Origin of the sequence: Cellvibrio mixtus subsp. mixtus J3-8, from assembly GCF_000766945.1 — a bacterium.
GTDB classification, from domain to species: domain Bacteria; phylum Pseudomonadota; class Gammaproteobacteria; order Pseudomonadales; family Cellvibrionaceae; genus Cellvibrio; species Cellvibrio mixtus_A.
The window spans coordinates 263,374-321,044 of the sequence record NZ_KN266209.1 but is presented as its reverse complement, the minus strand read 5'-3'; the positions used below and the strand labels follow the sequence as shown (position 1 = coordinate 321,044).

Below are 57,671 nucleotides of genomic sequence, written 5' to 3'. Positions count from 1 at the left end.
TTTGCCGAAGGTGAAAACCCTGTCGGTGCTGATATCACTATCAACGGCATCAGTTTTAAAGTAGTTGGTGTATTTAAATCACTTGCTAATGGTAACCAGCAGCAGGAAGAGGAAAAAATTTATATTCCCAACGATACCCTGCGCTACGCCTTTAACCAGGTTGGATGGATCGGCAGTTTTGTTATCCAGCCCAAACCGGGTTTGCATGCGCGCGTCGCAGAGGAGAATGTAAAAAAATATCTCTCTGAATTAAAAAAAGTAGACCCCAATGACGTCGGTGTATTTGGCAGTTTTAATTTGCAAAACGAATTCGACAAAATCGAAGGTTTGTTTACTGGCATAAAAGTATTCAGTTGGGTCGTAGCGATTGGCACCATCATGGCTGGTGCGATCGGAGTGGGGAATATCATGCTGATCGTAGTGAAAGAGCGCACGCGCGAAATCGGTTTGCGCAAAGCGCTCGGCGCCACACCTAATTCTATTATCGGCATGATTGTCCAGGAATCGATTTTCATCACCACCGTAGCGGGGTATTTCGGTTTGGTAATGGGCGTGTTGCTGTTGGAAGGTATCGCCAAATTGCTGGAAGCCAGCGGTGGAAAAGCAGGATTTTTTGGTAAACCGGAAGTGGATTTTACCACGGCATTCACGGCGTTAATTGTATTAGTAATATCGGGTTTGCTTGCATCGTTGATGCCAGCAGCCAAAGCAGCGGGCGTAAATCCAATCGTTGCGCTGCAAGATGAATAGTCAGGAATTTTACCTGTTTAACCGTTACATATTCTAAAAACATTTTTTTCAGCAATAGCAAAGAAGGACACCATGAAAAAGTTTATTTGGTACGCAGTGTTGGGTTTGATTGCGGTTGTGTTTATCGGCACAGCGGTATTTTTGTATAACAAATCCCAGGAGAAACCCGTTACCTACACCTCTGATGCTGTATTTAAAACTACCATCGTGAAAAAGACAGTCGCCGTGGGTAAAGTGATTCCACGTCGCGAAGTGGAAATTAAATCGCAAGTATCCGGTGTGGTGGAGCAGTTGTATGTTGTTGCCGGCCAGAACGTAAATAAAGGCGATATCATCGCCAAGATTACGCTTGCTCCGAGTATGGTGTTGCTTAACCAGGCTGAATCCCAACTGGAAACTGCAAAATTGAATTTGCAAAATGCCACGGTTGAGTTTGATCGCCAGAAAAAACTCTTTGCCGATAAATTAATTTCTGCATCTGAGTACAACAAGTTTCTATTGAATTACGACTTGCAGCGTGAAGCTGTGACATCGGCAGAAAACAATTTATTGTTGATGAAATCCGGTGCGACCAAGAAATCTGACAAAGTGTCAAACATGATCCCGGCAACTGTCACCGGTATGATTCTGGATCTGCCTTATAAAGAAGGTGCATTTATTGTTGAGACCAGTTCGTTTGGTGCAGGCACTACTATCGCCACATTGGCGGATATGAAGGACATGATTTTTGAAGGTATGGTAGATGAATCGGAGGTAGGCAAAATTCGCGAAGGTATGGAATTGGTATTGGACGTTGGCGCCCTGGAAGGCGAACCTTTTACTGCCAAACTTGAATATATTTCTCCGAAGGGCGTAACCGATCAGGGTACGATTAAATTCCAGATCCGCGCGGCCGTGAAATTGAGTGAGAAATTATTCCTGCGTTCCAATTACAGCGCCAATGCCGATATCGTTCTGGACAAGAAAGAAAACGTCATCGCCATTAATGAAGGCAACCTGATTGTGGAAGAAAAAGCGCAATTTGTGGAAGTAGAAACCGGCCCGCAAAAATTCGAAAAGCGTGAGGTTAAAACCGGTATTTCTGACGGTATCAATATTGAAATCATTAAAGGTTTGAAAGAAGGCGATAAGATCAAGCATCGTTAAGCCAACAGCAATTCATCATTATCTCCAAAGAGCGAATCTTGGGTTCGCTCTTTTTTTTTGTCTTTCCGTAAAAAAATAACTGTATTGGCAATATTCAACGTTGCTTGATGCTACGATGAATATTGCCAATCTTAATGTGTAGAAATCTACTTCTTGGTTGCCGCCACTTCCAATTCCATAAAATAAATTGTGGTGGTTGCTTCAAATCCGGAGTCGGTTGATAACAGAATCCAGATATTGCCTTTATCGTCGGTGGTTGCGGTGAATGCGCCTTTATCGCTGAGGAGGGATTTTTTCATATAGCTGGTATTGTTATCGCCGCATTCGCGATTATTGGCGAAATCCCCGACCAGAATGGCATCAGTGCCGCCGCTGCCTTGTTGGCCTTTATCAATGTTCATTAATAAATTGCCGGCTCCATCGTTAGTGGCTTTAGGTTCGGTTTTACTGGCGCCGATTTTTACCCACACACTTTCACCCGGTGCACCGCCGACGCCCATACAATTTTTTTGCGCGTTAGTACCAAAGGTAACTTTAAAACGGAAATCGTAACGGGTATTTGGCTCCAGGCCGTCTACCTGTTTGGTGACAAACATATAAAGGTCGTCACTGTGATTGTTGCCGCTTAGTTTAAAACCTTTGCGATTGGTACCCAGTGACGTGGGTAGGGTTTCAAGGCCGGAGGATAATTCATAAAATGTTTCCTGGCCTGCAGGATAATCGGCAAAGCCGGGTTTCCAACCGGTGGCGCCATCATTGAAATCGATATAAAGCATTTTGGTATTGCGATCAGGCTTGGGTAAATCATCACTATCGCTGCCGCAGGCAGTGAACAGGCCAAGGATAGGCAATATCAATAATGTTTTTTTCAGCAGGGCGAGGGTTGACATAGTACAGCTCCAAAAAATAGTCCAAAACGCAATAGATCGAAAAAGTGTTTTTTTACACGGATAATTTTCTGTGCTTGCCTGCCACTAATCTGTGGGCGAAATGTAGAAGGACGTTAAAAAGTGTAATTGTCACAATTCAATTGGCGAAAATTGGTTTTATAACGTGGAGATGATGCATTGATGTGCGTGTGCGTTGCATGCTGGTATCCTAAGCGGATGGTGATAGCAGGATCTGTAGTTGATCTGGACGAATTTGTAATAATTTGTAATCGGCTGTGGCTTACTACAAATCATTACAACGCCATTGCGCCGAGCCGTTTATAAATAACCATAGAACACTATTTCCTGAAAACGGGTTACCGTAAAACTGATACCTGATATTGCTATGAACCATTTCTTCAAATCCATTGCCTTTGGCGCAGCTGCATTATTTGCAGTCACCAGTTATGCCTGCGAGCAAGGTGAGAAAGATTGTGTAGAGGTGGGTACCTGGGATATCAGCGTAGGTATCGGCATTGGTGTCCGCACCAATCCGGTAGACGATGGGGATGATATTCCGCTGGTACTGATTCCACAGATCAATTACAACGGCGAACATTTTTTTATCCAGAACCTGGACCTGGGTGTGATTGTGTGGGAAAACGAAACCCAACAACTCAACCTCATGATAACCCCCAGTTATGATCAGGTATTTTTTGATCGCTGGAATCCGTCCAACTTTTTTACTGAATCCAATACACTGGTCTCTGCCGGAGTTAACGGTGGCAAGAAGAATGACTATAGTGGTTTTGCACCGGAGATTGAGGGCGGCACCGAGTTGGTCAGCCCCGGTTTTAAAGATGTAAATCAGCGCGATCTACGCAACCGTCGCACCGCTGGCCTTGGCGGCATTGAATATCAATTCTCAACAGCGCTGGCAGATTTCCAGTTTCAATATTTGAGTGAATTTACCGGTTTGTATCACGGCGATGAGGCGCGCCTGTCTGTTGCAAAACACTGGGTTAGCGGCAAGCATCACGTAATTGGCTCGCTGGGTGCCGTGTGGCAAAGTGAGGAAGTGGTAAATTATTATTACGGCGTAACGCCGCCGGAAGCGGATTCGCGCGGCACCTATGTGGCTGATGCTGCTATCAGTGGTATCGCCCGTATTGATTGGAACTATGAACTAACAGAACGCTGGGACTTGCGTTTCTTGGCGAGTTATCGCCAATTACCCGATGAAATCTCGGCGAGTCCACTTATAAACGATAATAAAGTGATCACGGTTTTCTTTGGGGGGGTGTACCATTTTTGATGGAAACCCGCTGAGCGCCCGCGCTGTTACCACCCTCGTTAAACTGTTATTTCTGGCGGCCTTGCTGCCGGGAAGCTATGTCCGTGCGCAACCATCCACTGCCGAGTCGTCGTCATCCTTACCTTTGATCCAATTTTCGATTAAGCCGCGCTTGTGTGTACTGAATGCAGGTGAGGAAGTTTGCCATGATGAATTGCAGGTGAAATGGGAATCCGCTGTGACACGTTCATTGTGTTTGTATCAATCGGATAAAACCGATCCGTTGCGCTGTTGGGAAAATGAAAATCGCGGCGAATACCAGTTTGAATTGACGGCAAGTGTCAGCACCGATTTCCAATTGCGTGAAACCCTGAGCAATAAAGCTTTAAGCGATCAACGCTTCCAGGTCGTCTACAATGACAAGAAGTTTCGCAAAGCCCGGCGCAATCCCTGGAGTTTTTTTTAACACGTCAGCAGGTATGTAAAAACCATGTCGCAAAACAATTTAATTTTACTGGTCGAGGATGACCGCCGTTTGGCGCAGTTGGTGAAAGATTTCCTGGAAAGCAATGATTTTCAGGTGGCAATAGAAGATAACGGCAATCGTGTAATTCGCCAGGCACAAAACTTGAATCCGGCATTGATCGTGCTGGATTTAATGTTGCCAGGAAAAGATGGTCTCACCTTGTGCAAAGAATTGCGCCCGAATTTTAAAGGCCCGATTTTGATGCTCACCGCCCGCGATTCGGATCTGGACCAGGTACTGGGCCTGGAATACGGTGCCGATGATTATGTGATTAAACCGGCCGAGCCGCGCGTGTTGCTTGCGCGTATTCGCGCGCTGATGCGTCGCTATTATCAAAACGATCCGCGCGAACAGGAAAGCATTACCTTTGGCGAACTGAATATCCAGCCGGGTGCGCGCAAAGTATCACTAGCCGCGCAGGAAGTGGTGTTGTCCAGCCATGAGTTTGATTTATTGCTCGCACTGGCGGTGCAAGCCGGACAAATTCTCAGCCGCGAATTTTTATTCAACCACATTTATAATCGCGAATATGATGGCCTTGATAGAACTATCGATGTGCGCATTTCGCAACTGCGGAAAAAATTAAACGATAATCCGGAAAATCCCACGCGCATTAAAACCATTTGGGGTAAGGGTTATTTATTTATTGCGGATGCCTGGTAGTAAATCGGTTTTATAAAAAGCTCAACCTGCGCAGCGCGCCCCAGGCTACGGGAATAGAATTTATCAATGAATCGCGCGTTTATTTCACTGTATTTTTTTATCGTTGCCTCGGTGGTGTTAATCGGTTGGGGTCTCAATCAATTTTGGGAAACGCTCGCGCCTGAACAGGAAGCCAGTGCGGAAGTACACGCGTTGTTTAATCTGGTCGAACGCGATTTATTGGTTCATCAAACGCAAACCTCCTACCAACCGATAAGCCAACAACAGGTCCAGCAACTCTCCGCCGATTTGCAGTTAACCCTGGAAATTCTTGCACTGGATGACGTTGCCCAGTCGGAAGCCATGCGTGAATTGCACGCAGGGAAAATTTTATCGGCGAGCGGCGATGGCAATATTATCTGGTACAAGCGGCTCGCTGATACCCATCAGGTATTGATGTTGGTTGTGCCGCAAACCGATGATCGCGAGTCGCCGTGGTACGATGTGCTGCTCATTGTTTTTTATCTCGGTATCGCACTGGCCATTTATTTGTGGGTGTGGCCGTTATCGCGCGACAGCAAAAAACTCGAAGTACAAACCCGCACAATGGGTAAAGACGGTGTACCGCAAACGCTGGATATTTCTCCCACCTCCACACTCTATCCATTAGCACTTGCGTTTAACCAGATGGCGCAGCGCTTGCGCGAATTAATTACTTCCCATCGCGAAATGACTAACGCGGTTTCCCACGAATTGCGCACACCACTTGCGCGGATGAAATTTGCGCTGGCGATGATTGATGAGGAAAAACTCAGCGATAAAGACCACCGCCAATTGCGCAGCCTGGAGCAGGATATCGCGGAGATGGAATCGCTGATCAGTTCATTGTTAATGTACGCCGGTTTCGAACAAAAAACCCAGCGCTTGCACCAAACGGCAGGTTATATGGGTGATTTACTCGATGAAATCCAGCTGCGTTTTTCCCGTCACAATGAACGCAATTTGCAATTAACAGTGAATGACGCCAGCAATAATGCAGTGGTGTATTGCGAGTGGAAATTAATTGAAACGGTTTTGCAAAACCTCATCAATAACGCCAGGCGTTACGCACAAACCCACATCGCTGTAGAAATCCGGCACACCGAATCTGAATATATTATTGCAGTAGAAGATGACGGCCCGGGAATTCCTGCTGACAAGCGCGAACGGGTTTTTGAATCCTTTGTGCGTTTGTACCATGAAGATGAATCCGCCAGCGAAAAATCCAACGGCTCCGCCACCGGCGGTTTCGGCTTGGGCCTCGCCATCGTCAAACGCATTATGCAATGGCACAAGGGCAAGGCGGAATTTGTGGAACCGCAACAATTGGGTGGCGCGCGGGCCCAGGTGCGTTGGCCGAAATAAACTCCCTCAATACCGGCAGTTTTTTATTGCTAACCAGTTCCCCTCCTCTAATGTTTATACATTGCTACATTTTTTGGGGTGGCTATGACTACTACCACAATCCTGTCCAGGTTTGTTATTCCACATTTGTTTAACAAATGTGCAACAACAGGGCTGGCGCTTATTAAAACCTTGAGGTTAAAATGAGGGCGCCTTCACACGAAAGGGCCATGAATCACATTTTTACGTGATCATGCATGGCGATCCAACTGCACCTGTTTTTGCACCAATAAAATTAATGTTTCGCAATTGCAGTGGTTCAGCCTCATAAACGAGAGTTTATCCCCATCGGCAACTATGCTATTCGGTCCAGCAGCTTCCTTATCGGGTAAGTTGCATTCTGTGTTTGTATTTTTCAGATAGAAAATTGAAAGGCCTTGAGCCTTGGCTGCCTCGCTGGTTGATAATGGGCAGACCTTATAAGAAGTGTAATAACTGGCAATGCTTTCAAATCATCGTGTCGATACCAGAGGCCATCGCTGGCATGTCTGGCGGTGTTGTTTTGTCCGCGTTTAGCAAACTGCGTGGACGCACAATAACGATAAGAGAAAGCATTATGAGAACCCATTTGCTAACAGCCCTGGGGCTGGCGCTGGTGTTGTCTGCCTGTGGCGGCGATTCCAAAAAAGGCGGCTCCCACACCAGTTCGACGCCCACGGGCACCAACCAGTCGAGCGCGCCGGTTATTGTGGCGAGTTCGGCCCAGGCCCAATCCAGCAGTCCGTCCAGTACCGCGCCAACGTTGGCGTCCGGGGTATTTGTGGATGCCTTTGTGGCAGGCATTAGCTATCGCACGGAAACCCAAAGCGGGGTGACCAATGCGCGTGGCGAGTTTAATTATTTGCCGGGCGAGACAGTGACTTTCTCCATCGGCGATTTGGTATTTCCACCGGTACCCGCCAAAAGTATAGTGACGCCGCTGGATATGGCGCAGACCCTGAACCCGGCGTCGCCCGTGGTGTTGAACATTGCACGCTTGCTGCAAACCCTGGATACCGATGGTGACCCTGCCAACGGTATTACTATCAGCCCGACAGCAGCGCAATTCGCTGCCACCGTGGATTTCAACCTGAGCCTGGCCCAGTTTGCAGCGTCGCCAGCGGTGGTGAACCTGGTAGCTAATTCCGGCTCGGTGAATACCATCGTGGTATCGGTGCAGCAGGCATTGAACCATCTGCGCAATACCCTGACCCTGGCCGGCGTGCCTATGGTTGAGACCAGCAGCTCGGCCCAAAGCAGTGCGCCGGTGGTGGCGACCAGTTCCAGTTCGTCATCCAGTGTGATAGTTGTGGTTCCGCCAGGTTCCAGCTCAACAGCATCTTCCACAATACCTGTATCTTCATCGGCGCCTTCTTCCAGCCCGGCAACGCTGTCCAGCAGCAGCCAATCCAGCAGTGCGACGCCGGTAACAACGTCTGCGCCGGGTTCCAGTTCATTGGCTACCAGTTCCAGTGTGACGGCTACCTCCGTTGCCAGTAGTGCGCCGGTGTCCAGCGCCGCCGGTAGCTCCTTAAGCAGCAGTAGTTCTTCGGTCGCAGGCCCGGATTTTAATACTGTGTTTGGGTTTGCCTCGCTCAATGGCGGGACTACCGGTGGCTCCGGCGCCGATAAAGTAGAAGTTGCCGTGTGTACCGGTGCGGAGATCACGGCGGCATTGGCTAACCCTGCTTACAGCGGCAAGCCGTTAACGATTTATGTGGATGGCGTGGTTACCTGGCACAACGCTGGCAACAGTGATATCAAACTCAATCGCCCTAATGTATCGATTATCGGGCGCGGGGCGAACGCTGAATTCTGGGGCACGGGTATCCATATCACTGCCAGTAATGTGATTGTGCGCAACCTGAAGATGTACCACGTACCGCAAAGCCGCGGCCAGGGCGACATTATTACGATTGATGGCCGTACCGGTCCGGTGCGCAATGTGTGGATCGACCACAACGAATTATTTAATGACCTGAACACGCCGATCCCTGCGACTATTACTGATCCGGTCCTGCGCGATGAGTACAAGAAAGATTATTACGACGAGCTGGTCAGTGGCCGCAGTGACGTGGCAGATATCACCATTTCCTATAACTACCTCCATGACAGCTGGAAAACCTCACTTTGGGGGTCGTCGGATGACGATGCGTTTGACCGCCGTATCACCTGGCACCACAACCATTGGCACCATGTGAATTCGCGTTTGCCGCTGTTTCGTTATGGTAAGGGCCATATCTACAACAACTACTACAACGGTGTAGATACGTCAGCGATTAACTCGCGCATGGGCGCCATTATCCGTGTTGAGCGCAACGTGTTTGAGAACACTAAAAATCCGGTGTTGTCGCAGGACAGCAGGGCAGTCGGCTATTGGGAATTGATTGAAAACCAGTTGCGCCAGCCGATTATCTGGGTCGATAAAGAAGACACAGTTGACACGGTGAATATCATCGCCGATGAACTGTTGGCTGATAGCGCCTCTACCGGTCACCTGACGTTGCCAGCGGGCTACCTTTACCTGCCCAGCCTGATTGCTACCGAAGATGTGCCCGGATATGTGCAGCAATATGCCGGTGTTGGCAAGATCAACACTGCGCCAGCCACCTTGAGCTGTCCGCGCCCGGAATGGGATATCGAGCCACCGCCACCGCCGGGTGACGAACCGGTAACCGCTGATCCAACCACAGTTAATTGGAGCATTTTCAACGGGGATCTCAGTCCGTTTGCAGCGGATTCCATCACTTTAGCAAATGGTTCTAAAACCACCTTTGGTATCCAGGGCAGCGCCAGCGATTTCACCGCGACTGGCACCGGCTCTGTGCTGTTCGATTCCACCGCGTTAACCACCAAAAACAACCGCGCGCGGGTAAACAATGTGGCGGGAACGGGTTATCCCAAATATTTCACCCTGATCGCCGGTATCAAAGGCTTTAATCCGCCGACCAATGCCCGGGTAATTGAGCTGGAAGCAGCGCTGGGCGGGGATGCAGAGGCGACTTCGGCCAGCCGCCTGAAAGTCGTGTTGCGGGCTGATGGAACCAACCAGGGCGTACAGTTTGAAGGGGCTGCATTACCGTCTACCGCCTACGGTATGGCGATGGATCAATATCGTGTTTATCACTTTACGGTAGCCATGACCAACCCCACGACTGGCTGGATACGCGCGTATCTGGATGGTTCCAATACGCCAATCCTGGCGCAGGAAGAAGTACAAATGTTGTCTACCCCCGCTGCTAATAACTACCTGCAGATAGGCGATGGTGGCGGCAACAGTTACAAAGCGCTGATTGATTGGGTGGTGTGGACCGATACCGGTGCCTATACCCCGGCGCAGTTAACCGACTTGTTGCCGGCGAATATCGGTTGTGTGAAAGGCTATGGTGCATCCGAAAACCTGTCCAACTGCGATTTCAGTGGTATCGGTGTAACCAGTTCATCGGCTGTCAGTTCCTCTGTGGGGAGCAGTGCCGGCGATACGGGTTCATCAGCGGGCACATCGTCTGGCGGTGTGATAGTGGGCAGTTCCACCAGTGCCGCAACCTCATCTGCGCCGGATACCTCTTCCAGTGGCGCCAGCAGTTCAGTGGCACCGGCGTTTGCGTGCAGCTCGGAACCGGGTTTGTATTTCTGTGATGATTTTGCCAGCGGTTCAGGTAAATGGGATTTGCTGCCAGTGGCTGGGCCCAATGGCCTGTTCGACATCCTCAACGATGCCGGTAATAACAATGTATTGCGCTATACCGCCGCCTCGAGCGGCGGTGTTGGCGGCGTTTTGGCCCTCATCAAACCGGAGCAATTAGCCGCCGTCACCTCCGGTGATTACTACGTGGAAGCACGTATTCGCCCACGTCTCAACGCTAGTGGCACCGCCCAACGCAGCATTTACGTGATGGCGCGCTACCAGGATGTTAATAACTGGTACGGCGTGGGTATGATCGCCCATGAAAGCAGCCAGCCGCGGGTGGAAATTGTAGAGCGCAACAGCGCCAGCAATCCGGCCAGCACCGGCGCCATGCGTTATCCTACTACCATTAACCTCGGTACCGCCGGGGCGACTAATGGTGAGTGGTACAAGCTGCGCCTGGAAATGATTGGTACTGAAATGACGCTGTACCTGAATGACCTGGCGGTGGGCAGTTTCAGTGATGCGAGCCTGACCCAACGCGGGCTGATCGGTATTTTTACCAGCAACCGTTCCTTCGAGATCGATGACATTAAAGTCGGTAATGCCAACGATAAACCGCCAGTACCGTCGCAGCTGACTATTTCACCCGCCGCAGAATACAACGCGGAAGTGGGCGATGACCCGCTGGTCATTACCGTCACTGCCAAAAACCAGCAGAATGGGAATGACACTTTTACCGTAGAGTCAAGCAACCCGGCGGTAGTCAGTGCCAGCATCAACGGTAATCAGGTGAGCCTGGACCCGGTAGGGGCGGGCACCGCAACTATCACCTTTACCAGTGGTTCGGACCCGAACCTGACCCGCACCCTGGGTGCGACTATCGCACCGCAATTTGTAATGCCGACCGCGACCTACAACCTGAGTGGCCGGGTGACACCGGCCGCAAGTGAAACTGGTGCTTATGCGGATACCAGCCTGACCCTGACCTTTGATTCCCCACCGGTGTTGGGCAGCGCCGGTTCGATTCGTATTTTCAAAAGCAGCGATGACTCGCTGGTGGATACCATCAAGCTGGTCGGTCACAAAGACAATATTGGTTACAGCACCTATCGCACGCTGAATACGCGCCCGATCAGTATTTCCGGCAATACTGCCACTATCGCCCTGCAAAGCAAAAAGCTGGACTACAACACCAGCTATTACGTGGCGGTCAGCGGCTCGGCGTTTACTGGCGCGACCCTGGCGACCTTGCCGTTTGAGGGTATTGGTAAAAACGCAGGCTGGAACTTTACTACCAGGCCTGCACCCGCAGCAGGTTTGACCGCACTCACTGTTGACGATAACGGCACCAGCGCCGATTTCCGCACCCTGCAAGGCGCACTTAACTATGTGATGCAAAACCTGACGAAGTCCGATCCGGCAACGATCACGGTGAAAAACGGGACTTATCCGGAGCTGCTTTACCTGCGTAACAAAGACAACCTGACTATCACCGGTGAAAGCCGCGAGGGTGTGGTGATCCAGTACCAAAACTCTGAAGCGCTCAATGCCGGTTCTGCCGGTCGCCCGGTCTTCCTGGTGGAATTGGCGGATTTGCTGGCGCTGGAAAACCTGACCTTGAAAAATACCACCATCAAAACCAGCAGTGGTGGGCAGGCGGAGACGATTTACTTCAACTCCACCGGCCGTTTGATCGCCAAAAATGCCAATTTTATCAGCGAGCAGGACACGCTCCAGCTCAAGGGTTATAGCTGGTTCTATCGCACGTTAGTGGCAGGCAATGTGGATTTCATCTGGGGTAACAACAACGTTTCCCTGTTTGAAGAAAGTGAGATCCGTTCATTGGGCGATAGCAGCAACGCCAGCAACGGCGGCTATGTGGTCCAGGCGCGCACCCTGACGGCGGCGGATAAAGGCTTCGTATTCCTGAACAGCAACCTGACCCAGGGCGCAGGCCCGGTGGGCCACACGATACCAGTGGGTGCAACTTACCTGGCGCGTAGTCCGGGTACGGCTGCTACCTGGGATAACGTGGTGTTTATTAACAGCCGCATGGATACCCATATCAATGCTGCCGGTTGGGCGGTGGCAGGCGTGAATGGCCAGCCGGCGCCGAATCCGGTCACACCGTCAGCAACCACTGGCTGGCGTGAATTTGCGACTATGGATGCGAGCGGCACTACCATCAACCTGGCCAGCCGTGTCGGTGGCCGTGAGTTATCGCTGGCGGAAGTGGCGAGCGATTACTGTAACCGCGCGCAGATTTTTGCCGCATATAACGGTGGTGCAGGGTGGGATCCGTTGCCGGGCGACAGTACCGACTGTGTGAACTTCGGGCATTCAGGCTCGTCTGCAGGTAGCTCATCCAGTGCTGCCTCCACCGCCAGCAGCAGCGATACCAGCAGCGCGGCATCCTCCACAGAGACCAGCGCTTCCAGTTCATCGGCCAGTTCAACACCGGCAGGGGATGGTTCATCCAGTTCGTCCAGCGCGGCAGCGACCCTAACCAAAACCTGGGGCTTTGATTCTGCGGCTTACGCGACCGCAGATACCAGCCTGTTTGGCGCTGCCTATAGCGCGTCTGCTGATAACGGCATCAAGGTCACCGGCGGCGATATCACTGTCGATGGCCTGGTGTTTAATTCCACTGCCGCCAATGTGCTGCGTTACCGTGCGGCGGGTTCGGCGAACAATGCCACGGCGACTGCCGTATGGAATACCAACGGTTCGTTCTTCACCAATAACGCCACCCTGATTCCGGCGGTAGGTGAGGATTTGCCTTCTAACGTGCGCACTTATATCGCAGTGCCAGTGGAATCAGGCAAGGCCTTGGCTTTGAGCATTAGCTATCGTCAGACCGGTGCCAACACTGTGACTGCCGGCAAGTTCGCGCTGGTGGGTAGCGATGGCAAAGTGCTGGCCGTGAAAGATGCCAGCTACGCCAATGCCAGTGCCGGTGATTCCATTACGTTGACACTGGATGCGAGCCATAGCCAAACCGCGGTCAAACTGATTTATGGCCGCGAAGGCCTGGCTTCCGGGGGAGTGAATATTCTGGAGATTGTTCGCAACCAATAAGATAGTTTCCCGCAACGCAAAAACCCGGCCATGCGCCGGGTTTTTTAACGTCCAAACGTGTTTAAAACGCCCAAAGCTGTTGATTTCAGGTAAATGAAAGTAAATAAAGCTTGTAATTCAAGACCTTATCACCGTCAATTACCCCCTGACTATGTACATCCAAGGTAAGGTTACGATGATTAGTGGATTGAAAGCCTTTTTTAAACTGGAAGCCGCCAGCGGTATTTTGCTAATCCTGGCGGCGATTCTGGCGCTGGTTGCCGCCAATACCTCGCTCAAGGTTTATTACGATCAGCTACTGCACGTCGATGTCATCGTGGCTATCGGCGAATTCGCCATCGCCAAACCGCTGCTGCTGTGGATCAATGATGGCCTGATGGCGCTGTTTTTCCTGGTGGTCGGCCTTGAGCTTAAACGTGAGGTGTTGGTTGGCGAGCTTAACCAGTTATCCAAGATCGCCTTGCCGGGTATCGCCGCGATTGGCGGGATGCTGGTACCGGCGTTGATCTATGCCTTTATCAATCGCCACGATCCTTACGCCTTGCACGGTTGGGCCATTCCCACCGCGACTGATATCGCCTTTGCCTTGGGGGTGTTGGGGTTACTGGGTTCACGGATTCCACCCAGTTTGAAGATCTTCCTGGTATCGCTCGCGATCTTCGACGATATAGGTGCGATCATCATTATTGCGCTCTTCTATACTGCGGATCTTTCATTGCTGGCCGTCAGTGTTGCAGCGGCGGGTATCGCCATGTTGATATTTATGAATCGCCAGGGCGTGGTCAGTAAATCAGCCTACCTGATTGTGGGGCTGGTGGTGTGGGTCAGCCTGCTGAAATCCGGTGTCCACGCTACACTGGCCGGGGTCGCCATTGCGTTGTGCATTCCCTACAGCGGGCGCAATGCGGAAGATAAACCGGTTTATCCGTTACAAGACCTGGAAAAAGACCTGCACAGTCCGGTCGCCTTTGGCATTTTACCCCTCTTCGCCTTTGCCAACGCCGGTCTGCCACTGGCGGGTATGAGTTTGGGTGATGTATTTTCACCTGTGCCCCTTGGTATTGCGCTGGGCTTGTTCCTTGGCAAACAGATCGGGGTGATGCTGTTTACCTGGCTGGCGGTGGTGCTGAAAATCGGCAAGTTGCCGGGCGATGTAAGCTGGTCCCAGCTGTACGGGGTGGCGGTGATTTGCGGCATTGGATTTACCATGAGCCTGTTTATCGGTTCGCTCGCCTTTACTCAGACTGAAGTTTCCGGTGACCGCCTGGGAATTCTGGTGGGCTCGCTCTTTTCTGCGGTGTTGGGGTACCTGTGGCTGCGCTATGTGGCCCGGCCCAAACCGGTGTTACGCGAAAATGAACATTCGTCTTGACCTGAAATCCAAAACCGGCAGATCACACCATATCTGTTGCATTGACGAATGGATGAACCCGCGTGTAGCGATAATACTCCATAGGGGGTTTGTGCAGACGTGATTCCGGATATTGGCCATTGAGGAGATTGCATGGAAATACTGCTGATTATTGCATTGCCTTTGCTCGGAGCCGGCTTACCGCTGTTAACGGAACGTTTCGGGCGTAATATTTGTGCAATCTCGGCGGCCCTTGGCCCGGCGTTGTCGCTTATCCTGATCCTCCAGTACATCCCTGCGTTACTCCAACACCAGATGTTTTTCCTGCACCAACCCTGGGTTCCCCAATTGGGCCTGGATTTCAGCCTGCGGCTTGATGGGTTGGGAATGATCTTCGCGTTGATGATTCTGGTAATCGGTTTATTAGTCATCCTTTACGCCCGCTATTACATTTCCAACAAGGATTCCCTTGGTCGTCTTTATGCATTGTTGCAGCTGTTTATGATGGCGATGCTCGGCATAGTCCTGGCCGATAACCTGCTGTTACTGGTGGTGTTCTGGGAATTGACCAGCCTGATGTCGTTCCTGTTGATTGGCTACTGGTCGCACAGTACCGAGGCGCGTAAAGGTGCGCGTATGGCACTGGCGATTACCGGTGCCGGTGGATTGAGTTTGCTGGCGGGTGCGCTGATCCTCGGGCAGATTGTCGGTTCCTATAACCTGGATATGATCCTTAACTCTTCAGCGCTGATCCAGTCCCATGGGTTGTACCCGGTAGTATTGATCCTGATTTTGATCGGTGCCTTTACCAAGTCGGCCCAGTTTCCCTTCTATTTCTGGCTGCCTCATGCCATGGCAGCACCGACGCCGGCCTCGGCCTATTTGCATTCAGCGACTATGGTGAAAGCGGGGGTGTTTTTGCTGGCGCGCTTGTATCCGGCGTTGTCGGGATCGGATTTGTGGTTTTACCTGGTGACCTTTACCGGTCTGACAACCCTGGTGTTTGGCGCCTACAACGCCTTGTTCAAGCACGACCTGAAAGGGTTACTGGCTTACTCGACGATCAGCCACCTCGGCCTGATCACCATGTTGTTTGGTTTCAGCAGTGATCTGGCCACCATTGCCGCGCTGTTCCATATCATCAACCACGCGACCTTCAAGGCCTCGCTGTTCATGGCGGCGGGGATTATCGACCACGAAACCGGCACGCGCGATATGCGCAGGATCTTCGGGCTGGCGAGATTTATGCCGGTAACGGCGACGGTGGCGATGGTGTCGGCCTCGGCCATGGCCGGGGTGCCATTACTCAACGGTTTCCTGAGTAAGGAGATGTTTTTCTCGGAAACATTGAAGCTCGACCAACTCGGCAACTTCAGCTACATATTTCCGCTGTTGGCAACATTTGCCGGTATTTTTGCGGTGGCTTACTCCTATCGGTTTATCCACGATGTGTTCTTCAACGGCGAGCCTAATAAGGATTTGCCGATCTATCCCCCCCATGAAGCGCCGCTCTATATGATCCTGCCGATGGCAGTGCTGGGGCTGTTGTGCCTGGCGCTGGGAACTATGCCTAATTTGCTGGTATCGCCCTTACTTCATGCTGCCGCTTACGCTGTGTTGGGTACCGATATTCCGCGTTATCACCTGGCGATATGGCACGGCTTTAACCTGCCATTATTGATGAGCTTCGTTGCCTTGGGGGGCGGATTATTGCTCTATTACCAGCGCAAAGGTTTATTCGCCTTCTATGAGCGCGGCTACCGTGTGGACCAGAAGGTAGTGTTTGAGAAACGTATCCAGCGGTTGGTGCGCCTTGCCCAGCGCTGTACTGACGCGGTGGAAAACGGGTCGTTGCAGCGTTCAGTGGCGGTGATTATCACTGCGACGCTGGTCATGGCTGCCATTGAGTTCTGGCCGCTCGGGAATATCCTTGGTGAAATTCCGCTCACACCCATCGATGGTATCAGCGTGATCATGGCCAGTATTATGATTGTGGCTGCCGTTGTCACCGTATCGAGCCATCACAATCGCTATGCGGCGTTACTGGCGTTGAGTGCGGTGGGGTTGGTGGTGTCACTGGCGTTCGTGCGCTTCTCCGCGCCCGATCTGGCGCTCACGCAAATTTCGGTGGAAGTGGTCACCATTATTTTGCTGATGTTGGCGCTCTTTTTCCTGCCGCAACTTACACCTTACGAATCCAGCTGGCGCCGGGCAATTCGCGATATGGTACTGGCAGGTGGTGCGGGTATTGCCGTCGGTTTGTTTACCCTGGCGATCCTCACCCGGCCTTACGACACCGGCCTCGCCGATTTCTTTATTGCTAACAGTGTCAGCGGTGGTGGCGGCACCAATGTGGTCAACGTGATTCTGGTCGATTTCCGCGGCTTCGATACCTTTGGTGAAATTACCGTACTGGCAATTGCCGGCCTGGGTGTATTCCTGGTGTTGCAAGGTCTGGAATTGTCGGTTCCACGCACTGACCGTCACGGCCGCCAATGGACGCGCGACCCTTATCCAATCATTATCACCGTGCTCTCGCGCATGTTTTTCCCGCTTGCATTAATGGTGTCAGTGTTTATTTTCCTGCGTGGCCACAACCAGCCGGGCGGTGGCTTTATCGCCGGCTTGATCACCGCTATCGCCCTGATCCTGCAATATATTTGCAGCGGCACCGACTGGGTGCGCCAGCGTTTGCCGGTGGATTACGGGCGCATGAGTGTGGTCGGGATCCTGGTTGCGGTGTTTACCGGGATGGGCAGCTGGTTGTTTGGTTATCCCTTCCTGACCACCACCTTTACCCACCTGCATTTGCCGCTGGTGGGGGATATCGAACTCGCCTCGGCGATGGTCTTTGATATCGGTGTTTACGTCACCGTAGTCGGCGCGACCCTGTTGATGCTCTCGCAATTGGGCAACCTGGCGCAAACTATCGATCCCCAGGCTGAAACTGATCCTGACTTTACTTCTGAGGAATCCAGATAATGGAAGCGCTCGTTGCCGTTGTTATTGCAGTGCTGGTGAGTTGTGGAGTGTACTTGCTGCTGCGTGCCCGTACTTTCCCGGTGATCCTTGGCCTGACATTGCTCTCTTACGCTGTGAACCTGTTTATCTTCGTAATGGGCCGCTTGCGCTCCGGGGCGCCGGCGGTGATTGGTTCATCGGAGAGCTACGCCGACCCGATCCCCCAGGCGCTGGTGTTAACCGCTATCGTCATCGGCTTTGCCATGACTGCGTTCCTGCTGGTGCTCTCCCTGCGCGCCCGCGCCGAACTTGGTAATGACCATGTGGATGGCAGCGCCGCTATCGGTGAAAAACCGAGCAAGCCGGTACGTCCGCTAGAGGAGGACGAGGTTTGAACCATGGCATTCTCGCCCCTATCGTCCTGCCGCTAATCACGGCGATCCTGCTGATCCTGCTGTCCGGGCGGCGTAGCCTGATCCGCAGTATCAGCTTGTTGTCTGCCACTGCATCGTTGGGGATTTGTGTCTGGCTGTTGATGCAAGCCAGCGATGGCCAGATCCGCCTCTACGCACCGGGTAACTGGCAGCCTCCCTTTGGTATTTTGCTGGTGCTGGATCGGCTGAGCGCCTTGATGTTGCTGGTAACCGCCGTGCTGGCGTTCTTTAGCATTGCCTACGCCGTCCGCGGCCACGACGCTCCGGGCGACAAGCTCCATGCGATGGTGCATTTCCTGCTCGTGGGGGTGAACGGCGCTTTCCTGACTGGCGATTTGTTTAACCTGTTCGTGTTCTTCGAGATTCTGTTGATCTCCTCCTACGGCCTGTTATTGCACGGCCGGGGCGTAGAGCGGGCGCGCTCCGGCCTGCATTATGTGATCGTGAACCTGATCGGCTCGGCGTTGTTCCTGATGGGGGTCTCCGCGCTCTACGGCATCACCGGTTCGCTCAACATGGCGGACCTGGGCGATAAGATGGCCAAACTCGATCCTGCCGATGCGCCACTCGCCGCCACTGCCGGAATCCTTTTGTTGGTGGTCTTCGGCCTCAAAGCCGCCATGGCTCCGTTCTACTTCTGGTTGCCGCGCGCCTATGCCGCCGCAAGCGCGCCCGTCGCGGCCATGTTTGCGATTATGACTAAAGTAGGTATCTACGCGATAATCCGGGTTTATACGCAAATCTTCGGCGAAAACGCTGAAACCCTGGCCAATTTCGCCTGGTGGTGGCTGTGGCCAATTGCGTTGGTCACACTGGTGATGGGTCTGCTCGGTGCCTTATCCGCGCGCGAACTGCGCGTGCAAATCGCCTATCTGGTGATTGTTTCAGTAGGTACTTTGCTGGCGGGGATTGCCCTCAATCGCGAAGCCGGCTTGGCAGCGAGCCTTTACTACCTCATCCATTCCACAATGATTTGCGGTGCCATGTTCCTGCTTGCCGATTTAATCCTGCGCCAGCGTGGAGAACTGCTCGATCATATCGGCGAAGGCCCGCGCCTGCGCCAATCGGCGTTGCTGGGTGTGTTGTTTTTTATCGCTGCTGTTGCCGTTGCCGGGTTGCCGCCGTTCAGCGGATTTATCGGCAAGTTGCTTTTGCTCAATGCAGCCGGCGTGCAGGCTGATGCGGTAGTGCTATGGATAATCGTGCTGGCGGGCAGTTTGACCACTCTCATCGCCCTCAGCCGCTCCGGTTCGATGATTTTCTGGCAAACCACCGACCAGGTTGAATCCGCGCCCGCCGCTGACAAAGGCGCATTGCTCGCTGTCATTGGATTGCTCGGTTGTGTGATGGTGGTGACTTTTGCCGCTGGCCCGATACTGGATTACACCTTTAAGGCTGCGCAGCAACTGCGGGAACCGGGCGTTTACCTGCAGGCAATGCAACAATTCCGTGTGCGATAAGGGGAAACCAATGAATCCTGATTCGAACCCACAGTCAATTCAAAACCCGGACCCGGTTGCGGATGAAAGCGCGCTCAAACCGCGCCGCTGGTTTCCCCACAAGGCGCTCAGCGTTTACATGGTCATCGTCTGGTTGTTGCTCAATAACAGCATCAGCCCCGGCCATATTTTGCTTGCCGTCTTCCTTGGCTGGTTGATTCCCTGGTTAACCCAGGCGTTTTGGCCGGAGGTCCTGCATATTCGCAAACCGCTGCTGGTGCTGAAAATGGCTGCCATTATTTTTTATGACATCATCATCGCTAACCTGGTCCTTGCGGTGCGCATCCTCGGGCCGGTCAATAACTTGCAACCGGCATTTGTAAAAGTCCCGCTCGACATCGACCACGATTTCACCATCGCACTGCTCGCCAGCATTATTTCGCTCACGCCCGGCACGGTATCCGCCGATGTGAACAAAGAAGGCGGTTATTTATTACTGCATTGCCTGCACGTCGCCGATCCGGAGGCGGAAATCCGCCTGGTCAAAGACCGCTACGAAGCCCCGCTCAAGGAGATATTCGAATGCTAACTACCGCTGTGGGTATCGCCATGTTTATGTTTGCCGTTGCCATTGCACTGAATATGCGCCGGCTGGTGATCGGCCCGTCGTTGCCGGACCGCATAGTCGCGCTCGACACCATGTACATCAACACCATTGCGCTGCTGGTGTTGTTCGGGATTTACCAGGGCAGCATGTTGTATTTCGAAGCGGCGTTGCTGATTGCGATCATGGGTTTTATCGGCACGGTGGCGTTGTCCAAATATTTATTGCGCGGCGATATCATCGAATAGGAAAACCAACATGTGGGTTGAATATCTCGTCAGTTTTTTCGTCCTCGCCGGTGCCGCATTCGCGTTGATCGGCTCAATTGGCCTGGCGCGTTTGCCGGATTTTTACATGCGCCTGCACGGCCCGGCCAAAGCAACAACCCTCGGCGTTGGCGGCGTCATCGCCGGCTCAGTGATATTCTTTTCCACCCGCAGCGACGGATTAAGTTTGCACGAATTGCTAATCGCCTTATTCCTGTTTATCACCGCGCCGGTCAGCGCCCACATCGCCGCCAAAGCTGCACTGCATTTAAAACTGGAGGCAGTGGAGCGGACGAGGAATAAGCCGTGGGAAAATTAAGTGCACACGTTTTTGGATAGGTGTTATTCAAGTAAATGTTTTCAAACCACATCAAATTATTTACCGAATAATTCAATCTAACTTCATCATTTCGTTATCGCTGATGGCTGACGCGATATGCAATCTGTATTAGTGCGCCGGTTGTTGGGTGCATAAGAATAAATCTGATTCACATCCCGGAGGAAAAATGGCACTGACGCAAATGCAGTTAATTCAATCACTCGGCGAAGCCATGTCCTGGTTCGAGCGCGAGTTGCAGTGGGGCGTTCCTGCCACTGAACTTCGACACCTTTGCGGACGTATTGGTGAACTTTATGCAGCGCTTATCACCAACGGACAAATGGCGCTTAAGGTAAACCAGCACGGTTACGATGTTGTGAGTGGCCAGGGCGAGCGGATCTCGGTAAAAACTACTGCCAAGATGAGCAATAGCGGGCACATAGCATTCAATCCAAATACCCTGTCAGAAGTGGATCGCATAATTGTTTTGCGCGTTAACACCGAAGAAATGCAAGTTGAAACATTGCTGGATGTTTCAGTGGCCGAAGCACTCACACTCATGTCCCCCGACGTCGGCGGGCGACGTGTACTGCCGATGAATCGGCTTATTAAAACAACAAAGCCGCGCGCGGAAATTAAAACGGTCAACGAAGTTGTCTATAACAATTACAAAATACGCGAGCTGGAAAGTGGCAGTATTGAAGTTGAAAAAGACGGTGAATTAATAAGCCCGGCCAAACCGGCACTGCGAACGCTTGCGTTGCAATTAAATATCGCTTTGCTCAATACCAATGGTAATTCGCTGAATACTCGCCAACTCGGCAGCCAGATAATCAAAAGTATCGAAGCGTTAAAAAATACAGGTGATCAACATTTGTTTGATTCTGGTGATTCTGTTTTTGATGCATCTGCAATTTAATTCTCCAATCAACAAAAACGCATACGTCTATTTGTTATGGATAAACTTATTCAATTACAAAACCTTGCCAGAAAAAGGCAAGCAACCATACGGGGAGGCTATAAAAATATAGGGGATTTCCACAACGGAATTTATGAATGTGACTTTGTTTCCCCCTACACAAAATCTGCCTGTAATATCGATGCGCCGATAATGATCATGCTGCAAGATTGGGTTGGTGTTGATAAGTTATCCGGGCCAATCATTCAGGATGCAATTAATTTGGGGCACATTCCTTCCCTCCCAACCAATAAACGTCTCAAAGAACTTCTTGAACGCCATTTCCATCTTTCGCTTTCAGATACCTACGCAACAAACCTGTTTCCATTTATTAAATATGGAAATTTGAGCGCAAATATCCCGCTAAAAGACATGGTGTGGGCTGCGCAACAATTTGGTGTTCCGCAAATAGAAATAGTACAACCGGATATTGTCATATGTCTGGGGTTGAGAACATTTAACGCATTGCGTAAATCCGTTGGGTTACTTTCTTGTCCAACAATAGGTATTGCTATTAAATCGGTATTCGCAATCGGGAAAAGTAAAATATTTTGCCAGGCACACACTGGAACACTGGGCCAGATCGGGCGTAGATATGAGCAGGTAGAATTGGATTGGTGTTCTATGTCCAGACTCAAGCGTCATAACAGTTGAATTAAAAATAACACGGCCATTCTAATATCAGGCTTTTAATTATGGTAATGCCGATAGTTATACAACAGTGATACGGTCATATCCCGTAGCGGCTTTTATAAACAGGTCCATTTCAATCGCAACATTGGAGTTATTTATGAACATCCACGAAAAACTGAATTACGTCGAATTCGCTGCGCATGATTTGCAGGCAACCAAAACATTTTTCGCGGCTGTGTTTGGTTGGGAATTTGTGGATTATGGCCCTGAATACACAGCCTTTTCCAACCAGGGATTGGATGGTGGTTTTTATAAAGCGGACCTGAGTAATAAATCAGAAAACGGTGGCGCTTTATTGGTTTTTTACAGTGAAAATATCCAATCCACATTGAAGAAAGTCGTTGATAACAAAGGCAAAATTGTCCGCCCGATTTTTGAATTCCCCGGTGGCTTCCGTTTTCACTTTGCCGAGCCAAGCGGCAATGAATTTGCAGCCTGGTCGGAAGCAAATTGATCACGGTTACATAATTAAAGTGGAAATTATGTAACCGTTTTTATCTCTATAATTAGATTATTCATCACAAAAATAGATTAATTCCGCGATTTCCCAACTTGACGATTATCCCGGCGGCGCGCACTATGGCTGCCTCGGGAATTTCCACCCATTCCCTTCGGAGCCCGGCGCCAACAACAATAAAGCCGGTCATCCGGGATGGGTTTTTAGTTGTCCATCCGTGCGTTCCCAACAAGTGCTGCGTTGTAGCCCAGCAGCCACTGCGCCTTGCGGCGTATCGGTGTTTTCGGTCTTTATCCCTGCTGCCTGCCAGCGGGAATTGTTGCGTACAGCAACAGAACAACAATCCGAATAACAACGATATTGCTACGACAAGGTAATCCACATGAAAACCAAACTCTTTTCCAAGCGTGTTGGCCTATTTTCCAAAAGGGCTAGTCAATGCGCCGCGCTCACGTTAGCGATCAGCTTTTTTGCTGGCACAGTGCACGCCCAAACATTAGGTTCCAATTTAGCCGTGACTGGCCCCAGCGCCGGCGCCGATGGCTCCGGTTTTGATAACACCAAACTCGTGCGCGATGGCAACACCGCGACTGTGTCGGTAGCAAGTGGCACCAGCAACCAGCGCGTGTCGGTGAAGTGGGGCAGTGCGGTGAGTTTTAACACCGTCATCTTGCGCGAAAGCGGCAGCAAAATTACCAATTGGCAATTAGTCGATAACGACAGCGGCACTGTGTATGCGAGTGGCACCGGCATAGGCGCAGAAAAAGTGATTAATGTTGGCCCGCGTTCTTCCAAAAAAATTAATTTAATTGTGAATGCGACCAGCGCTCCCGGTATCGCTGAATTTGAAGTGTATAACGCAACCGGCACAGTTACTTCATCCAGCAAATCCTCTTCCAGTATTGTGGTAAGCAGCTCTTCCAAATCGTCAGTGTCCAGCAGCAAATCTTCCGTAGTGGTGAGCAGTTCCTCGAGCAGCAAATCCTCAGTGGTGAGCAGCGCAATTGTTGTTAGCAGTTCGAGTGTGGTATCGAGCAAATCCAGCAGCAGTGTTTCGTCAATTTCCGATAACGGCAACATCAGTGCCGATTGTATTCGCCTGGCAACCAACCCATCGGTTAACTGGCGCGATACCTCGTTAAAAACCGATCAGGAAATTGTCAGTTGTTTGTCCAAAACATTAGGCAAACCTGTGGGCTACGGTGAAAAAGCGCTCGGTGGTTTTGATCCAAACGGCAACAGCAAACTCACCATTATCACCAAAAATTCCAGCACGTCTGTTGAACAACAAATCCTTACCGCTATCACCGGCGAAGCACATAACTGGATTGTGTTCGATAAAGTCCAGTTCGCACAGCCGCACGAAATTGGCATGTATCGTTTGGGTTGCAGCAATCCGACGGTGCAATCGATTCTCGGTGCAACCGCAGCCGAATGTGTGAATTACACGCAATGGTGCGCAAAAAATGGCGTGAACAGTGCCAATTGTGTAACGCAATTTTTTAACACGGCGATGAACAAATCCAACAACCCGATTCGCAATCCGGTTATCGGTTCCAATAAAACCATCGATGGTCGCGGCAGTGAAGCCTATTTCCTGTTCAGCGGTTTTGCGATTGGTAAAGACCAAACCGGCACACCCACCCAAACCGCCAACAGCGTGATCCTGACCCATTTGAATTTCAAAGGCGCGGGCCATACCGAAGACCATTATTGCGATCCGGATATGATTCGCTCCACCGGCGCATCGCACGATATCTGGATTCACAAAAATAATTTCGACACCACTGGCGATTCGGCGTTTGATGTGAAAGTGGGTGCGTACAATGTGACTATGTCGTTCAACCGTTTGATCAATGTGAAACGCGCCGTGCTGCATGGCTCCAGCGACAGCCACACAATCGATAAACAAATCACCACCACTATGCACAACAACGCATTTATCACTACCGATGATAGTTACCAATTGTTGGGCAACACGTTGCGCCGCGTGCCGTTGCTGCGTCACGGTAAAACACACATGTTCAACAACGTGTTTATGAATTATCGCAACCAGATTTTGAGTTTGCGTGTCGGTGCGAGTGCGTTAATGGAAGACAGCGTCTTTGTGGTAAACGCCGTGCACCAGGAAAAGAGTACAGTGGAAGCATCACTCGCAGAAATCAGCAGCAATTTATTTAAAGATATTAGCGGTGGCTCGTTCCGCAATGACCGTAACTTCCTGTGGTTTGGCGATAGCGCCTGTAATTTAACGGCAGCCACCAAAACAACGCTGACCGCAACCAACGGAACTGTTGCCAATCTCGCCAGCAATTACAATTCTGCATCACAAGCGACCATCAATAACTGGCGCTTTGCAGCGGGTCAGGATCTGGTGGATTACGTGAACGCAACCGCAGGAAAATACGGCCAGATTCCGTACAACTCTCCGCTAGCTGCGGATAAGTATTACGTTCTGGGTTTAGGCAAATCGTCGTGCCAGAATCGTTAAACAATTCTGGTAAACCAGTAAATTAAAAACCTGTTGAGAAATTTGCGTTAGGAAAACCCCGGTGCATAACACCGGGGTTTTTTTATTGCGCAAAAAACCGTGGAGGATTGCCGACGTATTACCTACAATCAGTACCATTGCATTAAGAGAGCAGGATTTTGCATGAGCACTGCAATTGAAGCATTTAACGCCCTGAAAAAAACCATGGATTCCTATTCGCCTATCGGTGCAGAAACCTGGGCAGCATTTAGGGATATCGGTAAATACCGCGAACTAAAAAAACATCAGGTGCTGTACCCGCTGGGAGAAATTCCGCCGTCGTTTGCCTTTGTGTATTCGGGTTTGTTCAGAACCTTTATCACCGACGAAAACGGCAACGAATATAATAAAAATTTTTTCTACGAAGGCACATTTCCCGGCTCCATGACCGCGTTGCTGCGCCATGAACCGTCGCAATTTGCGATTGTGGCACTGGAGCCAGCGCAGATTATTGAAATCGATTTTCCCGCATATCGTTCGCTGCTACATGCGCGTGAGGATTTGAAACTCTTCCAGATTTATTATCTGGAGCGCAATTGGCTACTCGCCAAGGATGCGCGTGAAGTAGCCATTGTCCAGGAGGATGCGACCCAGCGCTACTTGCAATTTATTGAGGATTATCCATTTCTGGTTGAACGTTTATCACAACACCATATCGCGTCGCATTTGGGAATTACGCCCACCCAGTTGAGCCGTATCCGCAAAAAACTCTGATGTTTGCCCTTTAACTTCTTAATGTCAATTATCAACCTATGTAAATGAATTCGCGTTAATCGCTCTTTATGCTGGCGTTATTAGTCAAGCAGAGAGGGTGATATGGTGAATATTATTGATGCACTGAACTGGCGTTACGCGGTTCGCGAATTTTCCAACGACATTATTGCGCCTGAACAATTACAGCAATTGCTGGATGCAACGCGCCTGAGCGCATCATCCTACGGGTTACAGCCGTATCATTTACTGGTTATCCAATCGCCACAGCTCAAACAACAACTCGTTGAGTTTTCACTTGGGCAGGAAAAAGTTGCACAGTGTTCGCATCTGGTTGTATTTGCCGCGCACACGAATATTGGCGATACCACTGTCAACCGTTACGTCAAACAATTTTCACAAACGCGCGGTGTAGCTGCTTCGCAGTTAGCCAATATGGATGAACATTACAAAGCGGCGCTGGCAGTGATGGATCAATCACAAAGGCAGGAATGGGCGCACCAACAAGTGTATATCGCGTTGGGAAATTTCCTAACCTGTGCGGCGTTGATGAAAATTGATACCTGTCCGATGACCGGCATTGAATTTGAAGGTTATGACCGCGTGTTGGGTTTGCGCGAAAAAAACCTCACGACAACAGCAGTATGTCCGATTGGTATTCGCCATCCGCAGGATGCGAGCGCCCGCGAAAAGAAAGTGCGTTTTGCTGAACATGACATGGTGACCTTGCTATGAATTATTTTTCATGGCTGGCATTACTTGCGGGCGCCGCCATTGGCATCCAGGCGGGAATGAATGCACAGTTGGGTGTGTTATTGAAAAGCCCACTGCTTTCTGCCGCCGTAACTTTTATCGTGGCCTGTTGTTGTGTGCTGATAGTGGTTGCGATCACAACACGCCAACTGCCTTCGTTAACCAGTGTGCAATCGGTGCCCCTGCATTTATGGTTTTCCGGTGCGATCAGCGCGTTTGGTGTTGCCTCATTTTATTTTTTAATTCCACGTATGGGCGTCGGCCCCATGATGTCTTTTGCACTGACCGGGCAATTATTGGTTGCGATGCTGGTGAGTCATTTCGGTTGGTTTGATTTACCGATCAAACCCATCAGTTTTTCCAAATGCATGGGTGTGCTGGCGATGGTTGCCGGCATCGTTTTAATTAATCGTGCGTAATTTTTATTGTATTAACGGGTGACAAATATGAGCGATCTGGATCAATTGAATATCGATAACCTCACATCACTCTGGCGAAAAATGGGGTTAAAAAAGAATTCCGAATTTTTAGTGGATGGATTAACAATTTCCCGCACGTGGCCCAACCGTTACTGGTTTGATTGGCATGCAGATATAAAGCAAATTAATGCCCTTGCACCAGTGCTGGATCAGTTGCCATTAACTGCTGTTGTCCCGGTATGGGAGGGGGCGGGTGTAGCTGCACAACAACTGGAAATTTTTTTAAAGGATGAATGCTTCCAGATTTTATTTACACAGCTTGCGATGTACCTGGATTTGCAATTAACAGCCGTACCTGAATTACCGGCGCCGGATATTATCACCGTTCAGTCCGCAGCGGATATTGAAACCTGGACTGCAACGGCCAGCGCCGCGTTCGGGTATTGGATTGATATCGCTGCGATTCAGGCGATTGTCGATTTACCGGATATTAAATTGTTATTGCTCAAACAAGATGGGCAAGCAGCGGCTACCGCGTTGGTTTATCAAACAGGCGATATTATTGGCGTGCATTTAGTTGGAGTGCCGGAACAATTTCGCGGACAAGGTTTAGCGCGGGTATTAATGCAATATGTTATTGGATTGAGTATTACCATGGGCGGAAAATTTTTAACCCTGCAAGCGTCGGCCGCTGGCGAGCCACTTTACCGGCAGCTTGGATTTATCCCGCAGTTTGTAATTAAAAATTACAAACGAAGTTGAACCGTAGGTTGGGCACGCTTGCGATGCCCAACATGTCCATGTCTCCGATAGTTATCATGCATACAATTAAGAGCGACATTATCGAGCTTTATTAAATTGTAATTTATAAATAAAAAACCCGTCGCTCCACCGGAGTGACGGGTTTTTTTAAACGATGAATTGTTAGTTAGCTTGTTGTTCAATATCCGCAGTCGCCGTTGCAACAATACGCACACCATCATCTCGCGCCGGTGGCATGTTGGCGATTTCATTTTCAATCCAGTTTTTAATATCTTCTGTTAACTGTTTGCGGTCTTTCCCTTCTGTAGCAAAAGGTTCACTGATTACGACACGAATAGTGCCGGGATATTTAACGAAATGCTTGTGTGGCCAACACTCACCGGCATTATGGGCAACGGCGATAATGGGCACGCCGGCACTGATGGCAATATCCGCACCGCTGCGCGCGTAATTTCCAACCAGGCCAACAGGTGTGCGCGTGCCCTCGGGAAAAATTAAAAAATTATTTCCCTGTTGCAAACGTTCAATGCCTTTCTTTTTAATTTCTTTAAGTGCCTGTATGGGATTACTGCGATCAATCGCGATAGGTCGCAAGCTCGCTAAACCCCAACCAAAAAACGGGATGCGGAATAATTCTTTCTTGAGGATGGTGCTGACCGGGCCAAAATAATATTGCAGGAACATGGTTTCCCAAGTGCTTTGATGCTTGGCCATGACCACGCAGGGAAATTTATCGGCATGCTTGCTGCCGGTAATTTCAAAGCGCACGCCGCAACATAACCAGATCCAGAACATCACAAAACGATTCCAGCAGGTGACAATACGCCAGCGCCAGCTATAGGGAAAAATGGGCCAGATAATTACTGCAACCAAACCAGCCAGGGCGCTGGTAATGTTATAGCCAATGGCAAAAATTAAACTGCGAAGTTTTAGCACATGAAGCCCTGTTACTGTTGTTGGCCAGCGACGATTATAAAATCTGCTGCTGCCGATAAATTATCAAATACTTGTACTTGCTCCGCATCAATAGCGGGAAAACCTGTTTGCAAACCGGGCACAGCCAATTGCGCAAGAGTGCGCACGCCGTTACCTGTTCTTACCAATACAGGTTTACACGCTTTTTGAACAGCGGCTTGGAGGTCACGCAAACTATCGCCAATAAAATAACAACTTTCCACAGAAGTATTAAATTCAGCTTCAATGGCATCCAACATGCCGGGTTTTGGTTTGCGGCATTTGCAATTATCTTCATCGCGATGCGGGCAATAAAAAATTGCACCAATCTCGCCGCCTTGTTCTTCTACTAACCGCGTAATTTTTTCATGCATCGCCTCAAGGTCTTCCAAATCAAATTTATCTTTGGCGAGGCCTGATTGGTTGGTGGCAATCACAACTGTAAAACCGGCTTTGTTGAGTCGTACAATTGCATCGATGCTGCCATCAATAGGTACACATTCATCAGCAGATTTTACAAAGTCTTCGCGGTCGTAATTAATAACGCCGTCGCGGTCGAGGATGATTAGTTTCATTGGGTAACCCAATTAATGGAAATGTTTTAGCAAGATACCAGAAGAAACAGGGATCAATAATCAGGGGCAACAAACAGGGCGTGATAAACCACGCCCTTTTATCGCACACGATAAACACCCAGCCATTAATTCTTAGCCGGAACCAGATACGAAATATCCGCCACTTCCAAAAACAATCCACGCAATTGCTGTAGCAACGCCAGGCGATTTTGTTGCAGCGCCGGGTCATCACTCATCACCATTACACTGTCAAAAAACGCATCGACTGGTTGTTGCAAGTCAGCAAGTGCGGCGAGTGCTTTGGTGTATTCGCGTTTGGCAAATAAAGGCGTTACCAATTCCGCTTTGGCGCTAATAGCGCTGGCGAGATGTTTTTCAGCCTCTTCCTGCAACAAATTAGCGTGAACTACCGCATTGGTTGATGCATTTTGTTTGGCGAGGATATTGGATACGCGCTTGTTGGCAGCAGCCAAGGCTTGCGCTTGCGGCAATTTGCTGAATTCATTGACTGCGAGTACGCGCTGGTTGATATCCAATGGTTGCGATAATTGTTTTGCAGTAACGGATTGGAAAACTTCTGCCGGAATATTTGCATCTTCAAACATCGCGCGGAAACGGTCGAGCATATAGCCGAGCACTTGCTCTACCAGTTCATCGCCAACAGTTAAATTTTTGTGCTGTGCTTTGGCGAACGTGAGTAACTCGCGCAAATCGAGCGTGAGCTTTTTTTCCACCAGCAAACGCAATACCGCGATACTTGCACGACGCAATGCGAACGGATCTTTTGAACCAGTTGGTTGTTGGCCGATACCGAAAATACCGCTGATGGTATCAATGCGATCTGCCAGTGCGATGATTGTACCGGTAGTCGTTGCCGGTAATTGGTCACCGGCAAAACGTGGCATATATTGCTCGTTCATCGCGGCGGCAACTTCTGCGTTTTCACCATCGTTCAGTGCGTAGTAGAAGCCTGCAATACCTTGCATATCGTCGAACTCACCGACCATATTGGTCACGAGATCCGATTTACACAACTCACCCGCGCGGATAGCTGACTTTTCGTCAGCATTTAATTTGCCCGCAATAAATTGCGCGAGCTTGGCAACGCGTTCGGTTTTCTCAAAGATGGTGCCGAGCTGCGCCTGGAACACAATAGTTTTTAACCGTTCACGCAATGCAGCGAGCGTGGTTTTTTTATCGGTTTCAAAAAAGAAGGCAGCATCGGAAAGACGGGGGCGAATAACGCGCTCGTTACCGTCGATAATTTGCGATGCGTCTTTGCTGTGGATATTTGCTACCGTGATGAAATTATTTTTCAATTTGCCGTTGGCATCCACCACGTGGAAATATTTCTGGTGTTCTTTCATGGAAGCAATCAATGCTTCGGAGGGAACAGCGAGGAAGCGTTCTTCAAATTTACCGGTCAATGCTACCGGCCATTCAACCAGCGCGGTTACTTCATCCAGAAGTGATGCATCAATTACCGCAACACCGCCGACTTTTTTTGCTTCGGCTTCAACCTGCTCTTTAATAATTGCGCTGCGCTCGGCGAAATCGGCCACCACATAACCGATGTTTTTCAACACAGTGGCGTAGTCGCTGGCCCGGGCTAATTCGATAGCATTGTTGTAATGAAAACGGTGGCCGCGGCTGGTGCGACCAGCCGTTAATCCAAGCACAGATGCATTAACGACATCGCTGCCAAACAACATCACCAGCCAATGGACCGGGCGTACAAATTCTTCGCGCTTTGCGCCCCACTTCATGCGTTTTGCAATCGGCAATTTTGCCAGCGCATCGGCTACAACGGCTTCAAGTAAATCAACGGTTTTTTTGCCGGTAGTGCTAATGCGTGCAACCAGTTTTTCTGCTTTGCCATCGCTTTCGGCTTTTAATTCGCTCGGGGCGATACCATTTTTTTCGGCGAACGCGAGTGCCGCTTTGGTGGGCTGGCCTTCTTTATCAAACGCAATTGCGGCGGGCGGGCCCCACACAACCAATTCTTTGGAGGGTGTTTCACTCGCGAGATTCTCCACCAACACCGCTAAACGGCGCGGGGCCGCAAACGGTTTGATGGCAGTAAATGCTAATTCTTCGGCTTTCAAATTCGCTTCGATGGTTTCTGCGAAAGATGCCATCAAATTTTTTAACGCTTTGGGTGGTAACTCTTCCGTTCCCAACTCAACAAGAAAATCAGCAGACATTATTTTTCCTCCGCAGCAGCGCTAAGCAATTCATTTCTTAAAGCTTCCGGCGCAAGGGGGAAGCCAAGGGCTTTGCGGCTGTCGTAATAGGCTTGTGCAACGGCGCGCGATAAAGTGCGCACGCGCAAAATAAAACGCTGACGCTCGGTAACCGAAATTGCGTGGCGCGCGTCGAGCAAGTTAAACGCGTGCGAGGCTTTCATCACCATTTCATACGCGGGCAGTGGCAGATTTTTTTCCATCAAGCGCTGGCTTTCTTTTTCGTAGAAATCGAAATTGCTGAACAAAAATGCAGTGTCGGCTTCTTCAAAGTTGTAAGTGGATTGTTCCACTTCGTTTTGATGGAATACATCGCCGTAAGTGACTTTGTCGCCATTTGGGTTGATGGTCCATACCAGGTCAAAGATCGAATCCACACCTTGCAGGTACATGGCAATACGCTCGATACCGTAAGTAATTTCGCCGGTCACCGGGAAACACTCCAGGCCGCCAACTTGTTGGAAGTAAGTGAACTGCGTTACTTCCATGCCGTTCAACCAGACTTCCCAACCCAAACCCCAGGCGCCCAATGTTGGCGATTCCCAGTTATCTTCCACGAAGCGGATATCGTGCACGTTAGTGTCGATGCCCATTTCGCGCAGCGAGCCGAGATACAAATCCTGGATGTTTTCCGGGGAAGGCTTCATTGCCACCTGGAATTGATAGTAATGCTGCAAGCGATTGGGGTTTTCACCGTAGCGGCCGTCTTTCGGGCGGCGGCAAGGTTGCACGTAGGCGGTGTTCCAGGTTTCCGGGCCGATAGCGCGCAGGAAGGTTGCGGGGTGGAAAGTACCGGCGCCGACTTCGAGGTCGAGCGGTTGCAAAATCACGCAGCCTTGGCGCGCCCAGTAATCTTGCAGGGCGAGGATCAAACCCTGGAAGGTGCTTACGTCATATTGTTTTGAGTTAGACACGGTAAAAATGGCTCCGCATTCGGATTAGGGAACAAGTTTTTGCAATACAGGTAGATTGCAAGCAGAAAAATGCGGCGATTATAGCCATCTTGCCCGGCCAATGGCAGCGCTTGGTCAAGTTCTGTAAAAATTCAGGTGCCATTGGAACAATTTCGCGCTTGCTATGACCAACAGCCGCTCGTCGGCAATTCAATCGTGTTATCGCGTATAACAAGACAAAAAATCTACCAAAGGAAAACCCTATGGATAACCAACAAAAATTTTCCCCACTCACCATCGGCCTGCACTGGATTATTGCGCTGACGATTATCGCCCTGACCGGTATTGGTTTTTATATGTCGTGGTATGAGGTGTATCCGTTGTACGACTGGCATAAATCCTTCGGCGTGGTGATCTTCCTGTTGGTGTTAGTTCGGGTGTGGTGGCGACTTAAAAATGGTTGGCCGACGCCGGTGCGCGAGTATCCCGCGCTGGAACATCGCCTGGCGCAAGTGACTCATTGGGTTTTGATCGTGGGGACGGTGTTGATGCCGGTTTCCGGCATGATGTATTCCGGTTTGGGTGGCTATGGCGTTAAGGTTTTTGGCTGGATATTGATCCCGGGCAACCACAATGCAGACGGTGAGGTGGAACCTTTCCACGCGGGGTTATCGCAATTAGGCGCGTTCACCCATGAGTGGCTGGGTTATGTATTGGCGGCGGCAATTATCCTGCATATCGTCGGTGCACTTAAGCACCATCTGCTCGATAAAGACCGTACCTTACTACGCATGATTGGTCGCTAAATAAACTAAATTCAGATGCCATTCAGGTTCAAAGCGGGTTCCAGTAAACCAACCGTAAACAGCGAGTAAATAACGCGTAAAAGCCGCCATATTCGAGTGTTAATTGTTGAACCAGAGGCCTATTTTTTTAATCACAGGGTTAACGAAGAGACGGCAACAACAGTGGAGCGCTGCAATCTCTTCCTTATTACGTTGATTGGAGTGGGCTCATTATGAAAAATTTGAACGTGTTTGCGTTAGCTGAAAATGATCATTTGGTACAACCCGAAGAATTCGAAGATATCCAGGGCAGCACTTCCGCCCTGGCAATCCTCACCGATTTCCGCAGCCATAAACCCCATATGGTGGACAGTCACCTGGAAGCGTCTGAAGCGCTGGAGTTGATGCTGGCTGAAGATGTTTCAATTAAGTTGGTCGTGGATGATCAAAAAGAATTTATTGGTGTGATTAGCCGCGATGATCTTTCTGATCACAGTATGTTGTTAAAACAAATGGCGTTGCGCATTAAACGCGATGAATTGCTGGTGCGCGATTTAATGCACAGCCGCAGCAGCATTAATGCGATTGACTACCACCAATTCAAACGCGCTACGGTTGCCGATGTGGTTTCCACGCTGAAGAAAACCCACCAGGAATACCTGCTGGTGGTGGATACTGATGCACACCATATCCGCGGCATAGTGTCATCGCGCGATATTTCCCGTCGCTTGCACACGCCGGTGGAAATTGAAAAAGAATTAACGTTTATTGATATTTTCACTGCGGTGCGAGTGTTTTGATTAATACGTGAATCTGCAAAATAAAACGGGCCGCAGTTGCGGCCCGTTTTATTTTGGGGCAGTGACGGTTGTTCGCGCTTGCAAGGAGTAACCTGCGTTTTGCCACAAGAGCGCAGAAAACAGAAAATAAAAATTCATCCCCAACGCAAAATGCCATTCGATTATATTTTCCCACGTGTCCTTGGCTGTACCGCTTAACAATGCGTTGCAAAATACGCTGGCCAAGCCCAAAAAAAGTAACCCGATGGAAAGGCGCGTTTTATATTTTATCCAGCGCGAATTGATCGGTATTCGTAATATCAACTGCCGTAAGAAAAGCATTTGCGCCAACACGGTAAAGGAAAAATAAATCGTCACGCCGTAGCGACGCAGCAGCTGGTAAAAACTACCATCACTGCCTAGAAAGTTGGCGTAGAGCACTAAAAAAATAGCGCCGGTAATGCCGATGATATTGAGCGTGCAGGTTGCGCTTTTGGGAGCTGCATAGAGCGTTAAAAACCGGCTGGCATGCAACCAGTAATTGGCGAGCAGGGCGGCATTAAAAGTCATCACGGCGCGGAACAAAAACAGCGCATCGCTGGAGCGCGCTGCCTTGCTGATCGACGTGCAACCACTCCAGTACGGCAGGCACCAATCGATAGCACCGGCCACGCTGCTCCACAACCAGGCCCCGTGTACTACCAACAGTGGCAACAGGAATACTAACCAGGTGTTGTGGACGGGTTGCACAGTGTTGCCTCCAAATGGCACTACTCTGAAGAAACTTACTCTAAACCCCTTGCCGGCTAAAGGCGACCTGGAAGCGTTTAGTTGCGTGGCAAATTCCGGTAAGCTGCGCGCACTTTTTTGAGTGAGTCATCCAACCCATGAAAAACCATCTGGCCCCCTTGCTGGTTAAAGCCATGGCCCGTCTACCGCTGGGATTGTTGCGCCGTATCGGCAGCCTCGCGGGGCGTATTGTGTGGTGGATGAATGACCGCTCGGCCAAGGTGACGCGCACCAATATCGCCCTGTGTTTTCCCGAATTATCGCCCGCCGAACAAACCCGCCTTGCCCAACAAAGCCTGCAGGAAACTGCCAAAACGGCGATGGAAGCCGGGGCGATCTGGCGCAATTCCTGGGAATGGCTGGATCGCCGGATTGTCACCAAAGAAGGCGATGATCTGCTGCGCGCCAAATTGGCTGAAGGTAAAGGCGTGCTGGTGCTGGCGCCGCACCACGGTAATTGGGAAGTGGTTGCGCCCTACCTGGCGAGTGTGGCCAACCTTACGGCGATGTACCAGCCGCTGGAAAATCCCAAAATGGATGAACTGGTGCTGGCGGGGCGCAGTAAGTTGAACATCACTATGGCGCCCACCAATCGCAAGGGCGTGATGATGTTGTTCAAAGCCTTGCAGGGCGGAACTATTGTGGGGATTTTGCCGGACCAGGTGCCGGCGCGCGATGCCGGCGGTGAGGTCGCTCCCTTTATGGGCCAGCCGGCATTGACGATGACGCTGGTCCACGGGTTGATCCAGCGCACCGGCTGCGCGGTGTGTTCCTGTTATGCCGAGCGGGTGCCGGGCGGATTCAAAATAGTGGTGCTGGAGGCTGATCCCGATATCTACAGTGCGGACCAACACACCTCGGTTACCGGCCTGAATGCCAGCGTTGCTGCCTGTGTGCGTCGTGCACCCGCACAGTATCAATGGGAGTACAAACGCTTCCGCCGGTTGCCGCCTGAATACGCAAAAGTCTATGTTTCCCGTTAAAAGCCAAGTGGATTTACCTAAGGGGGCGTGTGTTTAACCGGCCCTAGCAGCTACAATTAGCCCACTCGAATTTTTATAACCATTTTCACCCTCGTGATATTGCCGGTTGTTGTGATGAAACTAAAAACCCATTTTCCTTGTGGCCGTACTTTGTATCGTTTCGGCCTGCTTACCCTGGCATTGGCATCGCTCAATGCATGTACCAGCCAAAAACTGCAGCAGCAAAACCAGGCCAATCTGGCCAGTGCACAAGAATGTATTGCGGCACACCAGGCCCACAGTGCCGAACATGGCCAGCAGCAGACCCAAATCCTCGCCCAATTGCAGCAGCTTCAAAGCCAGTTGGACTTGCAGCAAAAAGCCCTGGAAGCCAGGCCCCAGGTAGTTGAGCGGTTGATCCCCAAAGCCGATTGTCCGGCCCCGGTAGACAATGGTGCTAAAAAAGCCAATGCCAAAGACCAGGGCCAGACGGACAAACAAATCGTCGGTTTACGCGAGCAGACATTAATTGCCGGTTTGAATGTGGTGATGAATGCCCGTATCAATACCAATGTCGCCAACTCGGTGATTGATGCCCGTAATATCCAAATGTTCGAGCGCAACGGCGAAGAGTGGGTGCGCTTTACCATTTTCAATCCGGATACCAAGGAGCCCCATGTGCTTGAACGCAAGCGCCTGCGTTTCCAGACCGTTCAGACTTCCAACCCGACGCCGGATCGCCGGCCGGTAGTGGAAATCCGCTTTACCATCGGCAAGCTGAACCAGCGCGGTGAATTTATCCTCGCGGACCGCAGTACCTCTGAATATCCCATCCTGATTGGCCGCAACCTGTTGCGCGATGTGATGCTGGTGGATGTTAGCGGCAATAACCTCGCCCCGCTCCAGCGCAGCGATGCTTCCAGCTCAGCCGCGGCCAAAAACTAGGCCTTGCTTCTACTATCTGTGATTAACAAGTAGAGCCGGTCCATGCACCGGCTTTGCCAGGAACAAATCCCATGAAAAAACCCTCCCGTGCCCCGTTTTACACTGTCATTGGCATGCTGGCCCTGATCGGTTTGGTTACCGCCTGGATGCGCCATGTGCAGATGGAAATCCCCTTTACCCCCGGTGTGCAAAAACCGGTATGGCTGATTGAAGCGCGGATCGATTTTGACGCGACCGGTGAACCGGTCACTGCGCGCCTGGGCTTGCCGGATAACCCGCCCGGCTATCGCAGCTTCAGCGAGCAAGCCGCAGCACCCGGTTATGGTTATTCGGTGGTAGCGGAAAACGGCGTGCGCCGGGGCGAGTGGTCCAAGCGCGAGGCGATTGGCCCGCAGACTATCTATTACAAGACCCAGTTTATTGATGTAGATGATGAAGCTGCCCACGATATTCCCACCGGGCAACCTACACCCGCCCATGTCGATTGGGATGGCTCCTCACAGGAAACCGCCGCCCAACAAGTACTGGATACCGCCTGGAGCAAATCCAGCAGCCCGCAAAGCCTGACGCGGGAACTGATCAAATTGCTCAACAGCGATAACCTCGACCAGAACGCGGCGCTGTTGTTATCCGCCCAAACTGATCGTTCGGCGCTGGTGGAAAAACTGATCAACCAGGCCGGCATCCCGGCGCGCCCTGCCCTCGGTCTTTACCTGGAAGATGCCCGTCGCCACCAGAACCTGACCCGGCTGGTCCAGGTATACGACGGCCACGAGTGGGTGCTGTTTAACCCGACCACCGGCGAGCAAGGCGTGCCGGAAAACCTGTTGTTATGGCATACCGGTGGCGAATCGATCCTGGATGTGGCGGGTGGCAACCGCTCGCGCGTGAGTTTCTCGATGATCCACCAAACCGTGCCGGCGCTGGACCTGATCAAAGCGCAATTCAAGGAAAGCGCGTTCAGTGTGCTGAGCATCCAGCATTTGCCGATTGAAGAACAAAGTATGTTCAAGCTGCTGCTATTGCTGCCTATCGGCGCCCTGGTGGTGGTGTTTATGCGCATTATTATCGGCCTGAAAACTTCCGGTACATTTATGCCGATCCTGATCGCCATGGCGTTTTTGCAAACGTCGCTGGTGTTGGGGGTGGTGAGCTTTGTCACGGTAGTGGCGATGGGACTGGTGTTGCGTACCTATTTATCGCGCTTGAACCTGTTGTTGATCTCGCGGATTGCGACGCTGGTGGTGCTGGTGATTTTCATTATTTCCGCGCTCAGCCTGATCGGTTACCAGATGGGCTTTAACACCGGCATGACCATCACTTTCTTCCCGATGATCATCATCGCCTGGACCATTGAGCGCATGTCCATCCTTTGGGAAGAAGAAGGCCCCAAGGAGGTCATGGTACAGGGCGGTGGCAGCTTGCTGGTTGCGGTACTGGCGTATACCTTGATGCAATTCCCGCTGGTGGGGCACCTCACGTTCAACTTCCCCGAGCTGAACCTGGTGGCGCTGGCGCTGATCATGTTGATGGGTCAATACACCGGCTACAAACTTTCCGAACTGCGCCGTTTCCGCGCCATGGTGGATAACCAGAATAGCCAGGAGCGCAAAGGAGCTGAGTCATGAGTGAATCAGCTCCGGCGTCTACACCGGCAACTGCTCCGGTGACCAAGCCAGCGCTGGCGGCACCCGCAGGCATCAAGCGCTGGTGGAATTCCTGGGTCAGCCCCTGGCGTTTGAAGCGCATGGGCATACTGGGAATGAACTGCCGCAACCACGATTTTATCGCGGCGTACAACCCGCGCAGCCTGTTCCCGCTGGTGGATAACAAACTCAAGACCAAGTTGCTGGCGGAAGAATACGAAGTCGCCACGCCCAAGCTGTTTTTTGTGGTCAACTCCCAGCACGAGATTTCCCACATCGAAGACAAGTTGATGGCGCTGGAAGCCTTTGCGGTGAAGCCGGCCAAAGGCTCGGGCGGCAAGGGTATCCTGGTAATCATCGGTCGCCGCGGGGACAAGTTCATCAAATCCTCGGGTGTGGAAATCAGCATTGAAGATATTCGCCGCCACATGAGTAACGCCCTCGCGGGCCTCTATTCCCTGGGCGGTAAACCCGATGTGGTGATCGTGGAGGACCTGATCCAGTTCGACGACTACTTCAAGGATTATTCCTACGAAGGCGTGCCGGATATCCGCATCATTATTTTTAAAGGTTATCCGGTGATGGCGATGTTGCGCCTCGCCACCCACAAGTCCGACGGCAAAGCCAACCTGCACCAGGGCGCGGTGGGGGTGGGGCTGGATATTGCCACCGGGCGTGCGCTCAACGCCGTACAACATTCCAAACCGGTTACCCATCACCCCGATACCAAACGCGCGCTCAATGAGATCGAAATCGCCCACTGGCGCAATTGGTTGTTGCTTGCCGCGCGTTGTTATGAAATGACGGGCCTGGGTTATATCGGTACCGATCTGGTATTGGATAAAGTACGCGGTGCGCAATTGCTGGAACTCAACGCCCGGCCCGGCCTGGCAATCCAGGTCGCCAATGGCCGTGGCCTGTTGCCACGTTTGCGCCATATCGAATCGCTGAAAGAGCGCATGCATCGCACGGCCGAGCAGCGTGTGGATTACGTGATGAAAACATTCACGGCAGATGGGTTGTAACTTTTTATTTTTTAATCAACGGCGAGCATCGCCATACAGTTGGAGCATTATTTATGTCGACATCAGCTATTGTTGGGCCAGGTCTGTTAATGGGTACGTTTGCACTTATCATCCTGATTGGCTTTGCACTCTCGGTCATTGAGGGTCGCCTGGCGGCTTCGCGTGAACATTGAGATAAGTTTGCTGCACGCGGCAATGAAATGAAAAAACCGGGCCAGCGTGCCCGGTTTTTTTTCGATCGATATTTTGGTAGTGCGGTAAGAATACTAATAACGTCACATTATTTTAATTTCTCCCGTTTATCCAATCGATGATAAAGGCGCAGTAAGAGGCGTCAAACATCACCAGAGTCCGGCGGTCAAAGTAATGTGTCTGAAAATGAGGAGACATTACCATGTTAGTTTCCGGTGTAATTGCGAGTACGTTACTGATTGGTGCCTTCACGGTATTGCTGGTGGTGGGCGCTGCGTTAACCCTGGTTGACCATCAACGTGAACCTTCCCGCTTTTTGCAATAGAGCCTGCGTGGTTCCAGTGAAAGTAAGATTTAACGTGGCTTAGTGGTGTGATGGTCGTTCGGCCTAATTGCGAAAGTGAGTAAGTTCGGCATTTTGGGTGTCCTTTAATTACGTAATCTGGATTGCTAAATACACCCAGGGTGAAGGATGTTTAAATTTCTCAGCGATCTGGCCCCCAAGGTCATTGCACTATCCGACCGCTTTCCGTGGGCGATCCCGCTCTTTGGATTCGGTTCGGGCGTAGCCAGTTTTCTATTGGTTGAGCGCAAGCAGGAATTGGCACAAATACTCGCGGCATTAATTCTGGCGAGTTGGTGCTGGTTATTGATGGAAAAAAGCATGCATCGACTGGTATTTCGATGGTTCGGTTTCCAGTTGCCGCAACCGCTCTTTGCGTATGCGACCCAGCTCGTCCATCAGGAAAGCCTGTTCTTCGTGATCCCGTTCTTTTTTATTACGACAGCGTGGAACAGCGGCCAGGCAATTTATACAGGTTTGTTGATGATCGCTGCGGTCATTTCTATTGTTGATCCCATTTACTTTCGCGGTTTGGTGCCGCGCCGCAGTTGGTATTTCACGTTTCATGGCCTTACGTTATTTGCCATTCTGTTAACGGCATTGCCGATTATTTTTCATTTGCCCACTGCCAAAAGTTATTACTGGGCGTTGGCTATTGCGTTGCTGGTGACCCTGGCCGCAGTCGCCAGCGAGTCCCAATGGCGATGGTGGAAGCGCGGACTGTTGGTCTTAATCCTGGCGGGAGTCTTGGGTGCGGCGGGATTATGGGCGCGGCCATGGATTCCTCCGGCAACCTTGTGGTTGACCGAGGTTGCTATTACCCATTCCATCGACGACGCCAACCGCGCACCGGAAAATCACCTCAAAACATTAAGCCAGGCAGATTTACGTAAAGGCCTCTATGCGTACACCGCGATCCATGCACCGCGCGGTTTAAACGAACGTATCTACCACGTCTGGCTATTGAATGGAAAATTGGTGGATAAGGTCGCGCTGGACATTAACGGCGGCCGCGAAGCCGGTTATCGCGCCTGGAGCCATAAAGTGAATTTCCCCGAGAATGCCCTCGGCCGCTGGCAAATCCATGTGGTGACAGAAGCTAACCAGTTAATCGGTATTTTGCGTTTTACGGTGGTCGCCGGCGCCGCAAGTGACAATGTAGCGGACTCACCGGAAAGCACCCCATCAGCAACATCTTCATCGGTACCCGTTACGCCGGACGCGGCGATAAAAACACCGCTGATGAATTTGATTGAATAATTATTTCCAGCGATGACGTGGGCAATGCACGCGCTGTAGAGAGACAAGAATAGGTTTACACAGTTTTTTCTTTGTTTGCGCCAGATCAAATGCTGTAAAAAATTGCTTGATCGATATCAAAAAATACCTGCCCGCAAAGGCGCAACCTACTCCTGAGGGCGCTGATAACCAGCGCGATTCCAGATGGAGAAATCACTATGTTAGTTTCAGGTATTGTTGGTACTGGTGCTTTGGTGGCGGTTTTGATTTTATTGTTTATCGGCGGTGTGGCGTTAGCCGTAGTGGATAAAAAAGCGGACGCGCACCGCGAGCATTAATTAGCGCCGGATGTGCGCCGCCCGATAAAAAAGCCAGGCATCGCTGCCTGGCAACTCGTGGAGAGTGAAACGCTCGGGAGTGAAAAAATCCGTGGATTAAAACCGGAAACTGCTACGCAAGTAGTAATAAGTTCCATCCACCGAATAGGGCGCAAAAGTCGGGTAGACCGATGCATTGGTTGCACCGCGTGTAATAGGGATAGTTTCCCCGGGGTGTTTATCAAACAGATTATTGGCGCCCAGGGTGAGCGAGAAGGCATCGTTAAAATCGTAGCCCAAGGCGATATCCGTTAGCGTCGCGGGTGAAATGGTATTTAGCGTAAACGGCGCGAGTCCGGTGCCGGCGTCGGATGATAATTGTGAACTTTCGCCGTAACGCGTCAGGCGCAATAAAGCATTAAAGTTGCCCAGGTAATAATTCGCGCTGAGCGAGATTTTATGTTCCGGCGTGCTGTCTTCCAATCCCGAAATAATAACCGGTGTAATCAATAAACCACCGCCCAATTGCAGCGATGCATTTTTGATATGCGTGACTTCCGTTTTAATGCGCGTGCCGGTCAGGTTCCAGCGGATTTGCCCGTAGGCTTCCAGGTCAGTGCTCCAGTCCAGCACCAGATCCACCCCTTTGGTTTGGGTATCCACGCCGTTGGTAAAAAACGCGAGGTTGGCGGAACTGCCCTGGAAAAAAATACCGTTGCTGGCGATTGCATCGCGCACCGCCGGGCCATTTAAATTGCCGGTATTAATAATTCGCTCGTCGATATCAATCTGGAATACATCAATCGATGCGAAAACTTTTTCCAGCGGTTCAAACACCAAACCGAGGCTAATATTTTCAGACTCCTCCGGCTTCAAACGTGGCGCACCTAACAATTTTGCAGCAGGTGAATTAACGGCTAACTGGATATTGGAAACGGTGGGCGTTACGTTAGTCGCAGAAAAATTTTGTTCGGCGAGCGTGGGTGCGCGAAAGCCGGTGCTGGCCGTCGCACGCAATGCGAAGCGCGGATTGAAATCGTAACGGGTCGCCAGTTTACCGATGGCGGTATCGCCGGCATCGCTGTAATGCTCCGCGCGCGTCGCCAACGACACTTGCCATTCCGGCGTAAAGCGCGTGCCCAGTTCGGTGTACACCGCAACAATATCGCGCTCCACATCGCGCGCGTCGGTGAACTGGTAACCGGGGAATGCCTGTGAGCCAGCTTTGTAACGCGAGGCTGCATCGCCCGCTTCGAGTTGGTAGGTTTCATGGCGATATTCGGTTCCGCCGGCCAGATTCAGCGGCGCGGGCAGGAAATCCAGCGCAACCGGTTTGCTTAAATCCAGGTTGGTGGTCCACTGGCTATTGTTGAACGTGCCGTTGTAAAAATCCCTGGGCGTGCTGCCGGTATCGGCAAGCAGATTCAGGTTGGCGGAATTCTTCACCAGCACATCGGCTTCATCGGCGCCATAGGTGGTGCTCAAATCCCAATGGCCATCGCCGAGGAATTGACCTTCAATGCCGGTGGTGAGCGCATAGTCGGTCTCATCGATACCAATAGTGGGAATATAGCCCTTGGGGTAAATCGCCGGCGCCGAGTTGTAGCGGCGGAAATTCTGCTGCGCTACCGCCTCGCGTTGGCCAGCGGTGCCGAATGCATAGAGTTCAAGATCATCACCTATTTTGGTGCCCGCATTAAAACCCAGGGTAAACAATTCATACGCCGGTTCGCCGGCGATGCGGTTTACCCAACCGGGGCTGGGAATATTCGCGGCTTGAATGGTGGGATGCTGGCCGGAATTATTGGTGTGGTCCTTATCGGTCCACTCCAGGCTCAGGTTGAGGTAACCCTCATCACCCACACTGAAACCATTGTTCACGGCGACATGGCGATTTTCGCCCTTGTCTTCGCGCTGCGGGTTGATATCGCTCGAGCCATAAGTGCCGTAATCAATATTCAACACGCCGTTTTCTTTATCGGATTTAAGGATCACGTTGATCACGCCGGCGATTGCATCGGTGCCGTATTGCGCGGCCGCGCCATCTTTTAACACTTCGATGCGTTCAATTGCCGTTACCGGAATTTGCGCAAGGTCCACACCCGTAGCGCCGGCAAAGGTCGCAGAAGCGTTGACGATGGCGGTCTGGTGGCGGCGTTTGCCATTAATTAATACCAATGTCTGGTTCGGCCCCAATTGGCGGATTTGCGCTTGCCGGGTCAGGTTACCCACGTCGCCACTGCGCGCTGGTACATAAAACGAAGGCTCCAGCTTGCTCAAGCTATCGATCAAATTCACCTGGCCGGTGGCTTTTAATGTTTCAGCAGAAATCACCTCAACCGGTGAGCTGCTTTCACGCGCGCTGGTGCCGCGTTCGCGGGTGCCGGTAACGATTAATGTTTCCACGTCCGCACCACCGCGCCCATCGGCCGGCGCCAGTAATTCCTGGGCGCTTGCCAACGATATATTGCTTAACAGCAATGCACTAATGAACAGTGACAAGCGATTTTTTTCAGGCAAAAAAAGAGCGTGCACAAGTAACTCCTTGCGATAAATGGCTTACGCCAATGTGGTCAGGGGATTTGTCGGGTCAGTCGCCGCAATCAAGCCATCAGCTTCGCGCCACCGTTTTCAACGCGGCGACCAATTTGTCCAGGTCGCTGGTGCGCGTAAAAATCGCCGGCGTAATGCGCACGCTATCGCCGGAGGCAGCACCACCGCGCGCCACGGTAAAAATATTGTGTTGTTCGCGCAGTTGCTGCGCTAGCAATTGGTTGTCAGCCTTACCGGTTTTGCCTTTGATGCGCAGCGACGTAATTGCGCCGTAAAGGCGTGGATCATCGGGCGTAAGGATCTGGATATTGGGAATTTCCTGGCGCACACGCGTCACCCAGTAATCGCGCAAGTAACGCAAGCGCGCTTCTTTGTTAGCTGGGCCGAGTTGGCGATGGAAATCCAGTGCCGCTGGCACGGTAAGTACATTCGCGGTCGCGGTAGTGCCGGTGTGCACGCGCGAGCTGATATCGGTCGCGGCTTTTTCACTGCTGACTAAATGCGGATTAATCGCCGCCAGTTTTGCCTTGCGAATATAAATAAACCCCACACCCAGGGGTGCGCCAATCCATTTATGCAAATTAAATGCGCCGAAGTCGGCTTTTAATTCAGGGACTTTAAAATCCAGGTGGCCCCATGAATGGGCTGCATCCACTAATACATCAATATCTTTTTGTTTGGCGAGTTCCGCGATTTCCGTTACTGGAATCGCCAGGCCAGTGCGATGGCCAATGTGCGTTAACAACACTAATTTAATACGCGGATGTTCCGCAAACGCCCGCTCATAGGTTTCGATGATGGATTCATACGTGGCCGGTTCCGGAAGCGTAATTTTTACGGTGTTAATGCCGCGCGTTTCACGCAAATATTCGATATTCTCCTGGGCACTGTCGTAATCGAGATCAGCGTAAAGCACAGTATCGCCGGGTTTGAGTTTATTGTAATTCACAATTAAATTTTGCAATGCTTCAGTGGCATTGCGCGTTAACGCAATTTCGCTCACATCAACACCCGCAACCTCGGCAATTTGCGCGCGAATTTTTGCGGCTTCCTGGGCATACTGCTGCCGTAAAAAATACGAACTGGTTTCGTTAAGCCGCGCAATGTGTTGTTGGTATTCAGCGAGTACCGGTTTGGAAAGTACACCGTAAAAACCATTTTCCAGATTAATAAAATCCGGCGATAACTTGAATAAGCTGGCGATCTGGTCCCAGTATTTTTCAACGCGCGCATTTTTACTCGCATCGGTTCCCAGGATTTTTGGCAACGGAAAACCTGTTTGCGCCAATAAAGGCCGAGAGAGCGCTAAACCATTCGCCGCAACAGCGGCTGCGACTGAACCGCGCAATAACGCGCGACGTGAAATTCCTGAAAATTTTTCCATGGCTGGCTCCAACACCGGTCAAAAACAATAATTTATTCTTTGCAAATATTTTTAATAACTGCGCAATCAGACACAGCGAAAATTGTGCCACTTATCGAGTGTTGTTTTTGCTTCAGCCCGCGCGAGAAAATATTCGGGAAATTGTTGGAAAAGAAAAATTAATCGTGATTTATAAGGCAAGTTTTTTACAGATGTTGATAAAACCAATCCGCCAGTTGAAATCGCAATAGTTCAAATTCCTCGTCAGTGCGGTTGCCATTGTTGGTGAAAATACAGGCTGTTGTTTTTACCGAATCAGGTGATGATCAATTAAAAACACGTGCGTGAGGTATAACCAATAGGGTGAAGTTTGTTGTCGATGCCTGTAACCACCTATAATGCGTGCAACTGATCAGGTAGCGGCGCTCCATGTCATATCAACCTTTGGCGTACAACGCCCATATAAATTCGACGGCCCGGGTTGCTGTCCCTAATACGACAACACAGTCAGTAGCGTCTGGCAGTTTGCGTATCGCATTACTGGGTTATCGCAGCCATCCGCATGTGGGCGGGCAGGGGATTTATCTCCATTATTTGAGTAAGGCACTGGTCGATCTCGGCCACAGTGTGGACGTAATTTCCGGCCCGCCGTACCCGGAGTTGGACGCGCGCGTGACCCTGATTAAAATCCCCAGCCTGGATTTATACGCCCACCCGAATCCCACCTGCGCATTGCGCCCGCACCATTTATTGTCGTTTGCGGATTTTTACGAATGGTGGAGCAAGCTGAGCGGCGCCTTTGGTGAACCTTATTGTTTTGGTCGCCGGTTGGTAAAACATTTCAAAACCCATGCCCCGCAATACGACATCGTTCACGATAACCAAAGCCTCGGCTACGGTTTGCTGCAATTACAAAAACGCGGTGTGAATGTTGTCGCCACGGTGCATCATCCCATCACCCGCGACCGCGATCTGGCGCTCGCAGCCGCAACGGAAAAAGGCCAGCGTTGGTTGATCAATCGCTGGTACAGTTTTTTGTCAATGCAGAAAAAAGTTGTACAAAATTTACGGCATGTGATTACTGTTTCAACGCAATCACAACGCGATATTGAACAAGCCTTCGCGCGCCCGGCAGAAAATATCCATATTATTCCCAACGGTGTGGATACCAATATCTTCAAACCGGTGCCGGAAATTGCCCGGCGCGAATTTTCGTTAATTACCACAGCGTCTTCTGACCAGCCGTTAAAAGGCTTGAGCATTCTATTGCGCGCGATTGCGCGACTGCGTGTTGAATTTCCGCAGTTGCGACTCACGGTCATTGGAAAATTAAAAGACGATGGTGATACCCAAAAAGAATTAGCGGCATTGCAATTACTGGATGCAGTGCAATTCAAATCTGGCATCAGTAATCAGGAATTGGTGGAAGAATACGCACGCGCGGAAATTGCCGTAGTACCCTCGTTGTATGAAGGGTTTGGTTTGCCTGCGGCCGAAGCCATGGCTTGCGGTGTGCCATTAATTTGTAGCGACGGCGGTGCCTTGCCGGAAGTGGTTGGCGATGGTGCGCGGCTGGTGACGGCTGGAAACGTAGAATCGTTAATCGATGCGTTACGCGAATTAATCGGCAACGCAGAATTGCGCACACAATTAGGCGCACGCGGCCGCGAACATATCTTGCAGCAATTAAGCTGGGACTGTGTTGGCAAAAAAATGCAGGCGTTTTATTTCGAGTTGCTTAACAATAATGGTGGCAAATAAAAATGCTGACCATCAATTTCAATGATTTTCCACTCGCTGCGGGTGACCATGTACTGGACCTTGGTTGCGGTGAAGGTCGCCACGCCATCAATGTCTATTTACAGGCTAACGTAAATGCAATTGCGGTGGATCTGAATTTTAATGATTTGCTGACTGCGCGTTCACGCTTTATTCCTTTCGCCCAGCCTGACCTGGAAAAAGCATTTTATTTACAGCAAGCAGATGCCACATGTTTGCCGTTTGCGGATGCCAGCATCGATAAAATCATTTGCAGCGAAGTATTGGAACATATTCCTGATTATCAGGGAGTGCTGGCTGAAATTAAACGCATCTTAAAACCAAATGGCTTGTTAGCTGTGACCGTACCGCGTGCTTGGCCGGAAAAAATTTGCTGGTGGCTGAGTGCGGAATATCATCAGGTAGAAGGCGGGCATATCCGTATTTTTAACGCGCAAGCATTGCGCACGGAAATTGAAAAATCCGGTTTTACCTTTTACCGCCGCCATTGGGCGCACGCACTGCATTCGCCTTTTTGGTGGCTAAAATGTTGGTGGTGGAAGACGCAAGACACCAACCCATTGATAAAAGCCTATCACCGTTTATTAGTCTGGGATTTAATGCAAAAACCCTGGCTCACCCAAACCCTGGAAAAAATCCTCAACCCGATGATGGGAAAAAGTGTTGTGATGTATTTTAAAAAAGATAACCCCACCCTGGCCCTCCCTTTGGCAGGGGAGGGAACAGCATATGGCACCGTTAACTCCTCCCCTCTTTTTAAGGGGGAGGCAGGAAGGGGGTTAAAAAAATGAAAAATTTATTACTCACCAAAGGATTTTTTCCCGAAAGTTTGTTGCGCCCCACCATCAATTATATTTTGCGCACGCAATTACCCAACGGTTGTATTCCCTGGTTTACTGGCGGGAAAGCTGATCCTTGGGATCATATTGAAGCGGCGATGGGTTTAACTATTGGTGGTGAATATGATGCAGCGCAACGCGCATACGAATGGTTGATGCATGAACAATTAGCAGATGGTAGCTGGTGGGCCAATTATCTGGATGATCAACCGGTGGATAAAGATCATCGCGAAACTAATTTTATCGCCTATATCGCTACCGGTATCTGGCATTATTTTTTAGTTACCAGTGATATTAAATTTTTATTGCGCTTTTTCCCGGCAGTGCAAAAAGCAATTGATTTTGTGTTGAGTTACCAAGCGCCTACTGGTGAAATTTATTGGGCGGTAGCAGAAGACGGTAGTGCGAAAAAAGATGCGCTAGTGACGGCATCCAGCTCGATTTATAAAAGCCTCGAGTGTGCCATTTTGTGTGCCGATCAGATCGGTTTTAATGTAAATCACTGGCGTAGTGCCCATCAAAAATTAGGCAACACATTACGTCATCATCCCGAATATTTTGATCGCACCTGGGCACCCAAAACCCGGTTTTCCATGGATTGGTTTTATCCGATACTCACTGGTGTGGTAGCGGGCAAAGCCGCACAACAACGCATCGAACATAAATGGCACATTTTTGTAGAAACCAATGTGGGTTGCCGTTGTGTCTCTGATGAGCCCTGGGTCACCGTAGCCGAATCCTGCGAATTAACGCTCGCATTACTCGCTGCCGGTGAACATGCCAAAGCCGTAACTCTTTTTAGCTGGCTGCATCAATTTATGGATGACGACGGCGGCTATTGGACCGGCTTTAATTTTCGCGATCAGGTAATTTGGCCGCGCGAAAAAACCACCTGGACTACCGGTGCGATTTTACTAGCCGCCGATGCATTAACTGAACACACCGGCGCTGCGCGTTTATTTATCCGCGCAGCGCTCACCCACGACAACACCGACGTTCAACTTCATACCGAACATTAATACCATGCGCATTCCACGAATTTTTACTGAACAAGCATTAATTACCGGCGAGTTGTTGCAATTGGAAGAAGCCGCCTCGCATCACCTGAGCAAAGTATTGCGCATGCAAGCCGGGCGCGAATTGATTTTATTCAATGGTGCGGGCGGTGAATTCGCAGCGGTTATTCAGGACGTCAGTAAAAAGTCTGTGACGGTCGCTATTGCTGAACACCTTGCCGATAATCGCGAATCACCGTTGCAACTGGAATTAGCCATCGGCATTTCACGCGGTGAACGCTTCGAATGGGTACTGCAAAAAGCCACCGAACTCGGCGTTACCAAAATTACACCGCTAATTACCGAGCGCACGGAAGTAAAAGTGGGTGGTGATCGCCAAGAAAAACTGATTGATCGCTGGCAGCAAATTATTATCAGCGCCTGCGAACAATGCCAGCGCAATCTATTACCCGAATTATCCACACCGCTTCAAATATCGGATTGGCTAGCCACTGTGAATTCCGAGCTGCGTTTTGTCCTCCACCACCGCGACAGCAAAACCCTTCCCGCTGAACAAAAACCGCAAAGCGTAACACTATTAATTGGCCCCGAAGGCGGATTAAGCGAAAGCGAAATTGCGCAAGCGCAAGCAAAACACTTCAATGCACTGACTCTCGGCCCACGAGTCTTGCGCACCGAAACTGCACCGGTTGCGGCGATTAGTCTGGTGCAGTATTTGTGGGGGGATTTTTAATCGAGTCAACCGTTTTGGCTAGTCAGTCAGGGTTTTTTGTTTTACCCGGAACCAAGCGTAGGCATTTCAAGTCGTAAAGTAATCCAGGCGGATGGCAATTATTTACCGGGGATGGGACTTTATGCGCATAAAACAACGCCAGCCTTATTGGTTGCTCCTCTTTCTTTTTTCCTGCGTTGGTTACGCGGAAGAACGGCTACTTGTAAAAACTCAAGAACTCTTACGCATAAAACACATAGAACGCTGCGGCGATTTTTTTTCGCAGGCGCAGCAGGAATTTTGTGTTAGTACCACGGGAAAATTGTCCAGCCAGCAATTAAAAATCCGGGTTGGGGAAAAGCTGCTGGCGACCCGTGAAATTAAACACGATGGCGATCTTTTGCGCATAACGTTGGCCAATAATAAATACCAGAGTGGTCCCTTATGGTTGGAGCAAGGTGAGCAAAAAAGTAATGAGGTTTGGTTGAGTATGAAAGGCAGCCATGTGATTGCGGCGAATAAATCGGAAGTCGCAAAAAATGGTGATGGCTTGATTACTTATGTGGATTTAATCAGTGTCATCATTGAGGAGAATGCTGATGGTTTGCAAACCGCGCGCGAATTGGCAAAAAAGTACGATGCTAAAATTGTTGGCGCTATTCCTCCATTAAATACCTATCAGTTACGTTTACCGGTACGCAATCTTATCGAGCGTGATGCGTTGGTGCTACGCATCGGCACAGAAATCGGTGTTGATGCGGTGATCATTGAAGAAAGTGGTGCGGAAAAAGAAATAGAAAGCGAAATACTCAGAAATAATCCTGCACACGCTGATTCACTTGATAAAGGCGAGTGGGCATCGAATCGTTTTCTCGATGCGGTTGATTTTTACTTGCGCCGTATCCCCGCCAAAACACAACTGATAAAAACCGCGCCTATAAAAATTGGTGTGATCGAGCGTGATGTGGATTTTGATTCGCCGGACTTTGCCGATTATGTTGGCGACTGTCGCCGCGATAAAAAGCGCATTTGCCTTTATGCACGCGATGCAGAAAAACCGGAATCGCACGGCTCGACTGTTGCCGGAATTTTTGCGGCTACCTGGAATAACGGTGGCAATTCCGGTTTCCTGCGCGGCCTGGATAAAGCAGGGCCGGGTTTTGATGTGATTGTGGATCGCAATTCTGATGCGGGTATTACCGCAAATATCGCCGCATCAGTAAATCTTGTTGAAGATGGTGTGCGTGTGCTCAACTGGAGTTGGGGCATTCATCGCGTAGGTGCAAAAAATGTAGATGGCAAAGATATAGATTCACTGGTGCGATCCGGTTTGGCGATGAGTGGCTATGAAGAATTACTGGAGGAATTTTTCTTATGGTTGCGGTTGAAACATCCCGATGTGATCGTGATTAATTCGGCGGGTAACGGCGCATCCTTTTCCGGTCTTGATGAATACCGTTTGCCATCGTCATTTGTGACGGAACAATTGTTAGTCGTGGGCGGGCATGAGCTTAGCAATAAAAAAGATGCTCGCGTGACTGATGCTGACTATGCAGTGAAACGCGGCGCATCCAACATTGATAAACGCGTAGATATTACGGCGGCTGCCTGTGTTCACAGCTCGGTATTAGTCATCAATTCAGAAGGCGAAAAACATTGCGGCACTTCTTACGCAACGCCATTGGTAGCGGGGTTAGTTGCGGCTATGTTGTCGATTAATCCGACGCTTGAGCCGGAGCAAATTCGAATTTTATTGCGTCGCAGTGCCATGACAATTGGTGAAGAAGCCGATTTTGAACCGACCGATGCGGATGATCTTACATCGCCGATTTTACCGTCCGAACGCAATAACGAATTGAATCATCCGGATATTGGTCGCTCAGCGCGGTTGGATATGCATAAGGCACTTGATCTGACGGTGCAAAGTCTTAAACGTGTGCGTTGATGTGAATAATAAATTCAAATCGGTAGGAGAAATAATATGCAGAAAATTCGCTATTCATGGTTAAGAATTGCAGCACTTACATTGATGCTGTTTAGTAACCTGTTTCTCACAACGCGCGATAAATTGATCCAGCTAATGCATTACGCAAAAATCTTTTAACAGCGAGGGAATTGATATGTCAGAGAACAATCTGCAATTTGAATATGAAGGGCTACACGTAAGTGTAAACTACAACCCATCGACTAACAGCGTGACCCGCACCGTTACCGAATCCGGCAAACAAATTCATCACGATGAGTTAACCTTTGATAAATCACTGGTTGGAAGCTTTGAAGTGATGAGTGCAGAAGAACAGGCAAAAATAGCAACTGCTTGGGGTGCGGCGGGGATTAAATCGAGAATTGAGGATGGGAGGCTTGGTTCAACTAAAAAAGCCTAGTGTGTTTACTAATTAGTAGGTTGCAGCTATGCAGCCTACGCTAGACAAAAGCATTGAATGTCCGCCTATAAAACTCAGCACGAAGAATTCGAAAGCCAAGCTTTTAGGATAATTATTTGGTGTTTATCTTAATAGACTTTCCAAGTGAAAATAGGATTTTGTCCGTGTGAAACTGATGTTCTATTTTGCCAATCTCACGGGATTTGAGCCATGACTTAAAATCTAATATCTCTTGGGTTTTTATAGTTTTCTTCTTTCTTATTTTTGTAATTTCTGAATCATTAGATTGTAAATTTTGAAATAACAAAAATGCTCTAATAGTATGCTGGTCAACGATGGGCTCTTCCCGATTCGCTAAATGCTTTCCATATTGGTAAAACACAAGACCACTTTTTTTGGAATAATTATCTTGTCCTTCTAGGCCCGCTATTATGCCGTCTACAATATGCATCTCTTTTCCCAGGTCCCCATTTTTCCAAAGTATAGAATAGAGGAGTTTTTCTAACGGTGTGAGATTGGCTGAGTCAGCTATGGGTATTAGCTTATTTTCATTTGATAAAATATCTAATTTCTTAAGCGCAGCAATATCGTTCGCGCTAATAAAAATATGGAGGTTAGGATATTTTGAGGTATCAAGTTTATTCTTTTTTAATGCTGGGTTATTTTCAATAATTTTTTCTAAATCTTCAGATGATTTGGCGCAGCTGATTGATGCGAAAACTTTTCTTACCAAAACTTTAGCTTCTTCATTCGTCATAATTTTAAATTCCTTGTTTGCAAAAACACTGCGTTAACTGAAATCTTTCACGAGGATTTGGTGCGGAGAGATTAATCGTCCCTTGTCAGCACTTCCAGCAATTCAATTTCAAAAATTAAATTCGAATTGGGTTTTATCAGCGCGCCGATTTGACGTTCGCCATACGCGAGATGTGCGGGAACGTGCAGTTTGCGTTTGCCGCCGACTTGCATGCCCATCAAGCCTTGGTCCCACCCTTTAATAACGCGGCCAGTGCCGATAACGCATTGGAAGGGTTGGCCTTTGCGATGGGAGGAATCAAATTCAGTGCCGTCTTCAAGCCAGCCAGTGTAATGGGTGATGATGAGGGCGCCTTTGACCACAGCTTTACCGGTGCCGGGGATGAGATCCTCGACAATCAATTCAGTGATGCCAGACATGATGGCTTATTCCAGGTGCAGATTCATTTTCTAAATACAGGCTAGTTTTCCAAATGCAGATAATCGAGGAACGCACGTTCCATGGCTTCAACATCGGGAATCACCGCTTCTTCTCCGGCCCAGGAGACGTGCATTAATTCAAAGGGTTTGTTGTCGGCGTCTTCGCGTTCGGTGATTTCTTCTTCGGTTACGCGCGCAAGGCGAGGCAAACCCTGGGTGAGGATGGCGATGAAGGGGAGTGATTCGTGAACGCCGGTGGTGTTGATTACGGCAAAACGCGAACGGTTGGAAACACCGGGTTTGTCCTCGCCGTTCATGACTTCAAAAGCGAGCAGGGGAATGGTTTGTTCGCGCCAGCTACAGTTGCCAAGGTACCAGGCGGGTGCATCTTGCACGGGAATGACTTGAGAGACGGGAACGATTTCGGCTACGGTCACGTTGGGTGCCAGCAGTTGCCGCCCTTGCAGGGGGATAAGCAGGCTCGCCACTTCTTCGATTTTTTTCTCTATGCGTTGGGGCGCTCTCATGGTATTTCCTGTGACTTGCTGACAGTTATTCAGGTTTACGAATTTGCGTTTTTAATGACCCGGACCGGGCTTTTATAGGTTTTGGTGAGCCGGTGTTTATTGGCCAGCTTACCTAAAGCGCGCGCCAGGTATTCTGGCGTTCCCGACAGCCCGACACAACCGGTTGCCAGTGCCGACACCGGCATTGAATCACTGGTGCAATCATCCGGCCGCTGGACCCATACTTGCCCGCCGACCTGTTTCATGATTCGACAGCTGGCGGCACCATCATCGCCCATACCGGTAAAAATAATCAAACCACTGCGCTCGCGATAGATCTGTGCGGCGTTAGCTGCGACCTGATCGATGGAGGGCGCATAACTACCTTTCCATGGTTGGCCATAATTGATAACCAACGTACCGTTGGCGAGCAGCTCTACCGAATCTTTGGCGGTGATCAGCGTCAGGCTGTTCGCTTCCAGCACCAGGCCCTGGCTGGCGACCATCGCGGGGTAACTGCCGGCATTGGTCATCATGCGGTTCAGGGTTATGGCCTGGTTGGCATCGATATGCTGCACATACACAAACGCGATGCCCAAATTAGCCGGCAGGGCTGCCAAAAATCGTTTTACTGCTGCCGGACCGCCCGTCGATGCAGCCAGGACCCAGAGTTCACTTGCCGGCTCCGACTGTTGCAGGTTGATATCCCCGCGCAGCCGCTGTAACCGCACACTGGTACGGCGCAACCAGGCTGTGTGTTCTTCCGAGCCTGCTGTAAATTCACTGCTATCGCTGAGGATGACCGGGATACGACTGTTGCTAAACAGGGTGTCCAGCAACTGCTGGTCATCATCGTAATCTTCAGCGACATCAACCAGCCAGGCATCCAGGTTTTCATCGTCCACCAGCTGCCGGGCGTGGCCCAACAGCAGTTGATGGGCCAGTTTATGGCCGGATTTGGCAATCAACTGCGCCAATACCTGCTGCTTGGGGGCGCTGTCGACCAGTATGCCCAGACGAAGCATGGCTGCTGCCCCTTATTTTTTCAGCAGCTCGTGGATATTGGTGAGCAGCAGATCCTCCTGGTAAGGTTTACCCATGTACTTGTTCACGCCCAGGCTGAACGCGCGCTCGCGGTGTTTTTCACCGGTACGCGAGGTGATCATGATGATCGGCAGATCTTTCAGGCGCGAGCTGGTGCGCACGTTTTTAGCCACTTCGAAGCCGTCCATGCGCGGCATTTCGATATCCAGCAACATCACATCGGGCAGGTGGTCTTGCAGTAATTGCAGCGCCTCCACCCCGTCTTTGGCGGTGATCACACGGAAGCCCTCGCGCTCCAGGAAGCGGCCGGTTACCTTGCGTACCGTTACCGAATCGTCCACCACCATAATGGTTTTTTCGCTTTGGTCTTCTTCGGCGCTTGGCAAAGCCTTGAGCGGTTCCAGCTGGATGGCATGCGTGTTACCCAATGCCAGTTGCTCGCGGATCATGGCGTGCAGATCCAGGATGACTACCACGTTACCATCACCCATTACCGTCGCACCGGATACCCCGCGCACAGCACTGAATTGGGCACCCAGGGTTTTCACCACGATTTCGCGTGAACCCAGCAGGCGATCTACTTGCAGCGCTACGGTATGCTCGGTGCTGCGTACCAGCACTACCGGCAATGGCAACAACTGGCCATCCAGCTTGGGTTGGGCTGCGGAATCCAGCAGCGCGCCCAGATAACGGACGAGATATTGCTCGCCGGCATAGTCGAAGCGCGCGCTTTCATCTTGATAGTAATGTTCAAGTTCAAATGGGCTGACGCGCACAATACCTTCGATGGTATTAAGCGGGATTGCGTAGAGATCGTCGCCAATCTGCACCATCAATGCGCGATTTACCGATACAGTGAACGGCAAGCGGATGGTGAACTCCGTGCCCTGGCCCCAGTTGGAATCGATAAACATGGCGCCGCCGAGCTGTTTGATCTCGGAGTGCACCACGTCCATGCCCACACCGCGGCCGGAAATCTGGGTGACTTTTTCCGCCGTACTGAAACCGGCGTGGAGAATAAACTGGATCACATCCTGGTCGGCAAGCTGGGCATCAGCTGCCATCAAACCGCGTTCGATGGCTTTTTCGCGTACGCGTTTCAGGTTGATACCACGGCCATCGTCAACCAAACGCAGAATTACATCGCCACCTTCACGACCAAGGGTCAACAGGATACGGCCATTCGGATTTTTACCGGCAGCGATACGCTCGTCGGGCATTTCGATCCCGTGGTCCACGGCGTTACGCAGCATGTGTTCGAGGGGTGCAACCATGCGTTCCAAAACGGTACGGTCCAGTTCACCTTCGACATTATCGAGTTCGAAATCCACTTCCTTCCCGAGCTCGCTCGCCGCCTGGCGCACGATACGGCGCAAGCGCGGCACCAGGCGCGAGAAGGGCACCATGCGCGAGCGCATCAGGCCTTCCTGCAAATCGGTATTAATGCGCGACTGTTGCAGCAGCAGGGTTTCAGTATCGCGGGTTTTGTCCGCGAGGGTATATTTCAAGTCCATCAAGTCAGACGCGGACTCGATCAGCGAGCGTGACAGTTGCTGCAATTGCGAATAGCGGTCCATCTCCAGCGGGTCGAATTCTTCATGCTGGGCCATTTGTTCCTGGCGAAATAGCACCTGGGCTTCGGTTTCGATATCCAGGCGACGCAGCTGTTCTTGCAAGCGCTGGATGGTGGAATCCATCTCTTCGATCGAGCCGCTCAAGTCGCTGACCTGTTGTTCCATACGGCCACGGCTGATCGAGGTTTCCCCGGCGAGGTTTACCAGTTCTTCCAGCAGTTCAGCGGAAACCTTAACCACTTCTTGCGGGCCGGTACGGCGCGCTGCCAAGTGCTGCACTTGCGCGGGGCCAGTGTTGCCTGCGCGTAAACCGCCGCCGTATTCGGTGCCCGGAACGCTCGGGCTATTGGTACTAACCGGTTTGGCTTTAGGGGCGAAGGTCAGAACATTTGGCTTCTCGGTGGCGAAACCATCGGTGCTAAATGGCGTTGCGATCTCGCGGGTGTTATCCACCACTACGCGAGGTTTATCGAATACCGGTAATTCGGTGTGATTATCGCCAGCGCCTTGGGGCTCGTTCGGTTCTTTATCGGTGTTAAAGTCTTCCGGCGCAAAGCGGATGTCGTCCACGACTTCATCAACACTGACATAATTTTCCAGCAGTGGCGGTTCGACTTCTGCTTGCAATTTGGGGGCAGCCGGTTCGGGTACAACGTCGCCATTCAGGCGCGAACGGGCAAGTTCGACGCCGGAATGCATGCGATCCTGGAAGTTATGCAGGCGATTGAAGAAGGATTGGTCCAACTCCGCATCCTCATCCATCTCAATCAGCATGGTTTCAAAATCGTGGGAGAGGTCGCCCAGATCCATCATGCCGGCGAGGCGTGCACCGCCTTTGAAAGTATGCAGGGAACGTTTGAGTTGCTCGACGCAATCCGTGTTGTTCCAGTCGTCTTGCCATTCGTTGAGCGAACCGTCGATTTCTTCCAGCAATTCGCCAGCTTCTTCGAGGAAGATCTCTACAATTTCGGGATCGAAATCGTCATCTTCTTGTTCTTCATCGAACGATTCCACAACATATTG

50 protein-coding genes (1 of these 50 running past the window's edge) are annotated in these 57,671 nt (G+C 50.6%); 37 read left to right on the top strand and 13 right to left on the bottom strand.

Annotation, left to right across the window (positions count from 1 at the left end):
* Together A596_RS14765 and A596_RS14760 are read left to right on the top strand one after the other, a co-directional pair.
* Positions 1 to 750, top strand: the 3' portion of a protein-coding gene (locus A596_RS14765; RefSeq protein WP_052417542.1) for an ABC transporter permease. 516 nt of this gene lie to the left of the window's left edge; 750 of the gene's 1,266 nt are visible here — the last part of the coding sequence; its start codon lies off the left edge, out of view; the stop codon is at positions 748 to 750.
* A gap of 72 nt (positions 751 to 822) precedes the next feature.
* Positions 823 to 1,896, top strand: coding sequence for an efflux RND transporter periplasmic adaptor subunit (locus tag A596_RS14760; RefSeq protein ID WP_039916091.1), 1,074 nt, complete (start codon positions 823 to 825; stop codon positions 1,894 to 1,896).
* Positions 1,897 to 2,042: 146 nt separating this feature from the next.
* Here the strand turns inward: A596_RS14760 and A596_RS14755 are convergent, their stop codons facing one another.
* Complete coding sequence (locus A596_RS14755; protein ID WP_052417541.1) at positions 2,043 to 2,786, bottom strand: hypothetical protein; 744 nt, start codon at positions 2,784 to 2,786, stop codon at positions 2,043 to 2,045.
* A 385-nt stretch (positions 2,787 to 3,171) separates the two neighbouring features.
* Between A596_RS14755 and A596_RS14750 the strand changes: the two genes are divergently transcribed.
* The 20 genes from A596_RS14750 to A596_RS22205 all read left to right on the top strand — a co-directional run bounded on the left by A596_RS14750 (position 3,172) and on the right by A596_RS22205 (position 28,015).
* On the top strand, positions 3,172 to 4,080 hold the full coding sequence (locus A596_RS14750) for a MipA/OmpV family protein (RefSeq protein ID WP_039916090.1): 909 nt from the start codon (positions 3,172 to 3,174) through the stop codon (positions 4,078 to 4,080).
* On the top strand, positions 4,058 to 4,525 hold the full coding sequence (locus tag A596_RS14745; protein ID WP_235425740.1) for a DUF3019 domain-containing protein: 468 nt from the start codon (positions 4,058 to 4,060) through the stop codon (positions 4,523 to 4,525). Before A596_RS14750 ends, A596_RS14745 begins: the two co-directional genes overlap by 23 nt.
* Positions 4,526 to 4,549: 24 nt before the next feature.
* Entirely contained in the window at positions 4,550 to 5,248 is a 699-nt protein-coding gene (locus A596_RS14740) for a winged helix-turn-helix domain-containing protein (RefSeq protein ID WP_039916089.1), read from the top strand.
* 66 nt (positions 5,249 to 5,314) lie between these two features.
* A complete protein-coding gene (locus tag A596_RS14735; RefSeq protein WP_039916088.1) occupies positions 5,315 to 6,631 on the top strand; it encodes an ATP-binding protein in 1,317 nt (438 codons plus the stop codon).
* A gap of 595 nt (positions 6,632 to 7,226) precedes the next feature.
* Entirely contained in the window at positions 7,227 to 13,358 is a 6,132-nt protein-coding gene (locus A596_RS22700) for a pectinesterase family protein (RefSeq protein ID WP_152600192.1), read from the top strand.
* Between the two features lie 151 nt (positions 13,359 to 13,509).
* Positions 13,510 to 14,730 (top strand): Na+/H+ antiporter NhaA, encoded by a 1,221-nt coding sequence (gene nhaA / locus A596_RS14720; RefSeq protein WP_412130316.1) that lies wholly within the window; start codon positions 13,510 to 13,512, stop codon positions 14,728 to 14,730.
* Between the two features lie 132 nt (positions 14,731 to 14,862).
* The gene (locus A596_RS14715; RefSeq protein ID WP_039916084.1) at positions 14,863 to 17,691 is read left to right on the top strand and encodes a monovalent cation/H+ antiporter subunit A; all 2,829 of its coding nucleotides are present in this window, start codon (positions 14,863 to 14,865) and stop codon (positions 17,689 to 17,691) included.
* Positions 17,691 to 18,065, top strand: a complete 375-nt coding sequence (locus tag A596_RS14710; RefSeq protein WP_039916081.1) for a Na+/H+ antiporter subunit C — start codon at positions 17,691 to 17,693, stop codon at positions 18,063 to 18,065. Before A596_RS14715 ends, A596_RS14710 begins: the two co-directional genes overlap by 1 nt.
* Positions 18,062 to 19,564: a monovalent cation/H+ antiporter subunit D gene (locus A596_RS14705; RefSeq protein WP_039916078.1), complete on the top strand. Its 1,503-nt coding sequence runs from the start codon at positions 18,062 to 18,064 to the stop codon at positions 19,562 to 19,564. The genes A596_RS14710 and A596_RS14705 overlap by 4 nt, the downstream gene beginning before the upstream one ends.
* A gap of 10 nt (positions 19,565 to 19,574) precedes the next feature.
* Positions 19,575 to 20,132: a Na+/H+ antiporter subunit E gene (locus tag A596_RS14700; RefSeq protein ID WP_084128391.1), complete on the top strand. Its 558-nt coding sequence runs from the start codon at positions 19,575 to 19,577 to the stop codon at positions 20,130 to 20,132.
* On the top strand, positions 20,126 to 20,395 hold the full coding sequence (locus A596_RS14695) for a K+/H+ antiporter subunit F (RefSeq protein ID WP_039916077.1): 270 nt from the start codon (positions 20,126 to 20,128) through the stop codon (positions 20,393 to 20,395). Before A596_RS14700 ends, A596_RS14695 begins: the two co-directional genes overlap by 7 nt.
* Positions 20,396 to 20,405: 10 nt before the next feature.
* Positions 20,406 to 20,732, top strand: a complete 327-nt coding sequence (locus tag A596_RS14690; protein WP_039916074.1) for a Na+/H+ antiporter subunit G — start codon at positions 20,406 to 20,408, stop codon at positions 20,730 to 20,732.
* Positions 20,733 to 20,919: 187 nt separating this feature from the next.
* Positions 20,920 to 21,651: a DUF6998 domain-containing protein gene (locus A596_RS14685; protein ID WP_084128388.1), complete on the top strand. Its 732-nt coding sequence runs from the start codon at positions 20,920 to 20,922 to the stop codon at positions 21,649 to 21,651.
* A 36-nt stretch (positions 21,652 to 21,687) separates the two neighbouring features.
* Positions 21,688 to 22,344, top strand: a complete 657-nt coding sequence (locus A596_RS14680) for a hypothetical protein (protein WP_039916071.1) — start codon at positions 21,688 to 21,690, stop codon at positions 22,342 to 22,344.
* Between the two features lie 136 nt (positions 22,345 to 22,480).
* On the top strand, positions 22,481 to 22,837 hold the full coding sequence (locus A596_RS14675; protein ID WP_039916068.1) for a VOC family protein: 357 nt from the start codon (positions 22,481 to 22,483) through the stop codon (positions 22,835 to 22,837).
* 385 nt (positions 22,838 to 23,222) lie between these two features.
* A complete protein-coding gene (locus tag A596_RS14670; protein WP_052417540.1) occupies positions 23,223 to 25,331 on the top strand; it encodes a pectate lyase family protein in 2,109 nt (702 codons plus the stop codon).
* A gap of 162 nt (positions 25,332 to 25,493) precedes the next feature.
* A complete protein-coding gene (locus A596_RS14665) occupies positions 25,494 to 26,084 on the top strand; it encodes a Crp/Fnr family transcriptional regulator (RefSeq protein ID WP_039916065.1) in 591 nt (196 codons plus the stop codon).
* Between the two features lie 102 nt (positions 26,085 to 26,186).
* A complete protein-coding gene (locus tag A596_RS14660) occupies positions 26,187 to 26,816 on the top strand; it encodes an NAD(P)H-dependent oxidoreductase (protein ID WP_235425739.1) in 630 nt (209 codons plus the stop codon).
* Positions 26,813 to 27,253: a DMT family transporter gene (locus tag A596_RS14655; protein WP_039916062.1), complete on the top strand. Its 441-nt coding sequence runs from the start codon at positions 26,813 to 26,815 to the stop codon at positions 27,251 to 27,253. Before A596_RS14660 ends, A596_RS14655 begins: the two co-directional genes overlap by 4 nt.
* Positions 27,254 to 27,280: 27 nt before the next feature.
* The gene (locus A596_RS22205; protein ID WP_052417539.1) at positions 27,281 to 28,015 is read left to right on the top strand and encodes a GNAT family N-acetyltransferase; all 735 of its coding nucleotides are present in this window, start codon (positions 27,281 to 27,283) and stop codon (positions 28,013 to 28,015) included.
* Positions 28,016 to 28,177: 162 nt separating this feature from the next.
* On the opposite strand, the gene A596_RS14645 is transcribed toward A596_RS22205, so the two are convergent.
* From A596_RS14645 to glyQ, 4 genes are all read right to left on the bottom strand, one after another.
* Positions 28,178 to 28,951, bottom strand: coding sequence for a lysophospholipid acyltransferase family protein (locus A596_RS14645; protein ID WP_039916060.1), 774 nt, complete (start codon positions 28,949 to 28,951; stop codon positions 28,178 to 28,180).
* Positions 28,952 to 28,962: 11 nt separating this feature from the next.
* A complete protein-coding gene (gene gmhB, locus A596_RS14640; protein WP_039916057.1) occupies positions 28,963 to 29,544 on the bottom strand; it encodes a D-glycero-beta-D-manno-heptose 1,7-bisphosphate 7-phosphatase in 582 nt (193 codons plus the stop codon).
* Positions 29,545 to 29,669: 125 nt separating this feature from the next.
* Entirely contained in the window at positions 29,670 to 31,748 is a 2,079-nt protein-coding gene (glyS, locus tag A596_RS14635; protein ID WP_039916056.1) for a glycine--tRNA ligase subunit beta, read from the bottom strand.
* A complete protein-coding gene (gene glyQ, locus A596_RS14630) occupies positions 31,748 to 32,701 on the bottom strand; it encodes a glycine--tRNA ligase subunit alpha (RefSeq protein ID WP_039916053.1) in 954 nt (317 codons plus the stop codon). The genes glyS and glyQ overlap by 1 nt, the downstream gene beginning before the upstream one ends.
* 242 nt (positions 32,702 to 32,943) lie before the next feature.
* On the opposite strand from glyQ, the gene A596_RS14625 reads away from it, so the two are divergent.
* Together A596_RS14625 and A596_RS14620 are read left to right on the top strand one after the other, a co-directional pair.
* Entirely contained in the window at positions 32,944 to 33,486 is a 543-nt protein-coding gene (locus tag A596_RS14625; RefSeq protein WP_039916051.1) for a cytochrome b, read from the top strand.
* Positions 33,487 to 33,698: 212 nt separating this feature from the next.
* On the top strand, positions 33,699 to 34,265 hold the full coding sequence (locus tag A596_RS14620) for a CBS domain-containing protein (protein ID WP_039916048.1): 567 nt from the start codon (positions 33,699 to 33,701) through the stop codon (positions 34,263 to 34,265).
* Between the two features lie 48 nt (positions 34,266 to 34,313).
* Here A596_RS14620 and A596_RS14615 read toward each other — a convergent pair whose 3' ends face one another.
* A complete protein-coding gene (locus A596_RS14615; RefSeq protein WP_039916046.1) occupies positions 34,314 to 34,994 on the bottom strand; it encodes a hypothetical protein in 681 nt (226 codons plus the stop codon).
* Positions 34,995 to 35,131: 137 nt separating this feature from the next.
* Here A596_RS14615 and A596_RS14610 point away from each other — a divergent pair, with 137 nt between their 5' ends.
* The 6 genes from A596_RS14610 to A596_RS14590 all read left to right on the top strand — a co-directional run bounded on the left by A596_RS14610 (position 35,132) and on the right by A596_RS14590 (position 41,406).
* Positions 35,132 to 36,016 carry a lysophospholipid acyltransferase family protein gene (locus A596_RS14610; RefSeq protein ID WP_039916045.1) on the top strand — a complete coding sequence of 295 codons (885 nt, stop codon included), beginning with the start codon at positions 35,132 to 35,134 and terminating at the stop codon, positions 36,014 to 36,016.
* 114 nt (positions 36,017 to 36,130) lie between these two features.
* On the top strand, positions 36,131 to 36,940 hold the full coding sequence (locus A596_RS14605; RefSeq protein WP_039916043.1) for an ATP-dependent zinc protease family protein: 810 nt from the start codon (positions 36,131 to 36,133) through the stop codon (positions 36,938 to 36,940).
* Positions 36,941 to 37,011: 71 nt separating this feature from the next.
* Complete coding sequence (locus A596_RS14600) at positions 37,012 to 38,568, top strand: inactive transglutaminase family protein (protein WP_039916042.1); 1,557 nt, start codon at positions 37,012 to 37,014, stop codon at positions 38,566 to 38,568.
* A complete protein-coding gene (locus A596_RS14595; protein WP_084128386.1) occupies positions 38,565 to 39,611 on the top strand; it encodes an alpha-L-glutamate ligase-like protein in 1,047 nt (348 codons plus the stop codon). The genes A596_RS14600 and A596_RS14595 overlap by 4 nt, the downstream gene beginning before the upstream one ends.
* 394 nt (positions 39,612 to 40,005) lie before the next feature.
* Positions 40,006 to 40,128 (top strand): hypothetical protein, encoded by a 123-nt coding sequence (locus A596_RS23755; RefSeq protein WP_268745692.1) that lies wholly within the window; start codon positions 40,006 to 40,008, stop codon positions 40,126 to 40,128.
* 147 nt (positions 40,129 to 40,275) lie between these two features.
* Complete coding sequence (locus tag A596_RS14590) at positions 40,276 to 41,406, top strand: DUF5924 family protein (protein ID WP_084128384.1); 1,131 nt, start codon at positions 40,276 to 40,278, stop codon at positions 41,404 to 41,406.
* Between the two features lie 413 nt (positions 41,407 to 41,819).
* Here the strand turns inward: A596_RS14590 and A596_RS14585 are convergent, their stop codons facing one another.
* Positions 41,820 to 44,237 (bottom strand): TonB-dependent receptor plug domain-containing protein, encoded by a 2,418-nt coding sequence (locus A596_RS14585; RefSeq protein WP_052417538.1) that lies wholly within the window; start codon positions 44,235 to 44,237, stop codon positions 41,820 to 41,822.
* A 76-nt stretch (positions 44,238 to 44,313) separates the two neighbouring features.
* A complete protein-coding gene (locus A596_RS14580) occupies positions 44,314 to 45,639 on the bottom strand; it encodes an aminotransferase class V-fold PLP-dependent enzyme (RefSeq protein ID WP_039916041.1) in 1,326 nt (441 codons plus the stop codon).
* Between the two features lie 408 nt (positions 45,640 to 46,047).
* On the opposite strand from A596_RS14580, the gene A596_RS14575 reads away from it, so the two are divergent.
* The 7 genes from A596_RS14575 to A596_RS14550 all read left to right on the top strand — a co-directional run bounded on the left by A596_RS14575 (position 46,048) and on the right by A596_RS14550 (position 52,348).
* Entirely contained in the window at positions 46,048 to 47,379 is a 1,332-nt protein-coding gene (locus tag A596_RS14575; RefSeq protein ID WP_039916040.1) for a glycosyltransferase family 4 protein, read from the top strand.
* 2 nt (positions 47,380 to 47,381) lie between these two features.
* Positions 47,382 to 48,188 carry a class I SAM-dependent methyltransferase gene (locus A596_RS14570; protein ID WP_084128382.1) on the top strand — a complete coding sequence of 269 codons (807 nt, stop codon included), beginning with the start codon at positions 47,382 to 47,384 and terminating at the stop codon, positions 48,186 to 48,188.
* Positions 48,185 to 49,255, top strand: coding sequence for a prenyltransferase/squalene oxidase repeat-containing protein (locus A596_RS14565; RefSeq protein WP_039916038.1), 1,071 nt, complete (start codon positions 48,185 to 48,187; stop codon positions 49,253 to 49,255). Before A596_RS14570 ends, A596_RS14565 begins: the two co-directional genes overlap by 4 nt.
* A gap of 4 nt (positions 49,256 to 49,259) precedes the next feature.
* On the top strand, positions 49,260 to 49,985 hold the full coding sequence (locus A596_RS14560) for a 16S rRNA (uracil(1498)-N(3))-methyltransferase (protein WP_039916037.1): 726 nt from the start codon (positions 49,260 to 49,262) through the stop codon (positions 49,983 to 49,985).
* 121 nt (positions 49,986 to 50,106) lie between these two features.
* The gene (locus tag A596_RS14555) at positions 50,107 to 51,909 is read left to right on the top strand and encodes a S8/S53 family peptidase (protein WP_052417537.1); all 1,803 of its coding nucleotides are present in this window, start codon (positions 50,107 to 50,109) and stop codon (positions 51,907 to 51,909) included.
* Positions 51,910 to 51,945: 36 nt separating this feature from the next.
* Positions 51,946 to 52,068 carry a hypothetical protein gene (locus tag A596_RS23750; RefSeq protein WP_268745691.1) on the top strand — a complete coding sequence of 41 codons (123 nt, stop codon included), beginning with the start codon at positions 51,946 to 51,948 and terminating at the stop codon, positions 52,066 to 52,068.
* A 16-nt stretch (positions 52,069 to 52,084) separates the two neighbouring features.
* On the top strand, positions 52,085 to 52,348 hold the full coding sequence (locus A596_RS14550; RefSeq protein WP_039916036.1) for a hypothetical protein: 264 nt from the start codon (positions 52,085 to 52,087) through the stop codon (positions 52,346 to 52,348).
* 112 nt (positions 52,349 to 52,460) lie between these two features.
* On the opposite strand, the gene A596_RS14545 is transcribed toward A596_RS14550, so the two are convergent.
* The 5 genes from A596_RS14545 to A596_RS14525 form a co-directional block, all read right to left on the bottom strand.
* Positions 52,461 to 53,105, bottom strand: a complete 645-nt coding sequence (locus A596_RS14545; protein ID WP_039916034.1) for a hypothetical protein — start codon at positions 53,103 to 53,105, stop codon at positions 52,461 to 52,463.
* Between the two features lie 71 nt (positions 53,106 to 53,176).
* Complete coding sequence (locus tag A596_RS14540; RefSeq protein ID WP_039916032.1) at positions 53,177 to 53,524, bottom strand: FKBP-type peptidyl-prolyl cis-trans isomerase; 348 nt, start codon at positions 53,522 to 53,524, stop codon at positions 53,177 to 53,179.
* 41 nt (positions 53,525 to 53,565) lie between these two features.
* Positions 53,566 to 54,051, bottom strand: a complete 486-nt coding sequence (locus A596_RS14535) for a chemotaxis protein CheW (RefSeq protein ID WP_052417536.1) — start codon at positions 54,049 to 54,051, stop codon at positions 53,566 to 53,568.
* A gap of 35 nt (positions 54,052 to 54,086) precedes the next feature.
* Positions 54,087 to 55,055: a chemotaxis protein CheB gene (locus A596_RS14530; RefSeq protein WP_084128380.1), complete on the bottom strand. Its 969-nt coding sequence runs from the start codon at positions 55,053 to 55,055 to the stop codon at positions 54,087 to 54,089.
* 12 nt (positions 55,056 to 55,067) lie between these two features.
* On the bottom strand, positions 55,068 to 57,671 hold a 2,604-nt coding region (locus tag A596_RS14525), incomplete at its 5' end, for a hybrid sensor histidine kinase/response regulator (RefSeq protein ID WP_160280150.1).

Coding starts and splice junctions, on each gene's coding strand:
- A596_RS14760 (WP_039916091.1), top strand. CDS start 823: ATGAAAAAGTTTATTTGGTACGCAGTGTTGGGTTTGATTGCGGTTGTG.
- A596_RS14755 (WP_052417541.1), bottom strand. CDS start 2,786: ATGTCAACCCTCGCCCTGCTGAAAAAAACATTATTGATATTGCCTATC.
- A596_RS14750 (WP_039916090.1), top strand. CDS start 3,172: ATGAACCATTTCTTCAAATCCATTGCCTTTGGCGCAGCTGCATTATTT.
- A596_RS14740 (WP_039916089.1), top strand. CDS start 4,550: ATGTCGCAAAACAATTTAATTTTACTGGTCGAGGATGACCGCCGTTTG.
- A596_RS14735 (WP_039916088.1), top strand. CDS start 5,315: ATGAATCGCGCGTTTATTTCACTGTATTTTTTTATCGTTGCCTCGGTG.
- A596_RS22700 (WP_152600192.1), top strand. CDS start 7,227: ATGAGAACCCATTTGCTAACAGCCCTGGGGCTGGCGCTGGTGTTGTCT.
- nhaA (WP_412130316.1), top strand. CDS start 13,510: ATGTACATCCAAGGTAAGGTTACGATGATTAGTGGATTGAAAGCCTTT.
- A596_RS14715 (WP_039916084.1), top strand. CDS start 14,863: ATGGAAATACTGCTGATTATTGCATTGCCTTTGCTCGGAGCCGGCTTA.
- A596_RS14710 (WP_039916081.1), top strand. CDS start 17,691: ATGGAAGCGCTCGTTGCCGTTGTTATTGCAGTGCTGGTGAGTTGTGGA.
- A596_RS14700 (WP_084128391.1), top strand. CDS start 19,575: ATGAATCCTGATTCGAACCCACAGTCAATTCAAAACCCGGACCCGGTT.
- A596_RS14695 (WP_039916077.1), top strand. CDS start 20,126: ATGCTAACTACCGCTGTGGGTATCGCCATGTTTATGTTTGCCGTTGCC.
- A596_RS14690 (WP_039916074.1), top strand. CDS start 20,406: ATGTGGGTTGAATATCTCGTCAGTTTTTTCGTCCTCGCCGGTGCCGCA.
- A596_RS14685 (WP_084128388.1), top strand. CDS start 20,920: ATGGCACTGACGCAAATGCAGTTAATTCAATCACTCGGCGAAGCCATG.
- A596_RS14680 (WP_039916071.1), top strand. CDS start 21,688: ATGGATAAACTTATTCAATTACAAAACCTTGCCAGAAAAAGGCAAGCA.
- A596_RS14675 (WP_039916068.1), top strand. CDS start 22,481: ATGAACATCCACGAAAAACTGAATTACGTCGAATTCGCTGCGCATGAT.
- A596_RS14670 (WP_052417540.1), top strand. CDS start 23,223: ATGAAAACCAAACTCTTTTCCAAGCGTGTTGGCCTATTTTCCAAAAGG.
- A596_RS14665 (WP_039916065.1), top strand. CDS start 25,494: ATGAGCACTGCAATTGAAGCATTTAACGCCCTGAAAAAAACCATGGAT.
- A596_RS14660 (WP_235425739.1), top strand. CDS start 26,187: ATGGTGAATATTATTGATGCACTGAACTGGCGTTACGCGGTTCGCGAA.
- A596_RS14655 (WP_039916062.1), top strand. CDS start 26,813: ATGAATTATTTTTCATGGCTGGCATTACTTGCGGGCGCCGCCATTGGC.
- A596_RS22205 (WP_052417539.1), top strand. CDS start 27,281: ATGAGCGATCTGGATCAATTGAATATCGATAACCTCACATCACTCTGG.
- gmhB (WP_039916057.1), bottom strand. CDS start 29,544: ATGAAACTAATCATCCTCGACCGCGACGGCGTTATTAATTACGACCGC.
- glyS (WP_039916056.1), bottom strand. CDS start 31,748: ATGTCTGCTGATTTTCTTGTTGAGTTGGGAACGGAAGAGTTACCACCC.
- A596_RS14625 (WP_039916051.1), top strand. CDS start 32,944: ATGGATAACCAACAAAAATTTTCCCCACTCACCATCGGCCTGCACTGG.
- A596_RS14620 (WP_039916048.1), top strand. CDS start 33,699: ATGAAAAATTTGAACGTGTTTGCGTTAGCTGAAAATGATCATTTGGTA.
- A596_RS14610 (WP_039916045.1), top strand. CDS start 35,132: ATGAAAAACCATCTGGCCCCCTTGCTGGTTAAAGCCATGGCCCGTCTA.
- A596_RS14605 (WP_039916043.1), top strand. CDS start 36,131: ATGAAACTAAAAACCCATTTTCCTTGTGGCCGTACTTTGTATCGTTTC.
- A596_RS14600 (WP_039916042.1), top strand. CDS start 37,012: ATGAAAAAACCCTCCCGTGCCCCGTTTTACACTGTCATTGGCATGCTG.
- A596_RS14595 (WP_084128386.1), top strand. CDS start 38,565: ATGAGTGAATCAGCTCCGGCGTCTACACCGGCAACTGCTCCGGTGACC.
- A596_RS23755 (WP_268745692.1), top strand. CDS start 40,006: ATGTTAGTTTCCGGTGTAATTGCGAGTACGTTACTGATTGGTGCCTTC.
- A596_RS14590 (WP_084128384.1), top strand. CDS start 40,276: ATGTTTAAATTTCTCAGCGATCTGGCCCCCAAGGTCATTGCACTATCC.
- A596_RS14580 (WP_039916041.1), bottom strand. CDS start 45,639: ATGGAAAAATTTTCAGGAATTTCACGTCGCGCGTTATTGCGCGGTTCA.
- A596_RS14575 (WP_039916040.1), top strand. CDS start 46,048: ATGTCATATCAACCTTTGGCGTACAACGCCCATATAAATTCGACGGCC.
- A596_RS14570 (WP_084128382.1), top strand. CDS start 47,382: ATGCTGACCATCAATTTCAATGATTTTCCACTCGCTGCGGGTGACCAT.
- A596_RS14565 (WP_039916038.1), top strand. CDS start 48,185: ATGAAAAATTTATTACTCACCAAAGGATTTTTTCCCGAAAGTTTGTTG.
- A596_RS14560 (WP_039916037.1), top strand. CDS start 49,260: ATGCGCATTCCACGAATTTTTACTGAACAAGCATTAATTACCGGCGAG.
- A596_RS14555 (WP_052417537.1), top strand. CDS start 50,107: ATGCGCATAAAACAACGCCAGCCTTATTGGTTGCTCCTCTTTCTTTTT.
- A596_RS23750 (WP_268745691.1), top strand. CDS start 51,946: ATGCAGAAAATTCGCTATTCATGGTTAAGAATTGCAGCACTTACATTG.
- A596_RS14550 (WP_039916036.1), top strand. CDS start 52,085: ATGTCAGAGAACAATCTGCAATTTGAATATGAAGGGCTACACGTAAGT.
- A596_RS14545 (WP_039916034.1), bottom strand. CDS start 53,105: ATGACGAATGAAGAAGCTAAAGTTTTGGTAAGAAAAGTTTTCGCATCA.
- A596_RS14540 (WP_039916032.1), bottom strand. CDS start 53,524: ATGTCTGGCATCACTGAATTGATTGTCGAGGATCTCATCCCCGGCACC.
- A596_RS14535 (WP_052417536.1), bottom strand. CDS start 54,051: ATGAGAGCGCCCCAACGCATAGAGAAAAAAATCGAAGAAGTGGCGAGC.
- A596_RS14530 (WP_084128380.1), bottom strand. CDS start 55,055: ATGCTTCGTCTGGGCATACTGGTCGACAGCGCCCCCAAGCAGCAGGTA.